Genomic DNA, 55,258 nt, shown 5'->3' with positions numbered 1-55,258 from the left:
GAGGTCGAGCGGGCGTTGGCGGCGCCGGCCCCGGCGACGCCGGCCACCGCGTCGCCGGGCCCGGCGGGTCCCGGGCCGTCGTCGGCCGCGGCCTCCTCGACGCCCGGCCTGCGCCGCAGCTTCTCTACCCCGGGGGGTACGGCGGTCGCCGAGTGCGTGGGGGCCGACGTGCGGCTGGTCTCCTGGGCACCGGCCCAGGACTACCGGGTCAAGGACGTGGACCGGGGGCCGGACGACGACGCGGAGGTGACCTTCGCCGGCCCGGCTGGGGAGTTCGAGGTGAAGGTCGGCTGCATCGGCGGCGAGCCGGTGGCCCGCCCGGGGGGCGGTGACTGACGGCCCTGCGGGCCGGGCAGGCGCACGGTCAGGTCGGTTCGACCCGTCGACACGGCGAGCATCGTCGATGCCTTGACACTCCTGATGCGATCGCTAACACTGGTCTGCAATGCGCACGTAACAACCAGGATACTTCGGCGGCACTCCCGCGAAGTGCTCTGGAACTGCTCGTTCGGCACGTCACCCAGACCGGGGTCGGGAGTTCCCGGGACGGACCCGCCCGCCGCTATGTTAACGCTAACATGCGGGCGACTCGTAACGGCGGTGTCCGGCCCCGGCGGCAACCGTGGGCCCGGTCGACCACCGCGGGCGGCCCCGGTGTGGGGCGGCCCGGGGAGCGGGGGTGGTCGGTCGCACCGGTGTCGTGCCACGGGTGGGGGCGACCGTCGGCCCGACCGGAGGTCTCCCGTCGTTGTCCGTTGCCGAGGCCACCCGGACGACCCCGTCCGTGGTCCGACCCCAGAGAGGCCAGGTCACGTGATCGACCAATTCCTGCCCCGGACCCCGGCGCGTGCCGGCGACGTCCCTGCACCGTCCCGCCGTGTCCGGTCGCCACGTCGGCTGCTGGTCGCGCTGCTGGCCGCGGCGACCGCGCTGGTCGGCGGGGTGGTGGTCGCGTCGTCGCCGGCCACCGCCGCCACCAGTGCGTTCCGGGGCATGAACTGGGCCGTGCTGGGGGACAACTTCAGCACCGGCCCGCTCGTCGTGCAGGGTCTCAGCGCATCCGACAGCAACGCGACGGTACGCGCCAAGGCCAACGCCCTCTACGACGACATGGCCGCCACCATGGGGATCAACACCGTGCGGCTGCCCGTCAACACCCACACGGTGGGAACGGCGTGGTGGGAGGCGTACCGGGGGGCCATCGACGCGGCCACCGCCCGGGGGTTCAAGGTCATCCTGGCCTACTGGGAGGACGGCGCGGCCTCTGGCGGCCGGATCACCAACCTCGCCGCGTGGAACGCGATGTGGACCACGGTGACCAACACCTACGGCACCAACCCCAACGTCTACTTCGAGCCGATGAACGAACCGCACGGTTACAGCTCGGCGGACTGGCGCAACGTCGCGGCGAACTGGCTCAGCTCCCACCCCTCGGCACCGCCCGGCCGGGTGCTGATCGGTGGCACCGGCTTCAGCCAGGACCTGCGGGACATCTGCAACGACAGCCGCTTCAACGCCACGCTGCTCTCCTTCCACTACTACGCCTTCTTCTACGGCGCGATGACCTACGACGCCTTCCTCGGTCACATTCAGGCCCGCCTGGGCAACTGCGCCTCCCGCGCGGTCGCGACCGAGTACGGCGCGCCGATGAACGACGGCCGCAACTACGCCGACGCGAACAGCACCGACAACTTCGTGCGCTACATCCGGGCGATGGCCCAGGTGATGCGGGACAACCAGATGGGCGGCACCTACTGGCCCGCCCTCGGTGGCAAGCCCGGCACCATCGGCTACGACTGGTACTCGATGTACGCGCTCACCGGCACCGGCACCGACCTCAACCTGACCGTCCGCAACCCCTCCGGCGCCGACCGGGTCCGCTACGGGTGGGGTGACGCCGTCGGCGGTGGCCCCACGACGCCGCCCCCGAGCACCGGGACGTACTACCGGGTCACCGTGCGGCACAGCGGCAAGGCCATGGACGTGCAGCAGCCCAACACCGACAACGGCGCGCGGGTCGGCCAGTACACCTACGCCGGCAACGCCTGGCAGCAGTGGCAGTTCGTCGACGCGGGCAGCGGCTGGTGGCGGCTGGTCAGCCGGCACAGCGGAAAGTGCCTCGACGTGACCAGCGCCTCCACGGCCGACGGTGCCGAACTCATCCAGTACACCTGCGGCAGTGGCACCAACCAGCAGTTCCAGATGGTCACCAACGGCAGCTACTTCCAGCTCCGGGCCCGGCACAGCAACAAGTGCGTGGACGTGCCGGCCTCGTCAACCGCCGACGGCCAGGTGCTCAAGCAGTACACCTGCAACACCGGCGCCAACCAGCAGTGGTCCCGCACCACCGTCTGACGACGTGACGCCGGGGGTCGGAACCGGGCGGGCGGCTCAGCCGTCGGCCGGTCCGGCCCCCGGGCCGTCGTCCACCGTGGGGAACGAGACCTGCACCCGCAGCCCGTCCCCGCCACGGGCGGACGCGGTGATGATGCCCTCGTGGGCCCGGGTGATCGAGCGGGCGATCGACAGGCCGAGGCCCGCGCCGCCGCTGTGGTCGATGCGGACACCGGACCTGCGCCGGAACGGCTCGAACAGGGCGGCGACCTCGTCCGGTGGCACGTCGTCGCCGGTGTTCTCGACGACCAGCGCGGGCTCCGTGCCCACCCGGACCTCCAGGGTCCCGCCGGGCCGGTTGTACTTCACGCCGTTCTGCACCAGGTTGGCGACCAGCCGCTCCAGCAGCACCTGCTCGCCCACGACCAGCCGTGGGCTCAGTTGGCTGGTGATCGTGACGTCGGCCCCGTCGGCCCGGGCCCGGTGGGCATCGAGCACCGTGGCGACGATCCGGTCGAGCCGCAACGGGGTACGGGTCAGCAGGCCACGGTCGCTCTCGCTGAGCACCAGCAGCCCCTCGATCAGGCGTTCGTTGCGTTCGTTGGTCTCCAGCAGTTGCGCGGTGAGCAGCGCGAGCTGGTCGTCGTTGAGGCTGCGGGCCATGCCGACCTCGATCAGGGTGCGCTGGACGGCGAGCGGGGTCCGCAACTCGTGTGACGCGTCGGCGGCGAACCGGCGCTGGGCCTCGTAGCCCACCGCGATCCGGTCCATCATCTCGTCGATGGTGCGGCCCAGGACGGCCAGTTCGTCGCGGCCCGGGCCGGGCTTCAGCCGGTGACCCAGGTTCTGCGGGCCGACGTTGGCGATCACCGGGGCCAGGTCCCGCAGCGGACGCAGGCACCAGCGGACGGCCGGGTGGCAGGCCGCCAGCATGCTCAGCAGCACGACCGTCAGGGCGATCGCCTGGGGAATGCGGGGCCGGCGGAACACCTGCACGCAGGCGAACGAGGCGTCACCGTCCGGCGCCTGCCACTCGGGTCTGGCGCACCAGGACGGGCCGAACTCCCGCCACAGCGAGAGCAGGAGGTCGGCGGCCGGCGTCACCAACGGGGCGGCGAGCAGGAGCACCCCGACGACCAGGAGCATCCGCCGGGCCGGGGAGGGGAACCTCATGCGCCGAGCCGGTAGCCGACGCGGGGGATGGTGTGGATCACCGGCGGGTCGCCGAGCTTGCGGCGCAGCGTCATCACGGTGGTCCGTACCGTGTTGGTGAACGGGTCGGTGTGCTCGTCCCAGGCCTGCTCCAGCAGGTCCTCGGCGCTGACCACCCGGCCAGCGGCGCGCATCAGCACGTGCAGGACGGCGTACTCCTTGGGGGACAGCGAGAGCGGCAGCCCGTCGCGGGAGGCGGTGTGCCGGGTGACGTCCAGCACGATGCCGTCCTGCTCCAGCACCGGGGGCAGCGCCGGCGTCGAGCGTCGCGACAGCGCCTGCAACCGGGCGGCGAGTTCGGCGAAGGCGAACGGTTTGGTCAGGTAGTCGTCCGCGCCCAGGCCGAGACCCTCGACCCGCTGGCGGATGCCGGCCGCGGCGGTCAGCAGCAGCACCCGGGTCCCGGTGCCGGAGCCGGCGATCCACCGGCACACGTCGTCACCGGTATGGCCGGGCATGTCCCGGTCGAGCACGGCCACGTCGTAGCGGTTGACCGCGAGCCGTTCCAGGGCGCTGTCGCCGTCGTAGACCACGTCGACGGCCATGGACAACCGGCGTAGCCCTTCGGCCACCATGTCGGCCAGCACCCGCTCGTCGTCAGCCATCAGCACCCGCACTACGTCTCCCGCCGCTCGTTCCAGGGTGTCCGGGACCGTCGGCAAGGCTGACACCCGCCGGATAAAGAACCGATAAGGGTGCCGCTGACGCGGCACCCACGGCTGGCCCCTCAGCATCGGAGCAGTTCCTGCTCCCGATCGCACAGGTTGGTGACACCTTGCTCCGACTCGCCACGAATTGTGTCATGGTCGCGCTGGCCGCCACCGCGCTCACCCTCGCCCCCGTCGGTGTCCGGCCGGCGGCGGCGATCGCCCACGGTGAGGACGCGGCCGACGGCGCGTACCGGTTCTCGGTGCGGCTGACCATGGTCGACCTGCCGGTTGCCGGTGGCGGCACCCGGGACAGTTGGTGCTCCGGCGCGTTGGTCGCGCCCCGCTGGGTGATCACCGCCGGGCACTGCTTCCGCAGCCCCGGCGGGCAACGCGTCAGCCGGGTCGTGGCCCGCCGGACCCTGGTCATGGTCGGCCGGACGACCCTCGACAGTCGGGCCGGCCACCAGGCCGAGGCCATCGCGGTCCGCCAGTCGGACGCCGCCGACGTGGCCCTCGTCGAGTTGGGCACCCCGATCACCGGCGTCGCGCCGCTGCGGATCGGTGACACGCCGCCGGTGCCGGGTGAGGTCGTCCGGCTGACCGGCTACGGCCTGACCACGGCAGACGGGCCGGCCCCGGCGGACCGGCTCCAGACCGGGCAGTTCACCGTCGGCCGGGTGGGTGCCGACGTCATCGAGACCTCCGGCCGGCGGCCCCGGGCGGACACCAGCCCGTGCCCGCACGATTCCGGTGGACCCTACTTCCGGGAGCGGGCGGACGGCACTGCCGTCCTGGTGGCGGTGGTCAGCACCGGCCCGGGATGCCCGCATCCGGGACCCGACTTCAGCGCCCGTACCGACACTCTCCGGGACTGGATCACCGACACGACCGACCCGGCCAACCGGCCTTCCCGCTGGGTGCCGGTGGGTGTCGGCGCGGTCCTGGCGCTCCTGCTGCTCCCGGTGGCGCTGGTGACGCGCCGCCGTCGCCGGACGGCACCGGTGCCGGCGCGGGCCGGGCGCGGCGTCGACCGGGTAGGGCGGCGGCCCGGCCGGGTGCGGTAGTCGTCGACCTCGATGCGGTACGGGCGGATTCCGCAATCCCGCAGGTCGGAGCCGAGTGCAGGGGCGAATTCGAGCCTTGCGCGGCCTGCCCCGCAGGTGTACAACTATCGCAGCTAGGTACACACCTAGCTTTCGGTGGTGTGTAACAGTGGGAGCCGGGTGTGGACCGCTTAAAGATCGGTGTCGTCGGGATCGGGGTCCAGGGGCAGTTGCACGCCCGCGCGTTGCGCGACGTGCCGCAGGCCGAACTGGTCGCGGTCGCCGACATCTCGCCGCGCAACCGGGACTGGGCCGAGACGCACCTCGGCGTCCGGGCCGTCCCCGACCTCGGCGACCTCCTCGACGCGGTCGACGCGGTCAGCATCTGCACGCCGGACCACCTGCACGAGGACGCGACCCTCGCCGCGCTCGCGGCGGGCAAGCGGGTGCTGCTGGAGAAGCCGATGGCGCTGTCCAGCGCCGGTTGTGACCGGATCATCGCCGGCCGGCCCGACCCCGACGCGCTGATGATCGGTCAGGTGCTGCGCTTCGACCCCCGGGTGCTGCGGCTGCGGGAGGTGGTGCGGTCCGGCGAACTCGGCGACATCTGGCACGTCAAGGTGTGGCGGTGCACCTCGCAGGCGGTCGGCGAGGGGATCTGGGACCGTACCTCGGTCGCCTGGTTCCTCGGCATCCACGACGCCGACCTGCTCCGCTTCGTGACCGGCCGGGAGGTCGAGGTCACCGGAGCCGTCGGCCGCAAGGTGCTGTCGCCCAGCCACGACGTCGTGCACGCCACGATCCGATTCGACGACGGCGCCATCGGCACGATGGAGAACAACTGGACGCTGCCGCACTCCCGGCCGTCGCGGGCCGACGCCGGCCTGCGGATCGTGGGCGAGCACGGCATCCTCGAGATGAACCTATCCCACAACGACCTGATGTACGCCCGCCGCGACGGTGTGGCCAGCTTCATGGACACGTACTTCTGGCCCAGTCGCGACGGCGGCGGCGCCTACAACCTGCGTACCGAGTTGGCGGCCTTCGTCGACGCCGCGCTGAGCGGCGGACCGACACCGGTCAGCGGTGAGGAGGGCCGGGCCGCCGTCGCCGTCGTCGAGGACATCGAGGCGGCCCTGGCCGGCGGCCCGGTGTCGCCGCCGCCCGGCAGCTGAGAGGTCGGGATGCTGCATTACGCGCTACGTCGCCTCGCGATCTCGGTACTGGTGCTGTTCGGCGCGGCGACGGTGGTCTTCTTCGCGATGCGGGCGGTCTCCGGCGACCCGGCGACCGCGGTGCTCGGGCCGGACGCCGACCAGGCGGCCGTCGAGGCGCTGCGCCGGGAGTACGGACTGGACGCCCCACTACCCATCCAGTACGTCCAGTTCCTCCGCCGTGCCGTCACCCTCGACTTCGGTGAGTCGTTCCGGCTCCACGACGCCGCGACGAACCTGGTGCTCACCCACCTGTCGGCGACGGCCGCCCTGGCGCTGACCGCCTTCGCCATCGCCCTGGTCCTCGGGTTCGCGCTGGGCACCCTGGCGGCGACCCGGCCCAACGGTGTGCTGGACCGGGTGGTCTCGGTGCTGTCGATGCTCACCCAGTCCCTGCCGACGTTCTGGGTCGGCATCATGCTGATCCTGGTCTTCTCCCGGTTCCTGCACCTGCTGCCCAGCTCCGGTGCGGCCTCCCCGGCCGCGATGATCATGCCGGCGGTGACGCTGGCCCTGCCACTGCTCAGCGTGGTGCTCCGGTTGGTCCGGTCCGGACTGCTCGACGTGCTGCACGAGGACTACGTGGTCACCGCCCGGGCCAAGGGTCTGTCCGAGACCCGGGTCGTCGGCTGGCACGCGATGCGCAACATGCTGATCCCCGTCGTCACCGTGGCCGGCCTGGAGTTCGGCAGCCTGCTGGGTGGGGCGGTGATCGTCGAGACCGTCTTCGCCTGGCCCGGGGTGGGTCGGCTGATGACCGACGCCATCGCCGCCCGCGACTACTCGGTCGTGCAGGCGTGCGTGATCACGGTCGCGGTGATCTTCATCGTCATCAATCTCATAGTCGACCTGCTGTACGTCCGGCTGGACCCCCGGGTCCGCGAGAGCGTCTGAGAGGTGACCAAGGTGTCTGACGGCGTACCCGGCTCGGCCGTGCTCGGCACACCGGTCGTGCCCACCGGCGACGGCCGCCCCGACGGGTCTGACGCCCCACCGGTCGTCGTGCCCCGCCGCCGGCGTCGTCGGCTGCGACTGTGGATCCCCCTCGGGGTGATCGCCGGCTATCTGGTGGCCGGGGTGATCGGGCCGCTGATCGCCCGGTACGACCCGATCGCGACCTCCGTCGCCGACCGGCTGCTCCCGCCGGGCAGCCGGATGTCCGACGGCGGCCTGGCCCTGCTCGGCACCGACCAGGTCGGCCGCGACCTGCTGCCCCAGATCATGCAGGGCGCCCGGATCTCGTTGCTGGTCGGCGCGGCGACCCTGCTGCTGGCCGGCACGGTGGGCGCCGCCCTCGGCATCCTCTGCGGCTACCTCGGCGGGGTGGTGGACGCGACAGTCATGCGGCTGGCCGACATCCAACTGGCCTTCCCGTCGATCCTGCTCGCCGTCTTCGTCGCCGGCGTGCTCGGTTCCAGCGTCACCAACGTCGTGCTCACCCTGTCCATCACCACCTGGCCGATCTTCGCGCGGGTGGCCCGGGCGCAGACCCTGGCCACCAGGTCCCGGGACTTCGCCAACGCGGCGCGCACCCTCGGCGCGGGGCCGTGGCACGTCGTACGGCACTGCGTGCTGCCCGCGGTGGCCAGCCCGCTGCTGGTCATCGCCACCGTCCAGCTGGGCTTCGTCATCGTCGCCGAGGCGTCGCTGAGCTTCCTGTCCCTGGGCATCCCGGCCGGCACGCCGAGCTGGGGGACCACCATCGCCAACGGCCGCGACTACCTGGCCAGCGCCTGGTGGATCGCCACCCTGCCAGGCCTGGCCCTGGCCGTCTTCGTGGTCTGCGTCGGCGTGCTCGGCGACGAACTGCGGGACCGCTCCGATCCGAACCTCTCCACCCGTTAACCGTCAGCGAAATGGGAAGACATGAGATCTCCGACCACCCGAATCGGTGCGCTGGCCCTCGCCGGCGTACTCGGACTGACCGCCTGTTCCTTCGGCACCGACGACCGGGCCGGTAGCGGCGGCGACGGCGCCACCACCCTGCGGGTAGCCAACCCGACCCCGGTGGTCTCGCTGAACCCGTTCGCCGCGAACTCGGCCGACCAGCCCACCCTGACCGTCGTCCAGGAGGTCTTCGAGACCCTGGTGGTGCGCGCCGACGGGAAGATCGCCCCGAAGCTCGCCGAGAGCTGGACCAATCCCGACCCGCTGACCTGGCAGTTCGTGCTGCGAAGCGATGTGACGTTCGCCGACGGGACGCCGCTGACCAGCGCCGACGCCAAGGCGTCCCTCCAGGCGCTGATCGACGGCAAGGGGCCGCTGGCCGGGCTGTGGGCCACCGTCGACGACATCCGCACCCCCGACGAGCGCACCCTGACCATCCACACCAAGAGCCAGCTCGGCACCGTGCTGAGCAACCTCACCCTGCTCTGGATCGCCCCGGCCGCCAAGATCGCCGACAACGCGTTCTTCGACGCCCCCTACGGCACCGGCCCGTTCAAGGTCTCCTCGTTCACCGCCGGCCAGGCCGTCAGCCTGGTCCGCAACGAGAAGTACCGGGGGGAGCAGCCGAAGCTGGCCGGCATCTCGTACCGCTACATCCCGGAGGTGTCCGGCCGGGTGACGGCGTTGGCGAACAACGAGATCGACGCGACCTGGGGGTTGCCACCGGACCAGCTGACCGGGCTGCGGGGCAACGGCGACCTGACCGTCACGTCGTTCCCGACGTACGCCAACTACTACATCTGGTTCAACAGCTCCCGTAAGCCGTTCACCGACGCCCGGGTCCGGCAGGCCATGTGGCACGCGGTCGACTTTGCCAAGATCAATAAGTCGCTGTTCGACCAGGCCGGAGCCTCGGCCACCGGCCCGCTGCCGGCGGCCATCTTCGGCTCCGCCAGCCAGAACCCGTACGCCTACGACCCGGCCAAGGCCCGCCAACTGCTCACCGCGGCCGGCTACCCGAACGGGTTCAGCACCACCATGATGTGGAGCAGCGGCTGCTGCACCAACGGGAACTCCTTCGCCGACGCGATGATCAGCGACTGGGCCAAGGTCGGCATCGTGGTCAAGCCCCAGGAGCTGGAACGGGCCACCTGGCTGGACAAGCTGCTCAAGCTCGACTGGGACAGCACGATGACGACCGGCAGCACGGTCACCGGCGACGCCGACTTCACCCTGGCCCGGCTCTACCTGTCGACCGCCAAGCGCAACGGCTACGCCAACCCGGAACTGGACCGCATCCTGCTGGCCGCCCGGGCGGAACTCGACCAGGACAAGCGGGCCGCGCTGTACGCCCAGGCCGGAAAGATCGTCTGGGACGACGCGGTGGGCATCTTCCCGCTCGACCTCAACGGCAACGTCGTGCTGCGCAAGGGCGTCGAGGGATTCACCCCGACCCCGAACGACCTGCCGGACTTCGCCGGCATCTCGCTGCGCTGACCCGAGAACCGGACCCGGAGGACCCGATGGTGGCACCACCGCACGCCCCGCACCCACTGCTGACGGTCGACGATCTCGTCGTCTCGTTCGACGGCCCGCTCGGCACCTACCGTGCGCTCAACGGTGTCTCGTTCTCCGTCGGCGCGGGCGAGACACTGGCCATCCTGGGGGAGTCCGGGTCCGGCAAGTCGGTCACCGTCCGCGCGGTGATGGCGCTGCTGCCCCGGCACAGCGCGACGATCGAACGCGGCACCATCCGGTACGACGGCGAGGAACTCTCCGCGCTGCCGGTACGGCGTACCCGCGAGTTGTCCGCCACCGAGATGGCGATGGTCTTCCAGGACTCGTTGACCGCGCTCAACCCGGTCGTGCGGGTCGGTCAGCAGATCGCCGAACTGTTCCGGGTCCGGCAGCGCACCTCGCGACGGGAGGCCTGGCGGCGCGCGGTGGCCGGCCTGGAGCGGGTCGGCATCCCGAATGCGGCCCGCCGGGCGCACGACTATCCCCACCAGTTCTCCGGCGGGATGCGGCAGCGGGTGGTGATCGCGATGGCCCTCGCCCTGCGACCCCGGCTGCTCATCGCCGACGAGCCGACCACCGCCCTGGACGTGACCGTCCAGGCGCAGATCATGGACCTGCTGCGCGAACTGCGCGAGGCCGACGGGATGGCGATGATCCTCATCACCCACGACCTTGGGGTGGTCGCCGACGTGGCCGACCGGGTCGCGGTCATGTACGCCGGCACGGTCGTCGAGTCGGGTCCGCTGCGCACCGTGTACGACGCCCCGGCCCACCCGTACACCCGGGGGTTGATGGCCTCGGTGCCCGCACCGGACCGCCCCGGCGAGCGGCTGACCCCGATCGAGGGGATGCCGCCCTCGCCGCTGGCGACGCCCGCCGGTTGCCCGTTCCACCCCCGGTGCCCCGTCGCCCGGGCGGACTGCCGCACCGACCGGCCGGCGCTGCGGGTCGTCGCCGCTGGCCACGAGGCGGCCTGCCACTACGCCGAGGAGGTGATGGCCGGTGTCGACGTCCGAGGCGCGGCTTGAGGTCAGACAGCTACGGGTCAGCTATCCGGCCCGGGGCGGCCTGCTGCGCCGGGCATCGGAGGTGCACGCCGTGGAACGGCTCAGCCTGACCGTCACCACCGGCCGCACCCTGGGGCTGGTCGGCGAGTCCGGCTGCGGCAAGTCGACCCTGGCCCGGGCCATCGTCGGCCTCCGCCGACCCACCGGCGGCGAGATCTGGTACGCCGGCGAACGGGTCGACGACGCCGACGCGGCCCGCCGACGCCGGTTGACCACCCAGATCCAGATGGTCTACCAGGACCCGTACTCGTCGCTGAACCCGCGCAAGAAGGTGTCCTTCATCGTCACCGAGGGCTGGCGGGTGCACCGTGGTCAGGTGCCGCGCGACCAGTGGACGGACCGGACGGCCGAGCTGCTGGCCCGGGTCGGGCTCGCCGCCGAACTGGCCGACCGCTATCCGCACCAGTTGTCCGGTGGCCAACGCCAACGGGTCGGCATCGCCCGCGCCCTGGCCATGTCGCCGCGGATCCTGGTCTGCGACGAGCCGGTGAGCGCGCTGGACGTGTCGGTCCAGGCGCAGACCCTCAACCTCCTCGCCGACCTGCGCGCGGACCTGGGTCTGGGCTACCTGTTCATCGCGCACGACCTGTCGGTCGTCCGGCACATCAGCGACGACCTCGCGGTGATGTACCTGGGCCGGATCGTGGAGACCGGACCGGCCGCGACGGTGTACGGGACCCCGGCCCACCCGTACACCCGGGCGCTGATCTCGGCGGCCCCGGTACCCCGTCCATGGGCGGCACCACCGGCGGAGCGGATCCTGCTCACCGGCGAGGTGCCGTCGCCGGCCTCGCCGCCGTCCGGTTGCCGGTTCCGGACCCGGTGCGGGCTCGCCCAGCCGCGTTGTGCCGAGGTCGAACCGGAACTCCGCCCGGTCGCCGGGCGTGAGGTCGCCTGCCACTACGCCGAGTCCAGCCTGGCCGGCGGCGGGCCACCGGTCGCGGCGGTGCCCCGATGAGCGGCACCGGCCCCGTGCGGGTCGGCGTCGACCTCGGCCAGGGCGGCTGCCGCGCGGTGGCCCGGTACGGCCGGTCCACCGGACACGCCGCGACCCCGGGGTTCTGGACCGGGGACACCGACGCCCGGATCGCCGACGCGGTGGCCGGCGCGCTGGCCGACCTGGGCCCTGTGCCCGACGCCCCGGTGCTGGTCGGAGTCGGCATGACCGGTCTCAACGGCCAGCCGCCGGCGGTCGCCGCACTGGCCGCCCGGCTGCGTGCCCTGGACCGGTACGGCCACCTACGGGTCACCGACGACAGCGTGACCGCATACCTGGGGGCGCTCGGTCCGGTCCCTGGCGCGGTCGTAGCTGCCGGCACCGGGGCGGTGGTCCTCGCCGCCGACGCCACGGGCCGTACCGCCCGCGCCGACGGCTGGGGTGCCGACCTCGGCGACCGGGGGTCGGGCCACTGGATCGGCCGTACCGCGATCCGGCTCGCCCTACGGGACCGGGACCGGGACCGGACCGCACCCGGCCCGCTGGCCGACGCGGTGAACACCGCCTGGGGGCCGGTGGAGACGCTGCCGGCCCGTTGGCGCGACGACCCACCCACCCCGGAACGGATAGCAGGCTTCGCCGGCACGGTCGCCGAACTGGCCCGCGCCGGTGACGACGGTGCCCGACGGATCTGGTGCCGGGCCGGTGAACTGCTCGCCGAGTCGGCGGTCGGGGCGCTGCATCGGATCGGGCTCGGCACGACCCCGGTGCCGGTCGCCGGGACCGGCGGAGTCTTCCGCGCCGAGGACCTGCTGTGGCCGTCGTTCACCGCGGCCCTACGCGCCGGGGCCCCCGCCGCCCGGCCGGTACCGGCCGCCGGGGACCCGCTCGCCGGCGCGCTGGCCCTGACCGACGGGCCGGGCGTCCCTTCCCCGTTTTCCGGACTCATCGTTCAGATCGACATCGAAGCAAAGGCAGAACACCGATGAACGTGGCCGACGCCATCCGTGGACGCCTGGTCGTCTCGTGCCAGGCCCAGGGCCCCAGCCCGTTCACGGACACCGGGCACATGATGGCGATGGCGGCTGCGGCCGTACTCGGCGGGGCCGCCGGTCTGCGTGGCCAGGGAGTGGCCCACGTGCGGGGCATGGTCGACCTCGGGGTGCCGGTGGTCGGACTGGTCAAGCGGAGCACCCCCGGCAGCCCGGTCTACATCACCCCGGGCGAGGCCGACGTGACCGCACTGACCCGGGCCGGGGCGCAGATCGTCGCGGCCGACGCCACCGGTCGACCCCGGCCCGGCGGGGAGAAACTGGCCGACCTCGTCGCGGCGGCCCACACCGGCGGAGCCCTGTTCATGGCCGACGTCGACAGCCTGGACGCCGCCCTGGCCGCCGTCGATGCCGGCGCCGACCTGGTCGGCACGACGCTGTCCGGCTACACCGCCGGCCCGGTGCCGGACGGGCCGGACATCGCCCTGGTGGGCGAGCTCAGTCGACATTGTCCCGTTCCGGTCATCGCGGAGGGGCGATACCGTACCCGTACCCAGGTCTCGGCGGCGTTCGACGAGGGTGCGTGGGCAGTCGTCGTCGGCACCGCCATCTCGGACCCGGTCAACACCACGCGCAGGTTCGCGCAGGCCTGCCCGCATCCCCGGTTGGATTCGTGATGACCACCAAACTGAGCCAGATCCGTACCGAACTCCGGCACCGCGTCGCCGGCCTGCCGGCGCACTCGGCGCTGCCCCGCGAGCGGGACCTCGCCGAGGAGTTGGGCGTGAGCCGGACGACACTGCGCCAGGCGCTGCGTGAACTGCTCGACGCCGGCCTGGTCTACACCATCCGTGGCCAGGGCACCTTCGTCTCCGACACCCGGATCGCCAAGGGCACCAGCCTCAGCGGGTTCACCGAGGACATGCTGGCCCGTGGCCTGCTCCCGAGCAGCAAGCTGATCGAGGCGGACGCGATGGTCGCCCGCGACGCGGCGGCCACCGACCTCGGCCTGCCCGAGGGGTCACTGCTCTACCGGGTGGAGCGGCTGCGGCTTGCCGACGGCTCGCCGATGTGCCTGGAAGAGGTGCACCTGCCGGCCGACCTGTTCCCCGGGCTGCTCGTGGAGAACCTCGACAACGGGCTCTACGAGACCATGAAGGACCGCTACCACATCCAGGTCACCGTGGCCCAGCAGATGATCGCCGCCGTCGTACCGTCCCGGCGGCAGTGCGAACTGCTGGAGATCCCGCCCTCGGCGGCCCTGCTGGAGGTGCGCCGGATCGGCTACGACGGACGGGGCCGGGCCGTCGAACGCGCGGTGTCGCTCTACCGGGGCGACCGCTACCACTTCTCCCTGACCGCACGACGAGGCGAGGCCGACTGATGTCCACCACCACGGCTGAGGAGCACACCGACATCCTGGTCGTCGGCGGGGGCGTGGGCGGGATCGCCGCCGCGCTGGCCGCCTGCGAGGGTGGCGCCCGGGTCACCGTCGTCGAGCCGTACGGGTGGATCGGCGGGCAGCTCACCTCGCAGGCGGTGCCGCCCGACGAGCACCCCTGGATCGAGACACACGGCTCGACGGCCAGCTACCGGCGGTTCCGGCAGGCGGTGCGCGAGCACTACCGGAGCTGGTATCCGCTGGCATCCGACGGGTCGGCCCGACCGGTCAACCCGGGTAACGGCTGGGTCAGCCCGCTGTGTCACGAACCCCGGGTGGCGCTGGCCGTGCTTCAGGCCATGATCGCCCCCTGGCGCGCGGCGGGGCGGCTCACCGTGCACACCCGGGCGCAGGTCGAGCGGGCCCACACGGACGGGGACACGGTGACCGCCCTGGCCGTCCGACTCGCCGACGGCACCGTCCGCCACATCGGTGCCAGCCTGGTCCTGGAGGCTAGCGAGACCGGTGAGCTGCTGGCCCTGGCCGGCATCGAGCACCGCACCGGCACCGAGTCGCAGGCGCAGACCGGCGAACCGAGCGCCCCGGACCGGCCCGCTCCGCTGAACATGCAGGCCGCCACGGTCTGCTTCGCCCTCGAACACGTCGACGGCGACCACACGGTGGACCGGCCGGCCGACTACGACCACTGGCGGACCCGCACGGCACCCGGCTGGCCGGGTCCGCTGTTCAGCTGGACCTACCCCGATCCGCGGACCGGCCGACCGGTCACTGGTCGCTTCACCCCGAACCCCCGGTCGACGGCGGCGTCGATGGAGGAGGGGCTGGTCGCGCCGGAGCTGTGGACGTACCGGCGGATCCTCGACCGGCAGGTGTTCCGGCCCGGCCTGTTCCGCAGCGACGTGACGCTGGTCAACTGGCCGATGAACGACTATCTCGACGGGCCGTTGTTCGACGTACCGGACGCCGCGCGGCACGTCCGGCGGGCCAGGGAAGCCAGCCGTGCCTTCCTGTACTGGTTGCAGACCGAGGCGCCCCGCCCGGACGGCGGCACCGGCTACCCCGGTCTGCGGCTACGCCCGGACGTGACGGGCACCGTCGACGGCTTCGCGCAGGCACCGTACATCCGGGAGGCCCGCCGCCTGGTGGCGCTGACCACGCCGACCGAGCAGGACCTGTCGGTCGCGGTACGCGGAGCCGCCGGTGCGGTCGGCTACCCCGACACGGTCGGCACCGGTCACTACCGCATCGACCTGCACCCGACGACCGGCGGCGACGGCTACCTCGACGTGGCGGCGCACCCGTTCGAGATTCCCCTCGGCGCGTTGCTGCCCACCCGCGTCACCAACGTGATCGCCGCCGGCAAGGCCGTCGGCACCACCCACATCACCAACGGCTGTTACCGGGTGCACCCGGCCGAGTGGTCGATCGGGGAGGCCGCCGGCGCGCTGGCCGCGTACTGCCTGGACCGGCAGACCTCACCGCACGGGGTCCGCGACAGTGCCAAGTCGCTTGAGGATTTCCAGGCCGAGCTGGTGCGGCGGGGGGTCGACCTGCACTGGCCGACGGCCACGGCGGCAGCCCTGGGACCGGCGGGCGGCGGACCGCTGCCGAGCTGACCCGGACGCCCGGGCCGGGAACCGGGGAGCGGGACCAGCCCCGACCGCCGCCCTGCCGGGGAGTGGCCCCGACCGGCTCGTCGCAGACCCAGCATCGCCGGCCGTCACGCCGCCTGACGTTCCACGACCGCCGTCAGTCGGCGGCCACGACCATACTTCGCGTATGGCCACCTACTCTCCGTTGATATATGGCTCGGCCTGAGCGGCCACTTCCCGCCGACGGAGGCCCGATCGTTGGGTTCGCACAGGATTTGCGACTCCTACGGGAGAAGGCAGGATCACCGAAGTACCTGTTGATGGCACGGCGGACGGGCCGGTCGCGTACCGCGTTGGCTGAAGCGGCCGGCGGTGATCATCTCCCCAGCTGGGACACCGTCCGGGCGTTCGTGGAAGCGTGTGGCGGTGATCCGATGGAGTGGTTGCCGAGATGGGAACACGTGCGGGCGGTGGCGCGGGAAGATCGGGTGAATCCGACCTCTGCCACCACAGAAGCACCGCCACCGGGGGTGCCGTCGGTGTCTGCGGACGACGTCGCCATCCTGCTTCGCCTCTGGCAGGAGCAGCGTGATCAGGCCCGCCAGAGCGAGAACCACCGGGCGATCGTCAGTCCGTCAGGGCGCTGCACGGGCACGGCGTCGACGGCGGCAGCGGTGCCTTGGAGCCACTGTCGGCCGTTCACCCAGCACCGGGAGCGCACCGACCCGCGGCGTACCGCTGGTCGTCGGGGGAGACGCCTCGGCGCGAGGACGCGGCGGTCATCCGCCGGATCGTCCTCGCGCCGTCAGGACTGCTGCCACCGTCGCGTCAGGGCCGGTGGCGGTCCCTGACCTGTCCTGGACGGGCGGCCCGCGCCCGTCCAGGACAGGTGGTGTTCAGGAGGCGGTGCAGACCGGGGTCAGGCCGGTGGCGGACCCGGTGCCCTGGAAACCGAACTCCGTGTACTGGCCGGCGGCGACCGAGCCGTTGTAGTTGACGTTGCTGAACTGGACGCTGCCGCTGGTGCCGGTGCGCTCGGCGCTCCACACGTTGGTGATCGCGGCGCCCGACGGCAGGGTGAGCTGGACGTTCCAGCCCTGGATCGGCGCGCTGCCGGCGGTGACCCGGACGGTGGCGACGAAGCCGCCGGTCCAGGAGTTCAACGACACCGTGGCCGTGCAGCCGTTCGTCGGCGGCGGCGTGGTCGGCGGGGGAGTCGTCGGCGGCGGGGTGGTGGGCGGCGGGGTGGTGGGCGGCGGCGTCGTCGGCGGCGGCGTGGTGGGGGGCGGGGTGGTCGGCGGCGGCGTGGTGGTCGGCGGGGTGGTGGTCCGGCCCTTGTTCAGTTCGTCGAGGACGGCGTAGTACGCCGCCTTCTTCTGGTAGTTGCCGTTGCCGCCGGTGAACAGCAGGCCCCGCTCGGAGGAACGCCACGACTCGCTGTCGGAGATGCCCCAGACGGTGATGCCGGTGCACTTCGCGACGTTCAGGCAGGCCCGGACGACCTTGCGGTAGTTGTCCGCCTGGCCGGCGCCGATGTCGTTGTTGCTCAGGTCGTCGTCGATGTCGACCTCGGACAGGTGCACCTCGACGCCGAGGTCGGCGAAGCGCTGGATGTTGGCCTGCAGGTCGTTGCTGATGATGCTGTTCGGGTTGTCGTTGAAGTGCGACTGGAACCCGACGCAGTCGATGTACTGCCGGTAGGTGCGGACGATGTCGTACAGCGCGTTGGCCTTGCGGTTCGGGCCACCGCCCTTGACGGTCAGCCCCTCGACGTCGTAGTCGTTGATGCAGAGCTTGGTGGAGTAGCCACCGGCCTGCACGACCTGCTTGGCCCGGATGAACGAGTCCCGGATGACGTCGGTGTCGCCGGCGTCGAAGAAGTCGCCGTCACCGTTGGCGTCCCGGTTCATGGTGTGCGGCCACTGGTTGCGGCGGCGACCGGTGTTGTTGTCCTCCAGCGACTCGTTGACCACGTCCCAGTAGGCGATCTTGCTGCCCCAGCGGTTGATGGCGTTGCCGATGAAGGTGTTCAGCGTGCTCTGGCTGGCCCCCTGCAGCGCGCCGGCCTGCGAGTGCCACACCAGCGTGTGCCCCCGGACCACCATGCCGTTGCTCTGCGCATGGTTGACCAGCTGGTCCGCGCCGCTGGTGTTCTGCAGCCCACCGCTCGACGTGGCGATCCGGTCGGGCTTCATGTCGTTCTCGGGGGTCAGCTGGCCGAATTCCTGACTGAGGATCGGGTATAGCCGGTTCGGTGAGGACGCGGTGCCGAAGAACAGCCCGGCCTTGGCCGCCGCGGCCCGCAGCGTGGTCTCGGCGGCGACGGCCGGGGTGCCGGACTGGACCGCCACCGCGCCGCCGACCAGCAACATCACCGCCGCCGGCAAGGCCGTTCTGCTCACTATCCTGCGTCGCCTCAGGCTGCTGCCCACGGACCCTCCTCGTTACATGACGTCAATAATTGATGCATGTGTATGCCCATCGAAGGGTCAGTATCGATAGCGGTCTACCATACTGTCAACAACTTTCGGAAATGTTCCGGAAACCTTGCCGGGTGGGCTGACCTGGCGGAAGTCGGATTCGCGCAGGTGGACGCGCCGGGACGCGGAGTGGCCGGCCGGAAGACACCCGGTTACGTCCGCCGTCCGGCGGACGGACGCCGAAACATTCGAAATTCGGGGCCGGACGGCCGAAAAGGCGCTGGACAGGCCGCCGGCCGGTGGATAGGTTGCCGCTGCCCGTGACGCAGCCCGAGGAGGTGAGACCCATGAACGCCGTACCCACGTGGGTGCTCCCCCTGCCCGTCGCGGTCGGGCGACCGACGTAACCGTCGCCCGGGAGCGCCCCACCCATCAGGCTCTCCCGGAAGGCGCTTCCCGTGCACCAGTCGCCGCTCGCCACCACCCCGCCCACCGCAGCGGTCGGGCCCGCCTGCTCGGCCGGCGGCTGCGTGACCTCGACCTGCGTCAGGGTCGCCGCTACGACCGGCTGCGCCACGGCCGGGGCCTGCTGCTGGACCGCACCGGCCGGCTCGGCGTCGCCGGCTGGACCGACCGGGTCGACCGGGTCGACCACCTCAACGACCCCACGGTGGACCTGGACGTCCCGTGCGTCCTGCTGCGCCCGGACGGCCACGTCGCATGGGCCGGCGACGACCGACAGGACCTGGACGGTCACCTGACCCGTTGGTTCGGCCGACCCGCCACCTGAGCACGACCGCCGACCGGGACCGCATCGCCCGGTCGGCGGGTGTCGTGCCGGGAACCCACCGGGGGCACGCCCGGACGGTCGGGGCGGTCGACCGAGTAGGAATACTCAGGTACCTACCGCATCCGGCCTCAAGACCCGACGCGGCGACCCGGACAGAGTGGTCGGCATGGCCGAGCTACCGCACCGACCCGTCGTCCTGCGTACCGTCGAATCGCCGTTGCCGGCCGTGGTGGCGCACGGCCGGCAGGTCGGCCTGGGGGCCCTCGGCCGCGCGGTGGCCGTGCTGGCCCGGCTCGCCGCCCGACACCCCGCCGGCTGGCGCTGGGTCGCGCGCCGGCACCACCCGGCGCTGGACGGGCTGGCCGCCGCGCACGCCCGGGCGGTGTGCGCGCGGGCCGCCCGGCAGGTCCCCGCCTACCGGGCCTTCCTGCAAGCCCGCCCGGCGGGCGTGCGCCGCCGGCTCGTCGACTTCCCGGAAACCGACAAGGCCAGCTACGTCGTCGCCCACCACGCCGCCGCGCGCTGCCGACACGGGCGGCTGCCCACCCGGGGGGTGGTGGTCGACGAGTCGGCCGGCTCGGCCGGGCAGCCGTTCAACTGGCCCCGCAGCGACCGGGAACTGCGCGCCGTGCACCGCGACATCGCCGGCTACACCGGACTGGTCTTCCCGATGCGCCGACCGTTCGTCATCAACGCCTACTCGATGGGAGCCTGGGCGACCGGGACGACCACCGGCGCGGCGATGGCCCGGATCGCGGTGGTGAAGAACACCGGCCCCGACCTCGGCAAGATCATCGACACCCTGCGGGAGTTCGGCCCCGACTTCGACTACCTGGTGACCGCCTACCCGCCGTTCCTCAAGCACCTGCGGGACCGGCTCGACGCCGAGGACTTCCCCTGGCCGCGCTACCGGGTCGCGGCCAGCTGCGGCGGCGAGGGGATGACCGAGGCGCTGCGCGACTACCTGGAGCAACGCTTCACCCTCGTCCGGTCCGCGTACGGGGCGTCGGACCTGAGCATCGGCATCGGCGCGGAGACCCGGTTCACCGTGTGGCTGCGCAGGCGGTTGCAGACCGACCGGGGGCTGCGCGACGCCCTGCTCGGCACCGACGAGCAACGGCTGCCGATGGTGTTCCAGTACAACCCGTTCGCCACCTACCTGGAGACCAACGAGCGACGGGAACTGGTCTGCACCGTCACCGGCGGCGACGTGCTCCAACCCCGGCTGCGGTACAACGTCGGGGACGAGGCGCTGCTCGTGTCGTACCGGCGGGTCGTCGAGCTGGTCTGCGCCGACCCGGTACGCCGGGCCGAGCTGCGCACCGCGGTCTGCGCCGAGCGGATGACCCTGCCGCTGCTGCTGCTCTTCGGCCGCAGCGACTCCACCATCTCCTACCTCGGCGCGAACCTCTACCCGCAGGACGTCGAGTACGGCCTCTACGTCGGCAACCCGTACGCCCCCGAGATCAGCCGGTTCTGTCTCGCCCTGGTCGAGGACGCGACGCTGGAGACCCGGCCGGTCATCCACCTCGAACTGCGCCGACCGCTGGCCGACCCGCAACGCGCCGCGCTCGTCGACGCGTGCCGCCTCGGCGTACGCCGGCACCTGACCTCGGTCTCCCGCGACTTCGCCCAGTCCCTGGTGGAGGACGCCACCGCCGGGGACCTGCGGGTCGAGCTGCACGAACCCGGCACTGGCCCGTTCGCCGGCCAACAGAAGATCAAGAACAGCTACCTGGTGAGGTGACCATGCGTACCCGTGACTTCTCCCGAGCCCCCGCGCAGGCCCGTGCCGGCGCCATGTTCATCGGCGGCACCCGCTACGCCAACCCGCTGGTGCTGCTGCGGCTCGCCCCGTCCTGGTTCCGGATGCTGCGCGACATGCGCCGGATGAACGGCTACTGCTGGCACACCGTCTACTGGCAGTTCCCGCTGACCCTCGGCACCATCGCGTTCTTCACCGACCGCGACGCGATGCTGCGCTTCGCCCGCACCCGGCACCACCGCCGGCTGATGGTCTGGCTGACCGACGGCACCCGCAACGCCACCGCCGGCTTCATCCGGCTCTACACCGCCAGCCCCGACGGCTACTCCAACGGCACCTGGCGGGCCGAGGGCCCCCAGATGGGGCACATCGACACCTTCACCCCGCTGGGCGCGGAGACGACCGGGCCGGCGGTCCGCCGATGAGCCCCGCCCGGCACCGGTTCACCCGGGTCACCGACCGGCGCGGCCTGCGGCAGTTCCTCGCCTTCGGCGACCGGCTCTACGCCGGTGAACCCCGCCACGTGCCCACCCCCCGCCAGCAGATCCGCCGCTGGTGGCGCGACGGCGTGCCGCTGTACCTGCTGCGCGACGCCGCCGGCACGATCGTCGGCCGCACCACCCTGCACACCGACGCGGACTTCGACGCCAAACTCGGCCGACGGTGCCAGCTGTTCGGGCTCACCGAGTTCACCGAGCGGGCCGGGAGACCACTGTTCGACGCGATCACCGCCCACGCCGACACCGACCGGGACCTGCTGTTCGGCCCGGTGGCGCTGCTGCCCAACCAGGCCGGCGGGGTGATCACCTCCGGGCACGCCGAGCGCGGCTTCGTCGACAGCGCCTGGAACCCGCCGTGGTACCCGACCGCCTACGAGGCGTACGGGTTCCGCCGCCGTTTCGAGGCCGACACCTGGATCTGCCCCGTACCGGCCCCACCGGAGCCCCTCCCGCCGGTGCACGTCGACCCGGACGGCACCCGCATCGTGCTGCACCGGGGCGACGTACGCCACCTCGACGACCAGCTCGACCTGCTGCGCGGGATGCTCAACGCCTCCTTCGCCCAGCTCGGCTACTACACGCCGATCTCCGCCGCGCAGCTACGGCGGCAGACCGACGGGCTGGCGTACCTGCTGGACGAGTCGCTGCTGCTCTACCTGACCCGCGACGGCGAACCGGTGGCGTTCGTGCTCTGCGTACCCGACATCTCAGAGTTCCTGATCGCCGTCCGGGGCGACCTGCACCTGGTCAACCAGGCCCGGTTGCTGGCCGCCCGCCGCCGCTACCGTCGGGAGGCGGTGCTGGTCGTCAAGGGGGTCCTTCCGCAGCACCAGGGGCGCGGCTACCAGCGGCTGCTCTCCACCCACCTGCACCGCAACCTGTACACCGGCGGCTACACCACGCTGCGCAGCACCTACGTCGAGCGGGACAACACCGCCTCGGCCGCCCAGTACCGCCGCCTCGGCGGTCGCCCGCTGCACGGCTACACCTTCTACGCCAAGGAGCGGTAGGTGGACCACGACGCGTTCCGGCGGCTCGAACGGTGGTGCTGGCGGGCCCCGAGCGCGCACAACACCCAACCGTGGCGACTGCGCTACGAACCCGACGCGATCCGGATCGGCTGGGACCCCGCCCACACCCTGCCCGCCGGCGACCCCACCGGCCGGGACCTGCGGCTGTCCCTCGGCGCGTTCGTCGAGACGTGCCTGATCGTCGCGGCCGACGCCGGCCTGCGGCTGGACTATCTCGCCGACCACGACGAACACCACAGGTGGGTGGGACTGCTGCGCCCCGCCCCGGACCGCTACCCGACCCCGTTCCGCACCACCGACGTGTGGGAACGCCGGACCGACCGGGGTCACCTCGCCGCCGGGGTGGACGGGGACACCCTCACGGCGGTGGACGCGGTCGCCCGGCCGGCCGGCGGCAGCGTACGGACCGTGCCGCAGGCCGGGCGGCTCGGTGCCCTGCTGCGCGCCGCCGACCGTCGGCTCTACGCGGACCCGGCGGTCGTCGCCGAACTGCGCCGCTGGCTGCGGCTGGACCCCACCCACCCGGGCTACCACGCCGACGGGCTCACCGACCGCTGCCTCGCCCTGTCGCGGCCCGCCGCCACCGGGCTGCGCGCGGCACTGGCCGGGTACCCGGTGCTGCGCCCGCTGGGCCTGCCGAGGCTGCTCGCCGCCGCCGCGGGCGACCCGCTCGCCCAGGGCGGCACCGTGCTCGTCCTGGTCGCCCCGGACCACCTCGACGAGCCCGGCCAGGTCGAGTTCGGCCGGGTGCTGCTGCGCACCTGGCTGACCCTGCACACGGCGGGGCTGGCGGCACACCCGCTGAGCCAGCTCATCGACGTCCCCACCACCCGGACGGCGCTCGGTGCGCTGCTCGACGTCGCGCCGCAGCGTCTGCTGCACGTCGCCCGGGTGGGCCGGCCCACCCGGCCCGCACCCCGCTCCGCCCGCCGGGTCGCCGCCGGTCGGGCCTGACCGTCGGCACCCCCCGACCGGCGTCCCGGGGACTGTCCGGTTGCCGACCGCGCGTGGGCGTCGACCGGCGTACGGTGGCCGCGCAGACCCGTCGACCCCGTCCGAGGCAGGCCCGATGACCCATGGCACGTCGATGTCGGCCGGCCGGGACGCGACCTTCGACGACCTGGTCCGGCTGGCCGTCCGGGCGGTCGCCCCCGACGAGGAACCGCTGCTGGGCCTGCTCGCCCCCGACTACCACCGCCGCCCCGGCCACTGGCGACGCGATCCGGGCGCGCTGACCCGGGTGGGTGGTGGCGAGGCGGGCGGCGGCGGTTTCGAGGCGGTGGTCGAACCGCTCCTGCCGTACCTGCTGGTGCTCACCGGGGTGGCGGTGGAGGCGCTGCGCGACGGCGTGCGCGACCAGGCCACCGAGGCGGTCCGCGGTGGCCTGCGCGGGCTCGGCCGGCGGTGGCGCACCCGGGGCCGGCGGGCCGTCGACCCACCGCCGCCCGAGGTGCGGCTGCGGCCGGGTCAGCTGCTGCGGATCGAGGAGGCGGTCACCGCCGCCGCCCGCGATCCCCGTTGGACGCTCACCGAGGACCAGGTCGCGGTGTTGCGTGACGCCGTACGCGACGCGTTCGCCCAGCGCTTCGGTGTCGCCGGGCCCGACACTGCCGAGGATGATGTCGACGGTCGCTGAGGGCGGGCGCGGCCCCGCCGGCCCGGCCGGCGCGACGACACCGCCGCCGCCCTCGGCGACTCCGCCACTGCCTTCGGCGACCCTCGGCCGGTTCGTCGCCGCGGTCACCGCCGTCGTGGGCACGAGCATGTTCGGATGGTCGACGGTCCTCGTCGACGGCGACGCGACCAGGGTGCGCGCCGAGTGCCTGGCGGACGTGCTGCGGACCCGACCGTTCCCGATCGACGCCCGGGCCGGCACGGTCGACGAGACGGGCCTGGCTGCCATCCGGCGCTGCACCGCCGGCCTCGGACCGGACGTGGCCGGGCAGCTGCTCGCCGGGCTCGCGGTGCTGCTGGCGGTGACCATGCTGGCCTACCTCGTCGCGCCCTGGTGCGAGTGCCGACTGCGGGGCCTGCGCCGCCTCGACCGGGTCCCCGGCACCCAGGCGCTGCGGGCCGACCTGGCCGAACTGGTCGGGGTGGCGGGGCTACGCCGGTCGCCGACGTTCGTGGTGTCCCGGTCCGCGCGGATCAGCGGCAACACCTTCGGCGCCGGGCCCCTGCGGTACGTCCGGTTGGACCTCGGCCTGGTGCACGCCCACCGGGTGGCCCCCCGGGTGTTCCGCGCGGTCGTGCTGCACGAGCTGGCCCACGTCCGCAACAGCGACATCCACCTCACCCGGCTGACCATCGCCCAGGCCTGGGCGTTCCCGCTCGGGGTGCTCGTGCCCGTCACCGTCACCTACCTGCGTGCCGACGCCGGCCGGCAGCTGCTCGCCGACTCCTGGCGGCTGGCCGCGTTCGCACTGGTCGTGCAGGTGTCGGCGTGGTCGGTGCTGCGGGCCCGGGAGTTCACCGCCGACGCCCGGCTCCCCGCCGCCGACGCCGACGCCGTCCGGGCGCTGCTCGCCGCCGACCACCGGCAGGTGGGGCGGTGGGCCCGCCTCGGTGCGTTGTTCCGGTTCCACCCCCTGGCCCGGGCCCGCGCCGACGCGCTGGACCGTCCCGGCCGCCGGTTCGCCGCCCGCCCGGTCGAGGCGCTCGGCGCGGGCCTGGCCGCCGGGATCGCCGCCCCGTCGGTGCGGGACCTGGCGACCAGCCTGCCCCGGGTGCTGCCGGGCGCGGACCCGGTCACCGACAGCGCCTTCGTCACCGGCATCCTGCTCGGCGTGCCGCTGGCCCTGGTGGCCACCGGGGCGCTGTGGCGGGCGGCCTGGTGGGCACGGCACACCGGCCGTCCGGTGGCCTCCGGCGCGGCGTTCGGCGCGGCACTGGCCTGCGGCCTGCTCGTCGGCCGCCGCCTGGCCTGGCGGGTGGCGTACGCGACCGACCTGCGGGCCTGGTGGATCGAGGTGCTGCTGGCCGGGCCGTGGATCGCCGGTGGCGCGCTGCTCGGCCGGTGGGTGGCCGACGGCGCCCGGGCCCACCTGCGGCACCTCGCGGCGGCGGCGGTCACCCGGATCCGGTGGGCGTGGGCCGGCGCGGCCGTGGCCACGTCGGTGCTCACCGCCGGGTACGTGGCGACGTTGCTGGTGCTCGACGCCTGGTCCACCGACGACGGGTGGAGCATGCTGCACCTGGTCGCCGCCCGTGAGGGCACCGGGGCGGCGACCCCGCTGACCCTGCTGGACATGATCGGCTTCTACGTGCGGATCACCGCCGCCTCGGCCCCGTACCTGATCGCGCTGCCGTTGCTCGCGGCGTTGTTCCCGGTCCTGGCCGGCCGGGGTGCGACGCGGCGGGCGCTGCGGACGGGGGTGGCCGTCGGGGTGGCCGGGGCGCTGGTGCTGCCGCTGGTGCCCCTCGGCGTCGGAGCCGCGGTGCGTGACCCCGGCCTGGCGACGGCGACCGCGGCGACCCTGGTGACCAGCCACACCCTGTTGCCGGTCACGTTCGTCGAGGTGGGCGTGGCCGTGGCGGCGGTCGCCACCCGACGCCTGTCGCTGTCGCACGCGCTGCTCGCCGCCCTCACCGCGGGGGCGCTGATGACGCCCGCGGTGGTGGTCGCCGACGTGCTGGTGTCCTGTGTGGCCGGTGCCCCCGGGTGTGCCCCTGCCGTCGATCCGACGGTGGTCGTCCGCGCCCTCACCCACGCCCTGCTCGTCGCGCCGGTGGCGGCGGTGCTCGCCGCCGCCGTGGGGACGGCCGTGCCGGCCGCGCTCGCGGTGCTCGGCCGGCGTCGGTGGTGGCCGGCGGTGGTGGTGCCCGTGCTGCTGGTGGCCGCCGGGGCGGTCGCGGTCACCCCGCACCGCCCGACGCCGGTCGGTGACCGTGGCCGGGACCCCTGCCTGGTCGGGGTCTGGCGGCTCGTGGCGGGTCGGTTCCACGAGCCGGTGGCCCCCGACTCGCCACTGGGCGTGCTGACCGGCCTGCACACCGACGGTGCCCTGGACCTGTCCAGCGGGCCGGCCGGCGGCCACGCCACCGCCTACCGGGCGGACGGCACCGCGACCGACCTGTACGACCTGTTCGTCGCCGAGGGCACGCTCAACGGGCACACCGTGCGCAGTGTGCAGCGGGGCACGGTCACCTACCGCTGGTCGGCCGGGAACGGCCGGTACGCCCAGCGTGACCAGGTCGCCGCCAGCGACCGGGTGCTCCGGGTCGACGACCGTGAGCTGCCCCTGACCGGCCCGGCGGAGGACTTCGGCGGCTCGTACCGCTGCACCGCCGACCAGTTGGTGATCACAACGGCCGACGACGCCGGCTCGCACACCGAACAGACCTTCGTCCGCAGCCCGACCTGAGCGGCGGATCAGCCGTCGGGGGTGGGTCGGCGCGCGGGACCACCCCGCCTACCTCGGGCTGGGACGCCGTCGTCAGGCCGGGCCGGGCAGCCGGGGAACACGACCGCTGATCTGGACGAAGTGGAAGCCCTCGACGACCACCCGGGGGTCGGCGAACGCCTCGATCGTCGCCGTGAGGTCGGCGTCGGTCAACCCGTGGGCCAGCAGGCTGCCGCGCAGTTGCGGGATGCCGGCCCGCAGCAGCCGGCAACCCGGACCGCCGCCGCGCCACCGGCCCGTCGTGGTCCGGGAGTCGACCTCGACCAGGCCGGCCGCTGCGAAGGCCGCCGGGGCCCGCTGTGCCCAGGCGAGGTCGAGACCGCTGCCGACGAGAGCCGCCGTGTGGGCCGCCAGGTAGCGGGTCAGCAGATCGGCGGTCGCGTCGTCCGGCGCGGACGAGACGAAGTCGCCGGGCGGGAGCGCGAACTCACCGATGAGCAGTACACCGCCGGGTGCCAGGGCGGCCACCATCCGCCGCAGGGCCTCCTCGCGCCGGGGCAGGTGACCGAGGAGCAGCCGGGCGTGCACCAGGTCGAAGGTGCCCGGCGGCTGGTCGGTGACGACGTCCTGGCGGTGGACGACGAGCCGGGGGTGCGGCGGGACGTGCTGCGGGGCGACGTCCGTGGCGACCACCTCGGCCGCCCGTTCGGCCAGCCACAGCGCGACGCTGCCGGCACCGGCGGCCACCTCCAGGCACCGCCGGCCGGTCAGGTCACCCCACTGCCCGAGCGCGGCCCGGGTCGGTCCGTCCAGCAGGTCCGCCAGCGCGTCGTGGTGGGCGCCGGCCTGGTCACTCGCATTGTCGAACGCATAGCCCTTCGTGCTCACCCCACCATCCTGCCGGACGGCGAGCCGTTACGCCCCCGACCCACCGCCCCTGGCCCACCGTCCCGACCCACCGCCCCTGGCCCACTGCCCCTGGCTCACTGCCCCGGTCCATCGCCCGGTCCACCGCCGTGGGCCGGGGAGCCGACGTGCCCGGCCGGCACCGCCTCCGGCGGGTCCCCGACACTCCGCATTCCACTGAGTGCAAGCCCTGGTCCACGCCGGACCCCGGGACGGAATGATTCGACTCCATCGATGTTCGCCCGGCGGGAGGTCGTTCGGATGGAGTTCGCCCGGGACCAGTGGTACGTGGCGGCCCACGGCGGGGAGGTCGGCCGGGACCTGCTCGCCCGTACGGTGCTCGGTGAACCGCTGGTGCTGTACCGCACCGGTGCCGGGGAGGCCGTGGCGCTCGCCGACCGGTGTGTGCACCGGCGCTTCCCCTTGTCGCAGAGCCGCCTCGACGGCGACACGATCGTCTGCGGCTACCACGGCTTCACCTACGACCCCACCGGCAGTTGCGTCTTCGTACCCGGTCAGCAGCGGATTCCGCGTACCGCGCGGGTCGCGGCCTACCCGGTGGTGGAACAGGACTCCTTCGTCTGGGTGTGGATCGGGGACCGGGAGCGGGCCGACCCGGCCACCATCCCCCGCGCGCCCTGGCTGGCCGACCCCCGGTACGCGGTGGTCCGGGGCATGGCCCCGCTGGACGCGCGGTACGGCCTGCTGGTGGACAACCTGATGGACCTGTCCCACGAGACCTACCTGCACGGCGGTTACATCGGCACCCCCGAGGTGGCGGACACCCCGATCACCACCGAGGTCGACGAGGAACGGGGTGTCGTGCACGTCAGCCGGCACATGGACGACGCCGAGTGCCCGCCGTTCTACGCCCGCTCGACCGGCATCCAGGGCCGGATCACCCGCTGGCAGGACATCGAGTACCACCCGCCGTGCCTCTACCTGCTGCACAGCCGGATCGCCCCGCAGGGCGTCTACCCGCCCGCGCGGGGGGAGGACAGCGACGCCTTCCACGCCGAGATCGTCTACGCCATCACCCCGTCGACCGCGCACACCACGTACGACTTCTGGGCGGTGGCGCGCGACTTCGCGGTCGACGACGAGTCGGTCAGCGCGTACCTGCACCAGAGCAACCACACCGTGGTGATGCAGGACGTGGCGGCGCTGAACACCCTGGAGCGGGTGATCGCAGCCGAACCGGAGCGATACCAGGAGCTGAGCATCAACATCGACACCGGTGGGCTGGCCGCCCGACGGCTGCTGGCCCGGCTGGTCGGCTCCGGGACGGTGGGAGCGCCCCGGTGACCGCACCCGCCGGGCAGCGGGTCTACCGGGTCCACTGGGTGCCGGGCACCGACGTGCTGCGCGGGACCTGCCACTGTGGCGCCGAGCGCCTCGCCGACGAGCCGGTGGCCTTGTGGGAGTGGCTGCTCGGCCACCCGCGGGGCCACGCGACGACGACCGTGCCGGCATCCGGCCCGCCCGCCCGGCTGGCGGTGCCGGCATGACCGGGGACAGGCCGACGAGGGACGGGCCGGTCGGGGACGGGTCGGTCGGGGACGGGCTGGTCGGGGTGGAACTGACGGTGGTGGCCCGGGAGCGGGTGGCGGCGGAGGTCGTCGAGATCGGGCTGGCCCGCCCGGACGGTGGTGACCTGCCCCGGTGGACCCCGGGCGCGCACGTCGACCTGGCGCTGGGCCCGGAACTGGTGCGGCAGTACTCCCTCTGCGGTGATCCGGCCGACCGGTCCGTCCTACGGATCGCCGTGCAGCGGGAGCCGGACGGTCGCGGTGGCTCCCGGCTGGCGCACGCCCGGCTCACTGTCGGCGGCACCGTCCGGGTGCACGGGCCCCGCAACACCTTCCCGCTGGTCGCGGCGCGGCGCTACCTCTTCGTGGCCGGTGGCATCGGGATCACCCCGATCCGCCCGATGGTCGACGCGGCCGACGCCGCCGGTGCCGACTGGCGGCTGGCGTACGGCGGACGCAGCCGCGCCACCATGGCCTTCGCCACGACCCTGCGGGAGCGGTACGGCGACCGGGTGTGCCTCTGTCCGCAGGACGAGACCGGGCTGCTCGACCTGACCGGGCTGCTGGGCCGAACGGGCGACGGCCTCGTCTACTGCTGCGGCCCGGAATCCCTGGTCCGGGCAGTGGAGGAACACTGCGCCGACTGGCTGCCCGGCCGACTGCACGTCGAGCGGTTCACCCCCCGGGGCGACGCCGACGGGCCGGAGACGGCGATCGAGGTCGAACTCGCCCTCTCCGGGCGCACGGTACGCGTGCCCCCGGGGGTGCCGATCCTGCGGGCGGTGGAGGAGGCCGGGGTGCCGGTCCTGTCGTCCTGTCGGGAGGGCACCTGCGGCACCTGTGAGACCCCGGTGCTCGCCGGGGTGCCGGAGCACCGCGACAGCCTGCTCACCGCGCAGGAGCGGGCCGCCGGGGACACCATGATGATCTGTGTCTCCCGGGCCCGTACGCCCCGGCTCGTCCTGGAGCTGTGACCGGCCGGCGCGGGCGGGGAGGATGGTGGGATGCGCGGCCAACCGGGACGGTCGGTGACCAGCAGGGTGCTGGCGCTGCTGGACGCGTTCACCCCGGCGAACCCGGCCCTGACGCTGAGCGAGCTGGCCCGGCGCACCGGGTTGCCACTGTCCACCGTGCACCGCCGGGCGGCCGAGCTGCTCGCCTGGGGGGCGTTGGAACGCGGCGTCGACGGGCGGTACCGGATCGGCCTGCGGTTGTGGGAGGTGGGTTCGCTGGCGCCCCGGGGGCTGGGGTTGCGGGAGGTGGCCCTGCCGGTGATGGAGGACCTGTACGAGGTGACCCACGAGAACGTGCAGCTCGCCGTCCGGCAGGATCTCGAACTCGTCTTCATCGAGCGGATCGCCGGCCGGCACGCGGTGCCGGTGCTCACCCGGGTGGGTGGCCGCTTCGCCCTGCACGCCACCGGCGTCGGTCTGGTCCTGCTCGCCTACGCGCCGGTCGGGGTGCAGGAGCGGGTGCTGGCCGCGCCGTTGGAGCGGTACACCGAGCTGACCGTCACCGATCCGGGGCGGCTGCGCCGCTGTCTGGCCGAGGTGCGCCGGGTCGGGTACGCGGTCAGCGACCGGCAGGTGACCATGGACGCCCTGTCGGTGGCCGCGCCGATCCGCGCCCCGGAGGGGGTGGTGGCGGCGCTGTCGTTGGTGGTGGACCGGTCCCGGGCGGACCCGCTGGCGCTGGCCCCGCTGGTGCAGGCCGCGGGCCGGGTGCTGTCCCGGGCGCTGGGCGGCGCGCACCGGTGACCACCGGCCGGACCGGCGTCAGTCGGGGAAGGCGAGCAGTCGCAGCAGGTGGGCCAGCCGTTCGTGGTCGCGGGGCGTCATGCTGGCCAGCGAGTCGAGCCCCACGGCGCGGACGGCGTCCTGGGCGCGGGCGAACAGGGCCCGTCCGGCGTCGGTGGCGGTGAGGACGTTGGCCCGGCGGTCGGCGGGGTCGGCGTGCCGCTCGACCAGTTGGCGCTGCTCCAGCCCGTCGATCAGGGCGACCACCTGGCTGGGGTCGAGGTGCAGGAATTCGGCGAGTTCCCGCTGGGTCGGGCGGACGTCGTCGGCGGCCAGGGCGAGCACCGAGTAGGAGCGGGCCTTCAGTCCGTGTGCGGCGAGGGCGGTGTTGGCCGCCGCGAGCGCGCGCGCGTTGGCGCGGGCCAGCAGGAAGCTCAGGTCACCGGCGAGCGTGCTGTCCCGCAGCCGGTCGCGTCCGGTCGGCCGGGTCCGTTCGGCGGGGGACATGGCGACGATGGTAGCAAGGTTCCCGAATAATTGACATTCTCAACGGTTCGTGCTCAGATCGCATCGACGAAAGGGAGTGCCCATGTCACTGGACGGCAAAGTCGCCATCGTCACCGGGTCCGGGCGTGGCCTCGGTCTGGCCTACGCCCAGGAGCTGGCGCGGCGGGGGGCCTCCGTCGTGGTCAACGACGTCGACGCGCGCGCCACGGCCGACGCGGTGGCGGCGATCGAGGCGTCGGGCGGGCGGGCCGTCGCGGTGACCGCGCCCGTCGGCCCGACCGAGACCGCGCAGGAACTCGTCAGCACGGCGGTCGCGCACTTCGGCCGACTGGACATCCTCGTCACCAACGCCGGCGTGCTGCGCGACACCGTGCTGTGGAAGATGACCGACGACGACTTCGACACCGTCGTCACCGTGCACCTGCGCGGCACGTTCACCACGGTGCGCGAGGCGGTGCGGCACATGCGGCAGGCCGACGCGGGCGGACGGATCATCTGCATCGGGTCACCCACCGGTCAACGCGGCACCTTCGGTCAGACCAACTACGCGGCGGCCAAGGCGGGCATCGTCGGCATGGTCCGCACCTGGGCGCTGGAGCTGAAGCGGGCCGGCATCACCGCCAACACCGTCGTCCCGGTCGCCGCCACCGCGATGACCGCCACCGTCCCCTACTTCGCCGCTGCGGTGCGGGCCGAGGCGGCCGGTGAGCCGATGCCCGCGTTCTTCCGGCACGACCTCGGTTTCGGCACGGCCGCCGACGTGGCCGGTCTGGTCGCGTTCCTCGCGTCCGACGCGGCCGCCCAGGTGACCGGGCAGGTGATCGGGGTGGGTGGTGACCGCCTCCAGATCTGGACCCACCCGGAGGCGGCGGTGACCGCCTACCGCGAGGGCGGCTGGACCTACGACGCGCTGGTGGAGGCCTGGCCGACCACGTTCGACGGGGCCGCGCAGAGCGTCGGCGAACGCTTCCCCGAGCTGCCCGTCCAGTTCCAGCCGGCCAATCCCTGACCCGGCCCACCGTCACCTGACCGACGAGACCGCCCGCCCGCCCGCCGGACCGGACCCGCCCGACGGAGGTTGCCGCCCATGTACCAGCCCGCGATCGACCTCGACGCCGTCACCGCGATCGACATGCACGTGCACATCGAGGTCGACGACCACGGTCACGCCTCGCTGCCCGCACCGCTGGTGGCGGCCGTGTCGAAGTACTTCCGCACGGACGGGCCCCGGCCGGCGGTCGACGCGGTGGCGCGCTACTACCGCGAGCGCGGCATGGCCGCCGTCGTGTTCACCGTGGACGCGGGCACCCAACTGCGGCATCCGCCGCTGTCCAGCGTCGACATCGCCCGCGCCGCCGCCGAGCACGCCGACGTGCTGATCCCCTTCGGTTCGGTCGACCCGCGCACCGGCGGGCCGGCCCTCGACCTCGCCGCCCGGCTGATCGAGCAGGAGGGGGTACGCGGCTTCAAGTTCCACCCCACGGTGCAGGGCTTCGACCCCGGCGACGACGCGTACGCGCCGCTGTGGGCCCTGATCGAGCGGGCCGGGCTCCCGGCGATCTTCCACACCGGGCAGACCGGCATCGGCGCGGGCCTGCCGGGCGGCTACGGGCTGCGGCTCGGCCTGTCCAACCCGATGCTGCTCGACCCGGTCGCCGCCGACTTCCCCGACCTGCAGATCGTCATGGCCCACCCGTCGGTGCCCTGGCAGGACGAGGCGCTGTCGGTGGCCACCCACAAGCCCAACACCTGGATCGACCTGTCCGGCTGGAGCCCGAAGTACTTCCCGGCGGAGCTGGTACGCCACGCCAACTCGGTGCTCAGCCGCCGGGTGCTCTTCGGCACCGACTACCCGCTGCTCACCCCCGAGCGGTGGCTGCGTGACGTGGCGGCCACCGACCTCAAGCCGGACGTGCTCCCGGGCATCCTCAAGGACAACGCGGCCCGGCTGCTGGGCCTCGCCCGGGAACGACGAGAGGAAGCGCCATGACCACGACCATCACCTACGACCAGCTCGCCGACCTCGCCGGCACCGACCTGGGGCACACCGGCTACCGCACGGTCACCCAGGACCAGGTGAACCTGTTCGCCGACGCCACCGACGACCACCAGTGGATCCACGTCGACCCGGAACGGGCCAAGGCCGGCCCGTTCGGCGCACCGGTCGCGCACGGCTTCCTCACCCTGTCCCTGGCGGTGCCGTTCTGGACCGAGCTGCTGGAGGTCAAGGGGGTGACCACCAAGGTGAACTACGGCCTCGACCGGGTGCGCTTCCCCGCGCCGGTCGTGGTCGGGGCGCGGGTGCGGATGCGGGCCACCGTCGTCGAGGTGGTCGAGGTCCGGGGTGGCTACCAGCTCACCGTCGACCAGAGCATCGAGATCGAGGGCGGCGTCAAGCCGGCGGTGGTCGCCCGGGGGTTGTACCGCTTCCACGGCTGAGCCCGGCGGCGTCCACGCCGGGTGACCCACCACCACCACCTCCACCACCAGGAGACTGCTGATGCACCAGCACGGAATCGGTGCCTGGGTGGCCAGGCGTCGGCTCAGGTCCCCGGACAAGGTCGCCCTCGTCCACGGCGCGGACGCGACCGTCACCTACGCCCAGTTCGCCGACGCGGCGGACCGGGTCTCGGCGGTGCTGCGGGGGCGTGGTGTCGGCGTCGGTGACGCCGTCGCCTACCTGGGGGAGAACAGTCCGGAGTTCCTCCAGGTGATGTTCGGGGTGGCGCAGGTCGGCGCCGTCTTCGTGCCGGTGAACACCCGGCTGGCACCTCCCGAGGTGGGTCACCTACTGACCGACAGCGCGGCCCGGGTGCTGATCCACGATCCGGAGTTCGCCGCACCGGTGGCCGCCGCCCTGCCTGCCGCGCGGCCTCCGCAGACCGTCGTCACCGGCGAGGGCACCCCGCAGCGGCCGGGCCTGACCCGGCTGACCCGGGCGGTCGACGCCGGGCACCCCGGTCCTGCCCCCACCGGCCCGGACGATCCGGCGGCGATCGTCTACACCTCGGGCACGACCGGGCGGGCCAAGGGTGCGGTGCTGACCCACGGCAACCTCACCTGGGTCGCCCTCAACTGTGTGGTCGACTACGACGTCGTCTCGACCGACGTGGCGCTGATGATCTCGCCGCTGTTCCACGTCGCCTCGCTGGGGATGGGCGCGTTGCCCGTCATCCTCAAGGGCGCCACGATGGTCGTCGAGCGGGGCTTCGAGCCGGGCCGGGCGCTCGCGCAGATCGCCAGGCACCGGGTCACCATGCTCAGCGGGGTGCCGACCACCTACCAGCTGCTGGCCGACCACCCGGACTGGGCCACGACCGACCTGTCGACGCTGGCGAAGCTCACCTGCGGTGGCTCCGCGGTGCCGACCCGCATCCTCGACGCCTACGAGGCGCGCGGCCTGTCGTTCTCCCAGGGGTACGGGATGACCGAGGCGTCGCCGGGCGTGACCGCGCTGCCACCGGCGATGACCCGGGCCAAGCAGGGCAGCGTCGGTCTGCCGCACTTCTTCACCGACGTGCGGATCACCGACCCGGGCGGGGCGGTGCTGCCCGCCGGTGAGGTGGGTCAGATCGAGGTGGCCGGGCCCAACGTCTTTCCCGGCTATCACGGGCTGCCGACGGCGACCGCCGAGGCGTTCACCGCCGACGGCTGGTTCCGCTCGGGTGACCTGGGCCGCCTCGACGACGACGGCTGCCTCCACGTCTCCGGCCGGCTCAAGGACATGATCATTTCGGGTGGTGAGAACATCTACCCGGCCGAGATCGAGCTGCTGCTCGGCGAGATCGACGGGGTGGTCTCGGCGGCGGTCATCGGGGTGCCCGACGACCGCTGGGGTGAGGTGCCGTGGGCGGTGGTGACCGTACGGGAGGGGGCGCGCGTGGACACCGCCGTCGTGCGGGCGCACCTGGACGGTCGGATCGCCCGCTACAAGCTGCCCAGGAACGTGGTCATCGTGGACGAGTTGCCGCGGACCGCGTCGGGGAAGGTGCGGAAGACGCAGCTGCGGGCGCGGTTCGCCGGCTGACCGTGGGCCGGTGGGTGACGAGGGCGGCGAACTCCGCCGTGGACGCCTCGGCCAGCGCCCGGTGCGCCCGACGGTAGGTCTGCACCGACCGGGCCGCCGGCCACTGCGCGTCCATGAACTCCGCCGGTAGCCTCGGGTCGGCCCGCAGCAGCGCCAGCCAGTCCGCCACCAGCATCGTGCGCAGGGTCAGCGCGCCCGCCGCCGCCGTGGTCGCGGCCGGGTCGGCCCACCGGTCGATGAACGCGAGGTGCTCGCGCCGGATCGCCTCGATGTCCCAGGCGGCGCGTACGCTCTCGCCGATCGGGAAGCCGGCGAGTTCGCGGGCGTGGAAGGCGACCACGGCGTGCGGGGCGAGGTCCTGGCGCAGCGGTTCCAGCGACCCGGCGAGGTCGACCTCGCCGGGGGCCAGCCACAGCCCGTCGCGGATCGGCGCGAAGCCCTCCCAGGTGAGGGTGGAGCGCAGCCGGTGCCGCAGCGTGCGCTGCCCCTCCGGAATGGAGAAGGTGACCAGGGTCCAGCCGCTGCCCTGCGGGTCGAACGGCCTCGGCCCGCGCACCCGGTACGTCGCCTCACGCAGCACCGCCGCGCCGTGCTCGGTCAGCGAGAACAACGTCTCCCGGCCGCTGCGGCCCCGGGCGAGGATGCCGCTGCGCACCAGCCGGTCGAGGGTGGCCCGGGTCGCCGGTGCGGCGACCCCGGCCCCCTCCAGCACGGTGATCAGGACACTCGCCCGGATCGGCCCGGTGTCGGCGTCGACGACGTGTTCGCCGAAGAAGGCGAGCACCAGTTGCTTCGGCTGACGCCTACCCACAGTCATCCCCTCCGACGGGTGTCGCCCGGCGCGCTCACGGCGCGGGTCGCGGGGCCACATTGTGCCCGCGTTTGGCCCGCTGGATCTCGCCGTAGACGTGTGTGCGCAGCTCGGTGAACCGGGGCAGGGCGCGGGTGGTGATCTGGTCGCGCTCGGCCGGCAGGTCGACCGCGACGTCCTCGCGGACCCGGGTCGGCGCGTGGGACAACACGAGCACCCGTTGCCCGAGGTAGACCGACTCGTCGATGTCGTGGGTGACGAACAGCACCGAGATCCCGCGCCGGGCGTGCAGCTCACGCACCAGGTCCTCCAGGTCGGCCCGGGTCTGCGCGTCCACCGCGGCGAACGGTTCGTCCATGATCAGGACCTCGGGCTGGTACGCCACCGCCCGCGCGATCGCCACCCGCTGCTGCATCCCGCCGGAGAGCTGCCACGGGTGGCTGCGGGCGGCGTGCGCCAGACCCACCGCGTCGAGCGCGTCGGCGACCAGGGTGTCCCGCTGCGCGCGGGAGAGCTTCTTGTGCCGCAGCGGCAGCTCGACGTTGCCGCGCACCGTCAGCCACGGGTAGAGGCTGCGGCCGTACTCCTGGAACACCACGGCCATGGCGGGGCTGGGGCCGGTCACCGGCGTCCCGTGCATCTCGACCACACCGCCGGTGGGGCGCAGCAGGCCGGCGAGGCACTTCAGCAGGGTGGTCTTGCCGCACCCGGACGGTCCGACGATGCAGACGAGTTCGCCGGCGTCCATCGTGAAGCTGAGGTCCCCGATCGCCTCGACGTCGCCGGTGGGGGACTCGTAGACCTTGCGTAGCTGCTCCACCCGCAGCAGGGTGCCCCGGTCAGGCACGGTTGACCTCCCTGATTCCGTGGTACCAGCGCAGCACGCGCCGTTCGACGAGCCCGAAGACGACGGCGAGGAGCACGCCGACCCCGCCGAGCAGCAGGATGCCGCTCCACATCTCGGCGATGAGGTAGTTGCGTTGGAAGTAGGCGATCCGGTAACCCAGCCCGGCCGACGAGGCGAACATCTCGGAGATGACCATCAGGATGAGCGCGACCGAGAGGGCCTGCCGCACACCGGCCATGATCCGGGGGCTGGCGGCGGGGAGGACCAGGAACCACAGCCGCTCCCACCAGGTGACCCGGAACGACCGCGCGGTCTGCGTCAGCACGCTGTCGATGCCCCGGACCCCCTCGATCGTGTTCAGCAGGATCGGCCAGACCGCGCCGGAGACGATCACCACGACCTTCATGGTGTCGGTGATCCCGAGCAGGATCATCATCACCGGGATCAGCACCGGCGGCGGGATCGCCCGGAGGAACTCCAGCAGCGGTTCGAGCAGTTCCCGCAGCCACGGGGTCAGGCCGATGACGGTGCCGGCGGCGATGCCGAGCACGATCGACGCGGCGACGCCGAGGCCGAGGCGGGCGAGGCTGGGCAGCACGTCCTCGACGAACGCCGGCCCGATCCAGGTGTCGACGAAGGCGTCGGCGATCGTCACCGGGTCGGGGAAGAACCGGCTCGTCGTCCTGGTCGCCACCAGGCCCCACAGCACCAGCAGCAGCATCGGCAGCCCGAGCGCGTGCAGCACACCCGCCGCGGTGCGGTGACCGACCGCGCGGCGGCGCGGCGGGGCCACCGTCCTCCCCGGGTACGCGGTCACAGCGCCCGCTCCCCACGGACGGACTCGTGCCAGGACAACGTCCGCCGCTCGACGAACCGGAACACGAGGTTCACCGCCAGCCCGAGCAGTCCGGTGACCACGACGAGGGCGTACAGGCCGACGGCGTCGCCGGCGGAGCGGGACAGCTCGATCATGCGGCCGAGGCCCGGGTTGCCGATCACCATCTCCGCGGTGACGGCCAGGATGAGCGCCACCGCCGCCGCCAGCCGCAGGCCGGTCAGCAGGTACGGCAGGGTGGTCGGCAGGACGAGGTGCGTCCACCGTTCCCAGCGGCGCAGGCCGAAGCTGAGCGCGGTGTCCCGGGCGACCGTGTCGACGTCGGCGACCCCGTAGATCACCTGCACGAACACCTGCCAGAACGACGCGTAGACGATGATGACCAGGGCGGCCTGCCGTTGGATGCCGAACATCAGCACGGCGAGCGGGATGAGGGCGACCGACGGGATGGGGCGCAGGAACTCGACCATCGTGTGGGTGGCCCGCCGTAGGAACGGCACCAGGCCGACGACCGTACCGAGACCGACGGCGGCGATCGTCGCCACCGTCAGGCCGATCGCCCAGGAGGTCATGGTGCTGCCCAGCCGCCGCCAGAACGCGAGGTCGACGAGTTGTTCGGACAGCCGGGCGAGCACGTCCGTCACGTAGGGCAGGTACTGCGGGTCGATCAGGCCGAGTGCCGGGACGCTCTGCCAGACGGCGAGGAACCCGGCCAGGCCGGCGACGCCCAGCAGCGCCCTGCGTGGCGCGCGGGGGCGTCGGGTGGGGGGCAGGCGCATGTCACCTCCGTGGTCGCGGGGGGCGCGGCCGGCCCGTCCCGGTGCGTCGGCCGGGACGGGCGGTGCCGCACCGGGTCACTGCTGACGGATGAGCCGGTCGAGGTCGGGCTGCCGGTCGAGTACCCGGTACTTCTGCGCGAGTTCGGCGAGCTTCTGCAGGCTCGCCCGGTCGACGTCCCAGCCGAACGCCGGGAGCCGGACCGACTCCGCCACCGGCGGCGGCAGCTGGAGGTTGTCCTTGATGGCCTGTCGTACGGCCGGCTGGTTGGCGGGGTCCTGTGCCCACTCCAGGGTCTTCCTCATCGCCGCGGAGAAGTCCTCGACCAGCTTGGCGTCCTTGTCGGTGCGGGCGGTCGTGGTGATCGTGGTGAGGGTGGCCAGGCCGGGGACGACCGCCTGGTAGGGGGCGACGACCAGGGTGTCGCCCCGGCTCTTGAGCTGGGTGACGAAGGGTTCGGGCACCCAGGCGGCGTCGATGTTGCCCGCCGCCAGTTGGGCCGGGGCGTCGGGGAAGGCCACCTCGACGAACTTGATCTTTTTGGGGTCGCCGCCGTCCTGCTCCACCGCCGCCATGATGGTGACGTCGCCGGCCGCGCCCAGGCTGTTGACCGCGACCCGTTTGCCGGCGAGGTCGGCCGGTCGCCTGATGCCGGACTTCGCCGAGGCGACCACGGCGTTGATGTCGTCGCCGTCGGCGTACGAGGAGGCGTAGTTGCCGATGATGACGACGCCGAGGTTCTGCAGGTCGGCGCGGAACGGGCCGAAGGGCTGGCCGATCGCGAAGTCGATGTCGCCGTTCATCAACGCCGGGATGGCCTGCGCGCCGCCCTGGGCGGGGACCACCTCGACCTGGAGCCCCCGCTCGGCGAAGATGCCCGCCTTGATGCCGCCCCACAGCGCGGCGGTCTCGGTGATCGGCAGCGCCGCGACCCGGACCTTGCGCAGGTCGCCGGAGGTCGGCGCGGACGGGGTGGACGCGTCGGAGTCGGTACATCCGGTGAGGGCGATCGCGGTGACGGCGATCAACCCGAGAGCCATGACCTTCTTCATTGACGAGGCCCTTCCTGGGCGGGGGTGGTGGGGTGCGTCGGAAGCCGGCGGGATGCCTCGGATCTGCGGGGGACGACCGCTGCGTGAGGGGCGTACGCCGCTGTGTTGGCCATGGTCAGCCACCCCGGCATCGAAAGTCAAGAATTTCTGACGCCCGTCATGGATAAGTTGAACGACGGTGCGTCATGGTGGCGTCGCACCCGTCGCACCTGACGGCAGGGGCATCGCGGGGTGCCCACCACCCCGGGCTGAGCTGCGGTCCGGGCCGGTCAGACCTCGGGCAGGCCCACGTAGTTCTCGGCCAGGCTCGTCGCGTAGGCGCGGGAGGTGGCGGCGTACCGCAGCGTCGCGGTCTGCAACTTCGCCTCGTACGGGTCGTCGTGCGCCAACCGGTGCAGCATCGAGGTCATCCACCAGGAGAAGTGCTGCGCCCGCCACACCCGGCGCAGCGCGGTGGTCGAGTAGCCGGTCAGCAGGTCGGTGCGGCCCTGGTCGTACCACGCGGCGAACGCGTCGCCGAGCAGCGCCACGTCGGCCAGCGCCAGGTTCATGCCCTTCGCCCCGGTCGGCGGGACGATGTGCACGGCGTCCCCGGCCAGGTACAGCCGCTCCCACTGCATCGGCTCCACCACGAAGCTGCGCATCGGGGTGATGGACTTCTCCAGCACCGGTCCCTCGGTGAGCGACCAGCCCGGCACCGTCTCCAGCCGGACCCGCAGCTCCGCCCAGATCCGCTCGTCCGGCCACGCGGCGAGGTCCTCGTCGGGGGCGACCTGGAGGTAGAGCCGGGAGACCTGCGGTGAGCGCATGCTGTAAAGGGCGAAACCCCGCTCGTGGTGGGCGTAGACGAGTTCCTCCACGGCCGGCGCGGCGGCGGCGAGCACCCCCAGCCAGGCGAACGGGTACGCCCGTTCGTAGCTGGTCAGCACCCCGTCGGGCACCGCGCCCCGGCTCACCCCGTGGAACCCGTCGCAGCCGGCCACGAAGTCGCAGCGCAGCTCCTCCTCGCGGCCGTCGCGTCGGTAGTGGACCACCGGGTCGGGGGAGTCGAGCCCGTCGAGCCGGGTCACCTCGGCGTCGAACAGGATCGTGCCGCCGGCCGCGAGGCGGGCGGCGATCAGGTCCTTGACCACCTCCTGCTGCCCGTAGACGGTGATCGCCCGCCCGGTCAGTTCGGTCATCGGCACCCGGTGCGACTCCCCGGCGAAGCGCAGCTCGATGCCCTCGTGCCGCAGCCCCTCGCGGAGCAGCCGCTCGCCGAGGCCGGTGCGACAGAGCAGGTCGACCGAGCCCTGTTCGAGCACCCCGGCGCGCAGCCGCTGCTCGACGTGCTCGCGGCTGCGGCTCTCCAGCACCACCGAGGCGATGCCCTGCCGGTGCAGCAGGTGCGACAGCATGAGTCCCGCCGGCCCGGCGCCGACGATGCCGACCTGGGTACGCATCCCGGTCCGTCCTTCCTGGACGCCTGACCGCCACCTGGCTCCGGTCACGGGCCGCCGACGGTGTTCGCTGACCGAACGGGTGTTCTCTTCTAGAACGTTGGCACGTGCCCCGGCTCCCGTCAACGCCCTGCCCGGACGCCTGTCGACCGGCGCCGGGGGCGAGGCAGGACATTGACGGATGTCGCCGCCGGCCGTACGTTCGACATGAGCACGAAAGTCCGCATGGCGAACACCAGTCCGAGGCGAGGTGGCAGGCCCATGGCGAAGCTCGTCCCGCTGGCCGACGCCGTGGCGGAGTTGGTGCACGACGGCGACGTGGTGGCCCTGGAAGGGTTCACCCACCTCATCCCGTTCGCCGCCGGTCACGAGATCATCCGCCAGCGACGCCGGGAGCTGACCCTGGCGCGGATGACCCCCGACGTCATCTACGACCAGCTCATCGGGGCGGGATGTGCCCGCCGCCTGGTCTTCTCCTGGGGCGGCAACCCGGGAGTCGGTTCGCTGCACCGGTTCCGCGACGCCGTGCAGCACGCCTGGCCGGGTCCGCTGGAGCTGGAGGAGCACAGCCACGCCGGGATGGCCAACCGCTACGTGGCCGGCGCGTCCGGGCTGCCGTTCGCCGTGCTGCGCGGCTACACCGGCACCGACCTGCCCCGGCACACGGCCAACATCCGGCCGGTCGACTGCCCCTTCACCGGCGAGACCCTGACCGCCGTGGCGGCCCTGCGCCCCGACGTGACGGTGGTGCACGCCCAGCGCGCCGACCGGGCCGGCAACGTGCAGCTGTGGGGCATCACCGGCGTGCAGAAGGAGGCGGTGCTGGCCGCCCACCGTTCGCTGGTCACCGTCGAGGAGATCGTGGGCGAGCTGACGCCGGTGCCCGGCCAGGTGGTGCTGCCCGGCTGGGCGGTCACCGCCGTCGCCGAGGTACCCGGCGGCGCGCACCCCTCCTACGCCCAGGGCTACTCGGTGCGGGACAACGACTTCTACCGGGCCTGGGACGCGGTCAGCCGGGACCGCGACACCTTCCGGGCCTGGCTCGACCGGCACGTGCACCGGGCCGGGGCGGCGGCGTGAACGCGCGGCCCGCCACCGGGCACCGACCGCGCCCCGGGGTGTCGAGGTGAGCGGCCCGCGTCCGGGCACCGACTGGACCGCCGACGAGATGATGACCGTCGCCGCCGCCCGGCAACTGCGCGACGGCACGGCCTGCTTCGTCGGGATCGGGTTGCCGAGCACCGCGGCGAACCTCGCCCGGGTCACCCACGCCCCCAACCTGGTGCTCATCTACGAGTCCGGCTGCCTCGGCGCGAAACCCGACCGGCTCCCGCTGTCCATCGGCGACGGCGTCCTCGCCGACACCGCCGACGCGGTGGTGTCGGTGCCCGAGGTGTTCAACTACTGGCTCCAACCCGGCCGGATCGACGTGGGTTTCCTCGGTGCGGCGCAACTCGACCGGTACGGCAACCTCAACACCACCGTCGTCGGCGACTACGCCACCCCGGCGGTCCGGCTGCCCGGTGCCGGTGGGGCGCCGGAGATCGCCGCCTCCTGCGGCGAGGTCGTGGTGATCGTGCGGCAGAACCGCCGTACGTTCACCGAACGGGTCGACTTCGTCACCTCCGTCGGGTACGGGACAGGGCCGGGGGGCCGGGAACGGCTCGGCCTGCGCGGCGGCGGCCCCCGACTGGTGATCACCGACCTCGGGGTCCTCGAACCCGACCCGGTCAGCTGCGAGCTGACCCTGACCCGGCTGCACCCCGGCGTGACCCGGGAGCAGGCGCGGGCGGCGACCGGCTGGGACCTCGCCGTCGCCGACCCGCTGACCACCAACGACCCGCCGACGGCCCACGAGTTGGCGGTGCTGCGCGCGCTGGAGGCGACCAGGCACGGCACCCCTGCCGACCGGCCACCGGCCCCAGGCCCGACCGTCTGACGGGAGACGACGATGACCGAGGACACCGCCCATCGGGCCGGCAGGGCGCCCGTGCTGCCGGCGTACCGGCGTGACGACGTCGACGTCCACCCGCCCCTGCTCAGCCCCGACTACCGGTCGACGGTGGCGCGGGCACCACGGCGACCCCTGGCCCACCTGCCGCAGCGGCTGACCGAGGTCACCGGGCCGCTGCTGGGCCACGACCGGGTCGGTGACCTCGACCACGACCTGACCCGCCAGCACGACGGGCCACCGCAGGGGCAGCGGATCATCGTGCACGGCCGGGTCCGCGACGGCGACGGCCGCCCGGTGCCCCACACACTGGTGGAGATCTGGCAGGCCAACGCCGCCGGACGCTACCGCCACACCAGCGACACCTGGCCGGCCCCGCTCGACCCGCACTTCGACGGCGTGGGACGCACGCTCACCGACGACCAGGGACGGTACCGGTTCGTCACCGTGCAGCCCGGGGCCTACCCCTGGCGCAACCACGACAACGCCTGGCGGCCGGCGCACATCCACTTCTCCCTCTTCGGCCGGGCGTTCACCCAACGCCTGGTCACCCAGATGTACTTCCCCGGCGACCCGCTCTTCTTCCAGGACCCGGTGCTGCACTCCGTCCGTGACCCCGCCGCCCGGCAACGGCTGATCGCCCGGTACGACCACGCCGGCACCGAGCCGGAGTGGGCGCTGGCCTACGCGTTCGACATCGTGCTGCGGGGCCGGGAGGACACCCCCTTCGAGGACGGCGACGACGATGCGTGACCGGCTGGGCGTCACCCCCGCGCAGACCGTCGGGCCGTACCTGAGCATCGGGCTGCGCTGGCCCGACGGCCCGTACGTCGTCCCCGACGGCACCCCCGGCGCATTCTGGATCCGGGGCCGGATCGTCGACGGCACCGGAGCGCCGGTGGTCGACGCGCTGGTGGAGAGTTGGCAGGCCGACCCGGACGGCCGGTTCGACCATCCGGACGACCCGCGTGGGGCCCGGCCACCGGCGCTCGCCGGGTTCCGGGGATTCGGGCGCAGCGAGACCGACGACCAGGGGTGCTACCGGCTGCTCACCGTCCGACCGGGGGCGTTGCCCGACCCGGACGGCGGCGTCGAGGCACCGCACCTGACCCTGTCGGTCCTCGGCCGGGGGCTGCTGCACCGCCTGGTCACCCGGCTCTACTTCCCCGACGAGCCGGCGGCGAACGCCACCGACCCGGTGCTGACCGGCATCGACCCCGACCGCCGCGACACCCTGCTGGCCGCTGCCGCGCCGGACGGGTTCCGCTTCGACATCCACCTGCAGGGTGACCGTGAGACCGTCTTCTTCGCCCTCTGACGGCCTGCTCTCCGGCCTGTCCGGCAACCCGGACGTGGACGGCGAACTCGACGATCCGGCCCTGCTGCGGGCGCTGCTCGACGCGGAGGCCGCACTCGCCCGGGCCGGTGCGGACGCCGGGGTGCTGCCGGCACGGGCGGCCGACGCGATCGTCGCCCGCTGCCACGCCGAGCGGTACGACCCGGCGGCACTCGGCCGGGCCGCCGACGCCGCCGGAAACCCGGTCGTCCCGCTCGTGCGGGAGTTGACCGCCGCCGTGCCCGGGCCCGCCCGGGGGTGGGTGCACCACGGAGCGACCAGCCAGGACATCATGGACACCGCGCTGAGCCTGGTCGTCGTCCGGGCACTCGGACCGGTGCTGCGCCACCTCGACGAGGCCGTCGCCGCCGCCGCCCGGCTCGCCGACACCCACCGCGACACCGTGCTGGTCGGCCGGACCCTCGGACAGCAGGCGGCACCCACCACGTTCGGGCTCACCGCCGCCGGCTGGCTGACCGGCCTCACGCAGGCCCGTGACCGGCTCCGACAGGCCGGCGACGGGCAGCCCGCCCAACTCGGCGGTGCGGTCGGCACCCTGGCCGCACTCGGCCCGGCCGGCCCCGAGATCGCCGCCCGGTTCGCCGTCCGGCTGGGGCTGCCCGCGCCCGCGCTGCCCTGGCACACCCGACGACAACCCCGCCTCGACCTGGCCGCCGCCCTCGGGGGCCTACTCACGGCCACCGGCAAGGTGGCGCTCGACGTCGGGCTGCTCGCCCGAACCGAGATCGGTGAGGTCGCCGAGGGTGGCACGGGCCGGGGCGGCTCCTCGGCCATGCCGCACAAACGCAACCCGGTGGACTCGATCCTGATCGGTGCCGCCGCGCGCCGTGGTCCGGGCCTCGTCGCCACGTTGTACGCCGCAGCGGTGCAGGAGCACGAGCGGGCCGCCGGTGGCTGGCACGCCGAATGGGAGCCGCTGCGCGACCTGCTGCACCTGGCCGGCGGTGCCGGCGGCCGGTGCGCCCGGCTGCTGGCCGGGCTGCGGGTCGATCCCGGGCGGATGCGGGCGAACCTCGACGCGACCGGTGGGCGGGTGCTCGCCGAGGCCGTCGCCGCCCGGCTGGCCCCCGCCGTCGGCCGCGACGTCGCGCACGACCTGGTCGCCCGCGCCGCCGCCGCACCCGCGTTCCGCGCCGCGCTGCTCGCCGACCCCGAGATCCGCGCCCACCTGTCCGGGACGGAGATCGACGAGGCGCTCGACCCGTACCGCTGGCTCGGGTCGGCCGGCGTGTTCGTCGACCGGGCGTTGGCCGCCGCCCGGGCAGCGCAGGCATGACCGCCCGGCTGCACCTCACCGTCGACGGTCCGGCCACCGCGCCGGTGCTGCTGCTCGGCGGCTCCCTCGGCACCACCGCCGCGATGTGGGAACCCCAGGTCCCGGCGTTGGCCGAGCGGTTTCGGGTCATCCGGTACGACCACCTGGGCCACGGTCGGTCGGCGGTGCCGGCCGGGCCGTACACCTTGGATCTGCTGGGCCGGGAACTGCTGCGGACGCTGGACCGTCTCGACGTGCCGTGGGTCCACTACGCGGGGTTGTCCCTCGGCGGCATGGTCGGCATGTGGCTCGCCGCCCACGCGCCCGACCGGGTGCGGCGGCTGGCCCTGCTGTGCACCTCGGCGTGGCTCGGCCCGGCCGGGCCGTGGCGGGAACGGGCGGCGACGGTGCGCGCCGGTGGCCTGCCGGCGATCGCCGACGCGGTGGTGGCCCGCTGGTTCACCCCGGCGTTCGCCACCGCCCGGCCGGACGTGGTGGCCGCGCACCGCACCATGCTGACCGCGACCTCCCCGGCCGGATACGCGGCCTGCTGCGAGGCGATCGCCGCGATGGACCTGCGCCCCGAACTGGGCCGGATCGTCACACCGACCCTGGTCGTCGCGGGCGCGGACGACCCGGCCACCCCGGTGGCGTGCGCCCGGGAGATCGTCGGACGCGTCCCCGGTGCGCGGTTGGTCGTCCTCGACGCCGCGGCGCACCTGGCCAACGTCGAGCAACCCGCGCGGGTGGGCCGACTGCTGCGGGAACACTTCGAGGAACCGGGTGGATGATGGACGACCACGAGCGGCACGAGGCCGGCATGACGGTACGCCGGCAGGTGCTCGGCGACGCGCACGTCGACCGCGCGGTCGCCGGCACCGACGGGTTCACCGCCGACTTCCAGGACTTCATCACCCGCTACGCCTGGGGGGAGGTGTGGACCCGGCCCGGCCTCGACCGGCGTACCCGCAGCTGCATCACCCTCGCCGTGCTCGCCGCCCTGCGCCACGAGGAGGAGTTGGCGATGCACGTACGGGCCGCGCTGGGCAACGGGCTGACCGAACAGGAGGTGGCGGAGGTCCTGCTCCAGGTGGGCGTCTACGCTGGCGTACCGGCGGCGAACCGGGCGTTCACGGTGGCCCGGGAGGCCCTGCGGCGGGAGGCTGGGTGAGGTGGGCGGTCAGGCGGCACGGTCACCGGAGTTCGTGCAGTCGTTGGAGCGTGGGCTCGCGGTGATCCGGGCGTTCGACGCCGAGCATCCGCAGCTCACCCTGAGCGACGTGGCCCGCCGCACCGGGCTGACCCGGGCCGCGGCCCGCCGGTTCCTGCTCACCCTGGTCGAGCTGGGGTACGTGCACACCGACGGCCGGCTGTTCTCGCTGCGGGCGCGGATCCTCGCCCTCGGCTACGCCTACCTGTCCGGCCTGAGCCTGCCCGAGATCGCCCAACCGCACATGGAAGCGCTGGTCGCGCAGGTGCACGAGTCCTGCTCGGTGTCGGTGCTCGACGGCGAGGAGGTGGTCTACGTCGCCCGGGTGCCCACCAAACGGATCATGACGGTGGGGATCAGCGTCGGCACCCGGTTCCCCGCGTACGCCACGTCGATGGGTCGGGTGCTGCTCGCCGCGCAACCTTCGGACCGGCTGGACGACTACCTCGCCACCGCGCAGCTGCAACAGTTGACCCGGCGCACCGTCACCGACCCGGCGAAGCTACGGGCGATCCTGACGAAGATCGCCGCCCAGGGGTACGCGATCGTGGACCAGGAGTTGGAGGAGGGACTACGGTCGCTGGCCGCGCCGGTCCACGGTGCGCACGGCACGGTGGTCGCGGCGGTGAACCTGTCCGCCCACGCCAGCCGGGGGTCGTTCGAGCTGATCCGGCGGGAACTGCTCCCACCGCTGCTGGCCACGGCCCGGCGGATCGAGGAGGACCTGCGCGGATCGTCCTGAACCGGCCGCCACCGCCCCGGGCCCGTCGGCACCGGTGCCCTGTCGTCACTGGACCCGGTAGAGCCGGCTCGCCGGGTCCACGACGGCGGTCAACTGCCGGCCGGGCACGAGTCCCGGATCGACGGGCCGGACCGTGTCCGCCTCTAAGGGGGCGAAGCCGGGCCCGCTGATCCGCAGGCGCAGGGCGAGCCCCGGGTCCTCTCCGCCCAGGTGGTGCGCGACGGTCATTCCGGCACCCTGGAACACCGCTCGTCGTCCGGGCACCCCGTAGCGCCGTCCGTCGTCCGGGCACCCCCGTAGCGCTGTCCGTCGTCCGGGCACCCGGGGGTCGTGCGGGTGGGTCGGCACCAGGCCCCGGCCCACCCGCACGGACTGCTTCCCCGGCTGCGCGACGGTCAGCTGCCGGTGCAGGTGGCGGTGGCGCCGGCGCCGGTCCCGGTGCCCTGGAACCCGAAGCTGGTGCCCTGCCCGGCGCCCAGCCGTCCGTTGTAGCTCTGGTTGGTGACGGTGATGGTGCCGCTCGTGCCGGTGGCGACGCCGTTCCACACCGAGCTGACCGCTGCGCCGCCCGGCAGGGTCAGGGTGACCCGCCAGCCGGTGAGCGCGGCGGACCCGGCGGTGACGCTGACGTTGGCGACGAACCCGCCGTTCCACTGGTCCTGTATGGCGTAGACGGCGGTGCAGCCGGCCCCACCGGGCGGGGGAGTGGTGGGCGGGGGAGTCGTCGGCGGCGGGGTGGTCGGCGGGGGAGTGGTGGGTGGTGGGGTCGTGGGCGGCGGGGTGGTCGGCGGCGGGCCGTCGAGCGTCAGGTTCTTCTGCTGGACGGTCCACTGGGTGCGGCACAGCCCGCAGTTCGCGCCGACGAAGTTGCTGCCGGCGGTGGTGTCGCCCTTGAGCCGCCACTTGAGGTAGAGCACCGCCACCCGGCCGAACTCGCCCCCGTTGGGCTGGTCGTAGGTGCCGCCGTGCCCGACGTTGAGGTTGCCCATGAAGGCGGGCAGTCCGGTGGGCAACTTGCCCCAGTCGTCGATGGCGTTGGGGTAGGCGATGTCGCTGGGCCCGCCGACGAAGTAGGCGATCGGTTTGGTGAGCCGCCGGAGCTGGTAGTCGTCGGCGTCGTTGAGCAGGCCGCTGCTGAAGATGCCGGTGGTGGTGACGCGCGGGTCGTTGGAGACGGCGTACGCCTCCAGACCACCGCAGGAGAAGCCGGCGACGGCGACCTTGCCGGTGTCGATCCGGTTGTAGTACTTGCTGCCCTGGCGGGAGTTCTCCGCCACCGCCCAGTCGATGGACTGGGTGAGCATCTGCGAGTTGGTGGAGCCGGAGGCGTTCGGGCCGCCGTTGGCGATGGCCAGGAAGCCGTGCGAGGCGATCTCGCGCAGGAAGTTGCCCTGCGAGAGACCGTTGGCCGAGCAGCCGCCGTTGCCCCACACGAGGATCGGCAGGCGTTCGGTCGGCAGTGTCTGGGGTCGGAAGATGGTGTGGTTGGGCAGGCTGGTCGCGGTTTCGTAGTCGGCGGGATAGGGCCCCGATCCGCCGACTGCGGCGTCGGCCGGCGTCGCGCCGAGGGCCATCAGCACGGCTGCTGCCGGCACCAGCGCGGCGGTCAGGCCCGCGTACAGCTTCGATCTCCTTGGCATGCACCCTCCTGCGGGTGTCGGCGGTGGCACCCCCTGCGGTGGCGGGTCTGCCGCCGGGCCCGACCAGGGTGGTCAGCGCCGGCAACGGGCGGGCCGACGTGGACGCGTCGACCGGCCGGCCGCAGTCCCCACAGGCGGTCGCGGTATGCAGTTACTATCACTGCGGTAACGAAAAGTGTCAATGTCTTGCCCGTCTGGCGGACCGGTCCGACGCCGTCCGTGCGTTGCCGGCCGGGGCACAGCCGCACCCCCGGCGTCAGCCGGTGCGGCGGAGGGCTCCGCACGAGCCGCCGGTCGGCTCCGGGCGGGCGGCGTCGCGGGCGGCGTGGAAGTGGGTGATCCACCCGGCGGCGTCCGGCCAGTGCGGGGTGGTCACCTCGACCAGGCGGGCCTGGGCGAGTGCGCCGAGCCCCGCGTGGATGTCCAGGAAGGTCTCCCGGGCCTGCTGGCGGGGCCAGGGCGTCGGCAGCAGGTGCGTGGGCAGGTCCGGGTCGGTGTCGGCGAACCTGCGCCACGAGTCCATCGCGGAGGTCCGCGCCACCAGCGCCGTGGCCGGGTCGACCGTGCCCCGGCGGGCGGCCACCCGCAACGGCGCGAACCGCGCGACGAAGGCCGCGTAGCCGGCGGCCAGCCCGGTCAGGTCGTACGCCGCAGCCGGGCCGTGCGGGCCGGCCTCCTCGTCGAAGCGGACGTGCAGCACCGACCAGCGGGCCCCCTCGACGGGGTGCAGCAGCGCCTCCAGCTCCGCCCTGACCGGTGCGGCGTGACTGCCCGGCGTGATCCACACGCTGTCGTAGAGCCGCACGAAACCGTGCGCGGTCAACGCCCGGCGCACCGTGTGCCGGGCCGCCTGGCCGCAGCTGGGGAGGGAGAAGGAGACCTGCACCCAGTCCCCGGTCCAGGGCGGCGGCTGCGCGCCGAAGTCCAGGAAGTGCCGCATCCGGGAGCGGTGTCGGGCGATCGCCGCAGGTGTGAGGTGGTAGACCGGCGGCCGGGTGTCGCCCCGGATCGCGATCAGGCCCCGCTTGACCAGCCGGGACAGGGCGGCCCGGGCGCTGGGCTCGGTGACCCCGAACTCCCGCAGCATCGCGATGACCGCCCCCGACGGCAGGTCGGCCACCGCGGAGTCGAGGTATTCGCCGAGCAGGGTGGCCAGCAGGTGCTGCGGGCTCGACCCGTGCTGGGCCCGGGGGGTGCGGACGTCGTCGACGGGCTGTTCGGCGTTCACCCCGTCAGATTGCCGCACCGCCGGACGTTCGACGCCGCTGGCCGGCCCGGCGGCTCACCCGGTCGCCGGGTCGCCCTGCCCCACCGGGAGGCCCGGGGCCGCCGCGCCGGTGGCCGGCTCACCCGGCCCGGCGGCTGCGGGTCAGCGCCAGCCCGCCCAGCCCGACGGCGAGCAACCCCAGCACCAGGGCCAGGTAACCGCCGCCGCGCCCGTTGCCGGTGCCGATGCCGCTGTCCGAAGTGGCCACCACCAGAGCGCCCAGGGCCGTGCCGACCACCCCTGCCGTCAGGGCCAGGACGGCGCCGCGCCGTCCGCCGCCGGGCCGGACGGTGGGCCGGCCCAGCGCCAGCCCGCCGATGACCAGCCCGGCCAGACCCAGCAGCGCGGCGAGCGTCGCCCCGAGTCGCCCGGCGCTCATGGTGGTGACGTCGACGGCGGCCTGCCGCGCCGAGGGGTGCGCCGATGCCGGGGCGGCGAACCAGGTCCCGCCGAGAACGGCGGCGGTGACGGTCGTCGACACCAGTCGGGACGCCCGGGAATTGCCTGCTGCACGCATGATGATGCTCCTCTGTCCACGACGCGTGGTCCCGCGCGCCGGTCTCCCCGATCATGTCGCCGGGCCCGGCCGTCGTCGTCCGGCGAACGTGGACGGTTCGCACTGCCGCCGGGGCGTACCCGGGCACCGCCGACGCGGTAGGGGTACCGCGTCCGTGGTAGCCCCCGGGTCGTCCGCCAGCAGGACCCGCCGGGCGGCGGCACCCGGTTAGGGTGCGCGGATGAGCACAGCACGCCGCGGTGTCCGGGACTGGGCGATCGCCGGCGCGGTGGCGGTCACGCTGGTGGTCGCCGGGCTGGCCGGTCATTCCGGCGACCCGGGTCGCTCCCCGGTCGGCTACGCGTTGCTGGCGGCCGGTGGCCTGACCCTCGCCGCCCGCCGCCGCGCCCCGGTCGCCGTGCTGGTCGGCACCGGGGCGTGCGCGGTGGGGTGCCAGGCGGCCGGCTTCGACGTGCCCGCCGTCGCCTTCCTGTTCGCCGTGTACGCCGCCGTCCGGGCGGGGCACCGCACGGCCACGGTGGTGGCGGCGGTGACGATGCTGGTGGCGCTGCCGCTGGTGGTTCTCGGCCCGCCGCAGCAACTGGCCCTGGGCGCGGCTCTCGCCCGGTCCCGGGGGGTGCTCGAACTGGCCTGGCTGGTCGCCGCCGGTGCGGCGGGGGAGGCGTTGCGGCAGGCCGAGCGGCGGGCGGACGAGGCCGAGCGTACCCGGGAGGAGACCGCACGGCGTCGGGCCGACGAGGAGCGACTGCACATCGCGCGGGAGCTGCACGACTCGCTCACCCACCAGATATCGGTCATCAAGGTGCAGTCCGAGGTGGCCGTGCATCTGGCCCGCAAGCGCGGCGAGGAGGTGCCGGAGGCCCTGCTGGCGATCCGGGCGGCCGGTCGGGAGGCGACCCGGGAGCTGCGGGCCACTCTGGAGGTGCTACGGGACGACGGTGGGTCCACGCCGCGCGGTCTCGACCACGTCCCGGAACTGGTGCGTCAGGCCCGGGCAGCCGGGCTGGACACCACACTGACCGTCGGGGGAGACCCGCACGACGTTCCGACGGCGGTCGGTCGGACGGCGTACCGGATCGTCCAGGAGTCCCTCACCAACGTCACCCGGCATGCCGCCGCCGCCACGGCGTCGGTCCGGATCGACTACCGTCCGGGTGCGCTGGCCATCCAGGTCGACGACGACGGCAGCGCCCTCCCGACCGGCGGGCCGACGCGCGGCGTCGGACTGCTCGGCATGCGTGAACGGGTGGCCGCGCTCGGCGGCCGGCTGCGCGCCGGACCGCGCGGGGACGGCGGGTTCACCGTCCGCGCCGAGCTTCCCACGGGTGGCACGCCGTGATCCGGGTCCTGCTGGTCGACGACCAACCGCTGCTGCGTAGCGGCTTCCGTGCGTTGCTCGACATGGAGGACGACATCGAGGTGGTGGGGGAGGCCGCCGACGGTGTGGCGGCGGTGACGCTCGCCCGCCGGCACCGGCCGGACATCGCGCTGCTCGACATCCAGATGCCGGTGATGGACGGCATCGAGGCGACCCGGCGCATCGTCGCGGACCCGACCCTGACCGGGGTGCACGTGGTCATCCTGACCAACTACGGCCTGGACGAGTACGTCTTCGACGCGTTACGCGCCGGTGCGGCCGGGTTCCTGGTCAAGGACGTCGTGCCGGAGGACTTCCTGCACGCGGTCCGGGTCGCCGCTCGGGGTGACGCCCTGCTCGCGCCGTCGATCACCCGCAGACTCATCGACCGGTACGTCGCCGCCCGCCCCCGGGTCCACGCCGGCGTCGGGTTGGCCGGGCTGACCGGCCGGGAGCGCGAGACCGTCGTCCTGGTCGCGCGGGGGCTGTCCACCGCGGAGATCGCCGCCCGGTTGGTGATCAGCCCGTTGACCGCGAAGACCCACATCAACCGGGCGATGACCAAGCTCCACGCCCGCGACCGGGCCCAACTGGTGATCATCGCCTACGAGTCCGGCCTGGTCGCCCCCGGCGGAGGATGAGCGCCACGGCGGCCCGGGTGTGACGTACGGGCGGGGTCGGGAGGGTGGCGGGTCGGGGCACCGGTCGGCCTCGCGGCGTGCCCGGTGGGCCGTGACATGATGACGCCCATGGGCAAGCAGCAGGACGTCGGCGGGACCGACCGTCGCAGTGGGTCGGGTGCCGCGGCGCAGGAGGCGACGGACGGTGGGGTCGAGGCCCGGCTCGCCCTCGCGCAGGACCCCGGCACGGCCCATCTGACCCTGATCGACCTGGCCGCCGACCCGTCGCCGGTGGTCCGCCGGGCGGTAGCCACCCGGGCCGACGCGCCCGCCCAGGCGCTGCGTCCGCTGACCCGCGACCCGGACCGTGAGGTGCGGGAGGCGGTGGCGAGGAACCCGGCGACCTCGATCGCCAACCTCCTGCGCCTGGTCAAGGACGCCGACCGGTGGGTCCGCTGGGCGGTCGCCGGCAATCCGGCCTGCGACGAATCGGTGCGTCGGGTGATGGCGCAGACCGCGGACAAGGAGCTGCGTGGTCTGCTCGCCGAGTCGCGGGAGCTGGAGCCGGAGCTGGCCGCGCGGCTGGTCGACGACGTCTCACCCGAGGTGCGGGAACGGCTCGCCACCCACACCCACGACCCCGAGGTGATCACCGCCCTGCTGGCCGATCGGACGGCCCGGGTACGCAAGGGGCTGGCCCGCAATCCGCGGACCACCGCCGTGCACCGCGGCGCGCTCGCCCGGGACCCGGTGCCGGACGTCCGCGCCGCGTTGGTGCTGACCGTCGAGTTGGACGAGGCGGATCTGCGCGACCTGGTCGACGACCGGTCGGTGCAGGTGCGGATGGCGGTGGCGACGTCGGAGTTCGTCCCGCCGCACCTGCGGCAGGTGCTCGCCGACGACCCCGACGAGATGGTGGCCGGTGCGGCCCGGGAGTTCCGCCCCGGGGCGGCGACCTCCCCGGTGGTACGCGTGCCGCGCGTCGGTCACCGGGCCGGGACGCCCGGTCGCGGCCGGTCGGGCGACGCCCGGCGCTGAGTCCGCCCGGCGCCGGGTCCGGCCCGTTCCGCCGTTCCCGCCTGCGGCGGCCCTGTGCTCCGACACCGCTGTGGTGGAGGTCGTCGGTGGTCGTGACCACGGGCGTCGCCGCCGGTATTCCCGGCGACGGCTGGTGGCCGCCGAATCTCGGGCGGATTGACCGGGGTGGCTCTCTTCGTTTCCTTCCGACCGGACGGTAGCATTGTGTGGCTGTACTCGGGATAGGAGGCCACCAATGGCGCGCGCGACGTCTCGCCCGGAGTCGACCCGACGCCGGCAACGCTGGCCCGACGGGTACGACCCGGAGAACACCCGTAACTCGTTGATCACCAGTGCGCTGGGGTTGATCGAGCAGCGTGGCTTCGACCGCACCTCGGTGCAGGAGATCGCCGACCAGGCGCAGCTCACCAAGGGCGCCTTCTATCACCATTTCGCCAGCAAGGACGACCTGCTGCGGCACATCCAGGAGGAGTACCTCGAGGCGCAGCTCGCCGCGATCCAGAAGATCGAAGCCGACAGTGACGACCCGACCGTGCGGGTACGGGAGCTGATCCGGTTCAGCCTCACCAGCGTGGCCGAGTACCGGGCCCACGTGACGATCTTCTACCAGGAGCGGCGGTATCTGACCGGGGACCTGTTCGCCGAGGTGACCCGCAAGCGTGGCCTGGTGGAGGCCGCCTTCGCCGGGATGGTCGCCGACGGTGTCGCCCGGGGGGTGTTCCGCGCGGACGTCGACCCGCGTATCGCCACCTTCGGGCTGGTCGGCATGTGCGCCTGGGCGTACCAGTGGCTCAACGTCGGTGGTCCGCTCAGCGTCGACGAGGTGGCCCGCCAGTTCGGCGCGATGGTGCTGGAGGGGCTGACCGCCCGGCCGGGCAGCTGATCCGGTGGATGGTCGGCCCGGGTCGTCGGCCCGCAAACGCCGCCGTCAGGTGGGACGGCTCGTCAGGCGGGACGGCTCGTCAGCCGGGTGCCCGCAGGTGGTTGATCGTCAGCCGGCGAGCAGCTGGCGGGCCATGACGATGCGTTGGACCTGGTTGGTGCCCTCGTAGATCTGGGTGATCTTGGCGTCGCGCATCATCCGCTCGACCGGGTAGTCCCGGGTGTAGCCGTACCCGCCCAGCAACTGCACCGCGTCGGT

Annotated in this window: 56 protein-coding genes and 1 pseudogene (1 of these 57 cut by a window edge); 41 read left to right on the top strand and 16 right to left on the bottom strand. The window is 73.5% G+C overall.

Features of this window, described 5'->3' with window-relative positions; all coding sequences use genetic code 11:
- Window positions 1-336: the 3' portion of a septum formation initiator gene (locus AB0K25_RS28215; protein WP_219460588.1), read on the top strand. The gene continues 135 nt to the left of window position 1, outside the view; 336 of the gene's 471 nt are visible here — the last part of the coding sequence; the start codon falls outside the window, past its left edge; it ends in the stop codon at window positions 334-336.
- A gap of 477 nt (window positions 337-813) precedes the next feature.
- Complete coding sequence (locus tag AB0K25_RS28210) at window positions 814-2,355, top strand: RICIN domain-containing protein (RefSeq protein WP_308290682.1); 1,542 nt, start codon at window positions 814-816, stop codon at window positions 2,353-2,355.
- Window positions 2,356-2,391: 36 nt separating this feature from the next.
- Here AB0K25_RS28210 and AB0K25_RS28205 read toward each other — a convergent pair whose 3' ends face one another.
- Window positions 2,392-3,507: a HAMP domain-containing sensor histidine kinase gene (locus tag AB0K25_RS28205; RefSeq protein ID WP_363823638.1), complete on the bottom strand. Its 1,116-nt coding sequence runs from the start codon at window positions 3,505-3,507 to the stop codon at window positions 2,392-2,394.
- A complete protein-coding gene (locus AB0K25_RS28200) occupies window positions 3,504-4,163 on the bottom strand; it encodes a response regulator transcription factor (protein WP_219460596.1) in 660 nt (219 codons plus the stop codon). Before AB0K25_RS28200 ends, AB0K25_RS28205 begins: the two co-directional genes overlap by 4 nt.
- A gap of 185 nt (window positions 4,164-4,348) precedes the next feature.
- Between AB0K25_RS28200 and AB0K25_RS28195 the strand changes: the two genes are divergently transcribed.
- The 12 genes from AB0K25_RS28195 (at window position 4,349) to AB0K25_RS28140 (ending at window position 16,699) form a co-directional block, all read left to right on the top strand.
- Entirely contained in the window at window positions 4,349-5,260 is a 912-nt protein-coding gene (locus AB0K25_RS28195; RefSeq protein ID WP_363823634.1) for a trypsin-like serine protease, read from the top strand.
- 161 nt (window positions 5,261-5,421) lie between these two features.
- Complete coding sequence (locus tag AB0K25_RS28190; RefSeq protein ID WP_219460603.1) at window positions 5,422-6,414, top strand: Gfo/Idh/MocA family oxidoreductase; 993 nt, start codon at window positions 5,422-5,424, stop codon at window positions 6,412-6,414.
- Between the two features lie 9 nt (window positions 6,415-6,423).
- Window positions 6,424-7,347, top strand: coding sequence for an ABC transporter permease (locus tag AB0K25_RS28185; RefSeq protein ID WP_219460605.1), 924 nt, complete (start codon window positions 6,424-6,426; stop codon window positions 7,345-7,347).
- Between the two features lie 3 nt (window positions 7,348-7,350).
- Window positions 7,351-8,298, top strand: coding sequence for an ABC transporter permease (locus AB0K25_RS28180; protein WP_363823630.1), 948 nt, complete (start codon window positions 7,351-7,353; stop codon window positions 8,296-8,298).
- Window positions 8,299-8,319: 21 nt separating this feature from the next.
- Window positions 8,320-9,837 (top strand): ABC transporter substrate-binding protein, encoded by a 1,518-nt coding sequence (locus AB0K25_RS28175; protein ID WP_219460611.1) that lies wholly within the window; start codon window positions 8,320-8,322, stop codon window positions 9,835-9,837.
- Window positions 9,838-9,863: 26 nt separating this feature from the next.
- Window positions 9,864-10,886 (top strand): ABC transporter ATP-binding protein, encoded by a 1,023-nt coding sequence (locus AB0K25_RS28170; RefSeq protein WP_208570568.1) that lies wholly within the window; start codon window positions 9,864-9,866, stop codon window positions 10,884-10,886.
- Window positions 10,887-10,926: 40 nt separating this feature from the next.
- Window positions 10,927-11,883 carry an oligopeptide/dipeptide ABC transporter ATP-binding protein gene (locus tag AB0K25_RS28165; protein ID WP_255598013.1) on the top strand — a complete coding sequence of 319 codons (957 nt, stop codon included), beginning with the start codon at window positions 10,927-10,929 and terminating at the stop codon, window positions 11,881-11,883.
- Window positions 11,880-12,851 (top strand): BadF/BadG/BcrA/BcrD ATPase family protein, encoded by a 972-nt coding sequence (locus AB0K25_RS28160; RefSeq protein ID WP_363823627.1) that lies wholly within the window; start codon window positions 11,880-11,882, stop codon window positions 12,849-12,851. The genes AB0K25_RS28165 and AB0K25_RS28160 overlap by 4 nt, the downstream gene beginning before the upstream one ends.
- Window positions 12,848-13,531, top strand: coding sequence for a putative N-acetylmannosamine-6-phosphate 2-epimerase (locus AB0K25_RS28155; protein ID WP_208570571.1), 684 nt, complete (start codon window positions 12,848-12,850; stop codon window positions 13,529-13,531). The genes AB0K25_RS28160 and AB0K25_RS28155 overlap by 4 nt, the downstream gene beginning before the upstream one ends.
- Window positions 13,531-14,238, top strand: a complete 708-nt coding sequence (locus AB0K25_RS28150; RefSeq protein ID WP_141723122.1) for a GntR family transcriptional regulator — start codon at window positions 13,531-13,533, stop codon at window positions 14,236-14,238. The genes AB0K25_RS28155 and AB0K25_RS28150 overlap by 1 nt, the downstream gene beginning before the upstream one ends.
- Window positions 14,238-15,872, top strand: a complete 1,635-nt coding sequence (locus tag AB0K25_RS28145) for an FAD-dependent oxidoreductase (RefSeq protein WP_363823624.1) — start codon at window positions 14,238-14,240, stop codon at window positions 15,870-15,872. The genes AB0K25_RS28150 and AB0K25_RS28145 overlap by 1 nt, the downstream gene beginning before the upstream one ends.
- 188 nt (window positions 15,873-16,060) lie before the next feature.
- Window positions 16,061-16,699, top strand: coding sequence for a helix-turn-helix domain-containing protein (locus tag AB0K25_RS28140; RefSeq protein ID WP_363823622.1), 639 nt, complete (start codon window positions 16,061-16,063; stop codon window positions 16,697-16,699).
- 45 nt (window positions 16,700-16,744) lie between these two features.
- Here AB0K25_RS28140 and AB0K25_RS28135 read toward each other — a convergent pair whose 3' ends face one another.
- On the bottom strand, window positions 16,745-18,220 hold the full coding sequence (locus tag AB0K25_RS28135) for an endo-1,4-beta-xylanase (RefSeq protein WP_208570614.1): 1,476 nt from the start codon (window positions 18,218-18,220) through the stop codon (window positions 16,745-16,747).
- Window positions 18,221-18,779: 559 nt separating this feature from the next.
- Between AB0K25_RS28135 and AB0K25_RS28130 the strand changes: the two are divergent.
- The 7 genes and pseudogenes from AB0K25_RS28130 to AB0K25_RS28100 all read left to right on the top strand — a co-directional run.
- A pseudogene (locus AB0K25_RS28130) lies at window positions 18,780-19,058 on the top strand (monooxygenase); the annotation flags it as partial.
- A 166-nt stretch (window positions 19,059-19,224) separates the two neighbouring features.
- A complete protein-coding gene (locus AB0K25_RS28125; protein ID WP_363823620.1) occupies window positions 19,225-20,805 on the top strand; it encodes a phenylacetate--CoA ligase family protein in 1,581 nt (526 codons plus the stop codon).
- 2 nt (window positions 20,806-20,807) lie between these two features.
- Window positions 20,808-21,248: a DUF4188 domain-containing protein gene (locus AB0K25_RS28120; protein WP_363823617.1), complete on the top strand. Its 441-nt coding sequence runs from the start codon at window positions 20,808-20,810 to the stop codon at window positions 21,246-21,248.
- Window positions 21,245-22,333: a GNAT family N-acetyltransferase gene (locus AB0K25_RS28115; protein ID WP_363823615.1), complete on the top strand. Its 1,089-nt coding sequence runs from the start codon at window positions 21,245-21,247 to the stop codon at window positions 22,331-22,333. Before AB0K25_RS28120 ends, AB0K25_RS28115 begins: the two co-directional genes overlap by 4 nt.
- On the top strand, window positions 22,334-23,308 hold the full coding sequence (locus AB0K25_RS28110) for a nitroreductase (protein ID WP_363823612.1): 975 nt from the start codon (window positions 22,334-22,336) through the stop codon (window positions 23,306-23,308). It abuts the gene before it with no gap.
- Window positions 23,309-23,423: 115 nt separating this feature from the next.
- Window positions 23,424-23,990, top strand: coding sequence for a hypothetical protein (locus tag AB0K25_RS28105; protein ID WP_219460656.1), 567 nt, complete (start codon window positions 23,424-23,426; stop codon window positions 23,988-23,990).
- A complete protein-coding gene (locus tag AB0K25_RS28100; RefSeq protein ID WP_363823610.1) occupies window positions 23,971-26,718 on the top strand; it encodes a M48 family metalloprotease in 2,748 nt (915 codons plus the stop codon). Before AB0K25_RS28105 ends, AB0K25_RS28100 begins: the two co-directional genes overlap by 20 nt.
- A gap of 72 nt (window positions 26,719-26,790) precedes the next feature.
- Here AB0K25_RS28100 and AB0K25_RS28095 read toward each other — a convergent pair whose 3' ends face one another.
- The gene (locus AB0K25_RS28095) at window positions 26,791-27,585 is read right to left on the bottom strand and encodes a class I SAM-dependent methyltransferase (protein ID WP_219460664.1); all 795 of its coding nucleotides are present in this window, start codon (window positions 27,583-27,585) and stop codon (window positions 26,791-26,793) included.
- Between the two features lie 279 nt (window positions 27,586-27,864).
- Here AB0K25_RS28095 and AB0K25_RS28090 point away from each other — a divergent pair, with 279 nt between their 5' ends.
- Genes AB0K25_RS28090 through AB0K25_RS28075 form a run of 4 tightly spaced genes read left to right on the top strand, consistent with a single transcriptional unit; the run spans window position 27,865 to window position 30,889 of the window.
- Window positions 27,865-28,908, top strand: coding sequence for an aromatic ring-hydroxylating dioxygenase subunit alpha (locus AB0K25_RS28090; RefSeq protein ID WP_363823608.1), 1,044 nt, complete (start codon window positions 27,865-27,867; stop codon window positions 28,906-28,908).
- The gene (locus AB0K25_RS28085; RefSeq protein ID WP_219460673.1) at window positions 28,905-29,111 is read left to right on the top strand and encodes a hypothetical protein; all 207 of its coding nucleotides are present in this window, start codon (window positions 28,905-28,907) and stop codon (window positions 29,109-29,111) included. Before AB0K25_RS28090 ends, AB0K25_RS28085 begins: the two co-directional genes overlap by 4 nt.
- A complete protein-coding gene (locus AB0K25_RS28080) occupies window positions 29,108-30,106 on the top strand; it encodes a PDR/VanB family oxidoreductase (protein ID WP_363823605.1) in 999 nt (332 codons plus the stop codon). Before AB0K25_RS28085 ends, AB0K25_RS28080 begins: the two co-directional genes overlap by 4 nt.
- Window positions 30,107-30,160: 54 nt before the next feature.
- Entirely contained in the window at window positions 30,161-30,889 is a 729-nt protein-coding gene (locus AB0K25_RS28075) for an IclR family transcriptional regulator (RefSeq protein WP_308290685.1), read from the top strand.
- Between the two features lie 18 nt (window positions 30,890-30,907).
- On the opposite strand, the gene AB0K25_RS28070 is transcribed toward AB0K25_RS28075, so the two are convergent.
- Window positions 30,908-31,375 (bottom strand): MarR family transcriptional regulator, encoded by a 468-nt coding sequence (locus AB0K25_RS28070; RefSeq protein ID WP_208570586.1) that lies wholly within the window; start codon window positions 31,373-31,375, stop codon window positions 30,908-30,910.
- 82 nt (window positions 31,376-31,457) lie between these two features.
- On the opposite strand from AB0K25_RS28070, the gene AB0K25_RS28065 reads away from it, so the two are divergent.
- From AB0K25_RS28065 to AB0K25_RS28050, 4 genes are all read left to right on the top strand, one after another.
- Window positions 31,458-32,384: an SDR family NAD(P)-dependent oxidoreductase gene (locus AB0K25_RS28065; protein WP_219460679.1), complete on the top strand. Its 927-nt coding sequence runs from the start codon at window positions 31,458-31,460 to the stop codon at window positions 32,382-32,384.
- Between the two features lie 78 nt (window positions 32,385-32,462).
- Window positions 32,463-33,365: an amidohydrolase family protein gene (locus tag AB0K25_RS28060; protein WP_219460682.1), complete on the top strand. Its 903-nt coding sequence runs from the start codon at window positions 32,463-32,465 to the stop codon at window positions 33,363-33,365.
- Window positions 33,362-33,814 (top strand): MaoC family dehydratase, encoded by a 453-nt coding sequence (locus AB0K25_RS28055; protein WP_219460685.1) that lies wholly within the window; start codon window positions 33,362-33,364, stop codon window positions 33,812-33,814. The genes AB0K25_RS28060 and AB0K25_RS28055 overlap by 4 nt, the downstream gene beginning before the upstream one ends.
- A 61-nt stretch (window positions 33,815-33,875) precedes the next feature.
- Complete coding sequence (locus AB0K25_RS28050; protein WP_363823600.1) at window positions 33,876-35,402, top strand: long-chain fatty acid--CoA ligase; 1,527 nt, start codon at window positions 33,876-33,878, stop codon at window positions 35,400-35,402.
- On the opposite strand, the gene AB0K25_RS28045 is transcribed toward AB0K25_RS28050, so the two are convergent.
- The 6 genes from AB0K25_RS28045 to AB0K25_RS28020 all read right to left on the bottom strand — a co-directional run bounded on the left by AB0K25_RS28045 (window position 35,326) and on the right by AB0K25_RS28020 (window position 41,166).
- Window positions 35,326-36,219: a PaaX family transcriptional regulator C-terminal domain-containing protein gene (locus tag AB0K25_RS28045; RefSeq protein ID WP_244253535.1), complete on the bottom strand. Its 894-nt coding sequence runs from the start codon at window positions 36,217-36,219 to the stop codon at window positions 35,326-35,328. The genes AB0K25_RS28050 and AB0K25_RS28045 overlap by 77 nt on opposite strands.
- A 28-nt stretch (window positions 36,220-36,247) precedes the next feature.
- A complete protein-coding gene (locus AB0K25_RS28040; RefSeq protein ID WP_219460691.1) occupies window positions 36,248-37,060 on the bottom strand; it encodes an ABC transporter ATP-binding protein in 813 nt (270 codons plus the stop codon).
- Window positions 37,053-37,877, bottom strand: a complete 825-nt coding sequence (locus AB0K25_RS28035; RefSeq protein WP_363823596.1) for an ABC transporter permease subunit — start codon at window positions 37,875-37,877, stop codon at window positions 37,053-37,055. Before AB0K25_RS28035 ends, AB0K25_RS28040 begins: the two co-directional genes overlap by 8 nt.
- Window positions 37,874-38,674 (bottom strand): ABC transporter permease, encoded by an 801-nt coding sequence (locus tag AB0K25_RS28030; RefSeq protein WP_363823593.1) that lies wholly within the window; start codon window positions 38,672-38,674, stop codon window positions 37,874-37,876. Before AB0K25_RS28030 ends, AB0K25_RS28035 begins: the two co-directional genes overlap by 4 nt.
- Window positions 38,675-38,749: 75 nt before the next feature.
- Window positions 38,750-39,712, bottom strand: a complete 963-nt coding sequence (locus AB0K25_RS28025; RefSeq protein ID WP_363823590.1) for an ABC transporter substrate-binding protein — start codon at window positions 39,710-39,712, stop codon at window positions 38,750-38,752.
- Between the two features lie 281 nt (window positions 39,713-39,993).
- A complete protein-coding gene (locus tag AB0K25_RS28020; protein ID WP_219460702.1) occupies window positions 39,994-41,166 on the bottom strand; it encodes a 4-hydroxybenzoate 3-monooxygenase in 1,173 nt (390 codons plus the stop codon).
- Between the two features lie 258 nt (window positions 41,167-41,424).
- Here AB0K25_RS28020 and AB0K25_RS28015 point away from each other — a divergent pair, with 258 nt between their 5' ends.
- The 8 genes from AB0K25_RS28015 to AB0K25_RS27980 all read left to right on the top strand — a co-directional run bounded on the left by AB0K25_RS28015 (window position 41,425) and on the right by AB0K25_RS27980 (window position 47,678).
- Complete coding sequence (locus AB0K25_RS28015; protein WP_363823587.1) at window positions 41,425-42,243, top strand: CoA-transferase; 819 nt, start codon at window positions 41,425-41,427, stop codon at window positions 42,241-42,243.
- 88 nt (window positions 42,244-42,331) lie between these two features.
- Window positions 42,332-43,102, top strand: a complete 771-nt coding sequence (locus tag AB0K25_RS28010; RefSeq protein WP_219469901.1) for a CoA-transferase — start codon at window positions 42,332-42,334, stop codon at window positions 43,100-43,102.
- Window positions 43,103-43,114: 12 nt separating this feature from the next.
- Window positions 43,115-43,867 (top strand): protocatechuate 3,4-dioxygenase subunit beta, encoded by a 753-nt coding sequence (gene pcaH, locus AB0K25_RS28005; RefSeq protein ID WP_219460705.1) that lies wholly within the window; start codon window positions 43,115-43,117, stop codon window positions 43,865-43,867.
- On the top strand, window positions 43,860-44,432 hold the full coding sequence (pcaG, locus tag AB0K25_RS28000; protein WP_219460707.1) for a protocatechuate 3,4-dioxygenase subunit alpha: 573 nt from the start codon (window positions 43,860-43,862) through the stop codon (window positions 44,430-44,432). Before pcaH ends, pcaG begins: the two co-directional genes overlap by 8 nt.
- Window positions 44,407-45,747 carry a 3-carboxy-cis,cis-muconate cycloisomerase gene (gene pcaB / locus AB0K25_RS27995; RefSeq protein ID WP_363823584.1) on the top strand — a complete coding sequence of 447 codons (1,341 nt, stop codon included), beginning with the start codon at window positions 44,407-44,409 and terminating at the stop codon, window positions 45,745-45,747. Before pcaG ends, pcaB begins: the two co-directional genes overlap by 26 nt.
- Window positions 45,744-46,517 carry a 3-oxoadipate enol-lactonase gene (pcaD, locus tag AB0K25_RS27990; RefSeq protein ID WP_357533973.1) on the top strand — a complete coding sequence of 258 codons (774 nt, stop codon included), beginning with the start codon at window positions 45,744-45,746 and terminating at the stop codon, window positions 46,515-46,517. The genes pcaB and pcaD overlap by 4 nt, the downstream gene beginning before the upstream one ends.
- Window positions 46,517-46,897: a 4-carboxymuconolactone decarboxylase gene (gene pcaC / locus AB0K25_RS27985; RefSeq protein ID WP_219469907.1), complete on the top strand. Its 381-nt coding sequence runs from the start codon at window positions 46,517-46,519 to the stop codon at window positions 46,895-46,897. The genes pcaD and pcaC overlap by 1 nt, the downstream gene beginning before the upstream one ends.
- A 1-nt stretch (window position 46,898) precedes the next feature.
- Window positions 46,899-47,678, top strand: a complete 780-nt coding sequence (locus tag AB0K25_RS27980) for an IclR family transcriptional regulator (protein ID WP_219460714.1) — start codon at window positions 46,899-46,901, stop codon at window positions 47,676-47,678.
- 45 nt (window positions 47,679-47,723) lie between these two features.
- Here AB0K25_RS27980 and AB0K25_RS27975 read toward each other — a convergent pair whose 3' ends face one another.
- The 4 genes from AB0K25_RS27975 to AB0K25_RS27960 all read right to left on the bottom strand — a co-directional run bounded on the left by AB0K25_RS27975 (window position 47,724) and on the right by AB0K25_RS27960 (window position 51,102).
- On the bottom strand, window positions 47,724-47,906 hold the full coding sequence (locus AB0K25_RS27975) for a hypothetical protein (protein ID WP_357533969.1): 183 nt from the start codon (window positions 47,904-47,906) through the stop codon (window positions 47,724-47,726).
- Between the two features lie 167 nt (window positions 47,907-48,073).
- Window positions 48,074-49,318 carry a cellulose binding domain-containing protein gene (locus tag AB0K25_RS27970; RefSeq protein WP_219460718.1) on the bottom strand — a complete coding sequence of 415 codons (1,245 nt, stop codon included), beginning with the start codon at window positions 49,316-49,318 and terminating at the stop codon, window positions 48,074-48,076.
- Between the two features lie 256 nt (window positions 49,319-49,574).
- Complete coding sequence (locus AB0K25_RS27965; RefSeq protein WP_219460721.1) at window positions 49,575-50,546, bottom strand: PaaX family transcriptional regulator C-terminal domain-containing protein; 972 nt, start codon at window positions 50,544-50,546, stop codon at window positions 49,575-49,577.
- 118 nt (window positions 50,547-50,664) lie between these two features.
- Window positions 50,665-51,102, bottom strand: a complete 438-nt coding sequence (locus AB0K25_RS27960) for a DUF6223 family protein (protein ID WP_219460724.1) — start codon at window positions 51,100-51,102, stop codon at window positions 50,665-50,667.
- Between the two features lie 220 nt (window positions 51,103-51,322).
- On the opposite strand from AB0K25_RS27960, the gene AB0K25_RS27955 reads away from it, so the two are divergent.
- The 4 genes from AB0K25_RS27955 (at window position 51,323) to AB0K25_RS27940 (ending at window position 55,000) form a co-directional block, all read left to right on the top strand.
- Window positions 51,323-52,441: a histidine kinase gene (locus tag AB0K25_RS27955; RefSeq protein WP_363823578.1), complete on the top strand. Its 1,119-nt coding sequence runs from the start codon at window positions 51,323-51,325 to the stop codon at window positions 52,439-52,441.
- Window positions 52,438-53,100, top strand: coding sequence for a response regulator transcription factor (locus AB0K25_RS27950; RefSeq protein ID WP_219460731.1), 663 nt, complete (start codon window positions 52,438-52,440; stop codon window positions 53,098-53,100). Before AB0K25_RS27955 ends, AB0K25_RS27950 begins: the two co-directional genes overlap by 4 nt.
- Before the next feature lie 108 nt (window positions 53,101-53,208).
- The gene (locus AB0K25_RS27945; RefSeq protein ID WP_219460734.1) at window positions 53,209-54,117 is read left to right on the top strand and encodes a DUF2336 domain-containing protein; all 909 of its coding nucleotides are present in this window, start codon (window positions 53,209-53,211) and stop codon (window positions 54,115-54,117) included.
- A 235-nt stretch (window positions 54,118-54,352) separates the two neighbouring features.
- Window positions 54,353-55,000: a TetR/AcrR family transcriptional regulator gene (locus AB0K25_RS27940; protein WP_208570612.1), complete on the top strand. Its 648-nt coding sequence runs from the start codon at window positions 54,353-54,355 to the stop codon at window positions 54,998-55,000.
- A gap of 108 nt (window positions 55,001-55,108) precedes the next feature.
- On the opposite strand, the gene AB0K25_RS27935 is transcribed toward AB0K25_RS27940, so the two are convergent.
- Window positions 55,109-55,258, bottom strand: a 150-nt coding sequence (locus tag AB0K25_RS27935) for an acyl-CoA dehydrogenase family protein (protein ID WP_363823651.1), incomplete at its 5' end; no start/stop codon positions are given.

The sequence above is a fragment of the Micromonospora sp. NPDC049257 genome (assembly GCF_040678915.1).
Taxonomy (GTDB): domain Bacteria; phylum Actinomycetota; class Actinomycetes; order Mycobacteriales; family Micromonosporaceae; genus Micromonospora; species Micromonospora antibiotica.
This window is presented reverse-complemented; position numbering and strand designations above follow the sequence as displayed.

Coding starts and splice junctions, on each gene's coding strand:
- AB0K25_RS28205 (WP_363823638.1), bottom strand. CDS start 3,507: ATGAGGTTCCCCTCCCCGGCCCGGCGGATGCTCCTGGTCGTCGGGGTG.
- AB0K25_RS28195 (WP_363823634.1), top strand. CDS start 4,349: ATGGTCGCGCTGGCCGCCACCGCGCTCACCCTCGCCCCCGTCGGTGTC.
- AB0K25_RS28185 (WP_219460605.1), top strand. CDS start 6,424: ATGCTGCATTACGCGCTACGTCGCCTCGCGATCTCGGTACTGGTGCTG.
- AB0K25_RS28175 (WP_219460611.1), top strand. CDS start 8,320: ATGAGATCTCCGACCACCCGAATCGGTGCGCTGGCCCTCGCCGGCGTA.
- AB0K25_RS28170 (WP_208570568.1), top strand. CDS start 9,864: ATGGTGGCACCACCGCACGCCCCGCACCCACTGCTGACGGTCGACGAT.
- AB0K25_RS28160 (WP_363823627.1), top strand. CDS start 11,880: ATGAGCGGCACCGGCCCCGTGCGGGTCGGCGTCGACCTCGGCCAGGGC.
- AB0K25_RS28155 (WP_208570571.1), top strand. CDS start 12,848: ATGAACGTGGCCGACGCCATCCGTGGACGCCTGGTCGTCTCGTGCCAG.
- AB0K25_RS28150 (WP_141723122.1), top strand. CDS start 13,531: ATGACCACCAAACTGAGCCAGATCCGTACCGAACTCCGGCACCGCGTC.
- AB0K25_RS28145 (WP_363823624.1), top strand. CDS start 14,238: ATGTCCACCACCACGGCTGAGGAGCACACCGACATCCTGGTCGTCGGC.
- AB0K25_RS28140 (WP_363823622.1), top strand. CDS start 16,061: ATGGCTCGGCCTGAGCGGCCACTTCCCGCCGACGGAGGCCCGATCGTT.
- AB0K25_RS28135 (WP_208570614.1), bottom strand. CDS start 18,220: ATGTTGCTGGTCGGCGGCGCGGTGGCGGTCCAGTCCGGCACCCCGGCC.
- AB0K25_RS28125 (WP_363823620.1), top strand. CDS start 19,225: ATGGCCGAGCTACCGCACCGACCCGTCGTCCTGCGTACCGTCGAATCG.
- AB0K25_RS28120 (WP_363823617.1), top strand. CDS start 20,808: ATGCGTACCCGTGACTTCTCCCGAGCCCCCGCGCAGGCCCGTGCCGGC.
- AB0K25_RS28115 (WP_363823615.1), top strand. CDS start 21,245: ATGAGCCCCGCCCGGCACCGGTTCACCCGGGTCACCGACCGGCGCGGC.
- AB0K25_RS28105 (WP_219460656.1), top strand. CDS start 23,424: ATGACCCATGGCACGTCGATGTCGGCCGGCCGGGACGCGACCTTCGAC.
- AB0K25_RS28100 (WP_363823610.1), top strand. CDS start 23,971: ATGATGTCGACGGTCGCTGAGGGCGGGCGCGGCCCCGCCGGCCCGGCC.
- AB0K25_RS28090 (WP_363823608.1), top strand. CDS start 27,865: ATGGAGTTCGCCCGGGACCAGTGGTACGTGGCGGCCCACGGCGGGGAG.
- AB0K25_RS28080 (WP_363823605.1), top strand. CDS start 29,108: ATGACCGGGGACAGGCCGACGAGGGACGGGCCGGTCGGGGACGGGTCG.
- AB0K25_RS28070 (WP_208570586.1), bottom strand. CDS start 31,375: ATGTCCCCCGCCGAACGGACCCGGCCGACCGGACGCGACCGGCTGCGG.
- AB0K25_RS28065 (WP_219460679.1), top strand. CDS start 31,458: ATGTCACTGGACGGCAAAGTCGCCATCGTCACCGGGTCCGGGCGTGGC.
- AB0K25_RS28060 (WP_219460682.1), top strand. CDS start 32,463: ATGTACCAGCCCGCGATCGACCTCGACGCCGTCACCGCGATCGACATG.
- AB0K25_RS28055 (WP_219460685.1), top strand. CDS start 33,362: ATGACCACGACCATCACCTACGACCAGCTCGCCGACCTCGCCGGCACC.
- AB0K25_RS28050 (WP_363823600.1), top strand. CDS start 33,876: ATGCACCAGCACGGAATCGGTGCCTGGGTGGCCAGGCGTCGGCTCAGG.
- AB0K25_RS28045 (WP_244253535.1), bottom strand. CDS start 36,219: ATGACTGTGGGTAGGCGTCAGCCGAAGCAACTGGTGCTCGCCTTCTTC.
- AB0K25_RS28030 (WP_363823593.1), bottom strand. CDS start 38,674: ATGCGCCTGCCCCCCACCCGACGCCCCCGCGCGCCACGCAGGGCGCTG.
- AB0K25_RS28025 (WP_363823590.1), bottom strand. CDS start 39,712: ATGGCTCTCGGGTTGATCGCCGTCACCGCGATCGCCCTCACCGGATGT.
- AB0K25_RS28020 (WP_219460702.1), bottom strand. CDS start 41,166: ATGCGTACCCAGGTCGGCATCGTCGGCGCCGGGCCGGCGGGACTCATG.
- AB0K25_RS28015 (WP_363823587.1), top strand. CDS start 41,425: ATGGCGAAGCTCGTCCCGCTGGCCGACGCCGTGGCGGAGTTGGTGCAC.
- AB0K25_RS28010 (WP_219469901.1), top strand. CDS start 42,332: ATGATGACCGTCGCCGCCGCCCGGCAACTGCGCGACGGCACGGCCTGC.
- pcaH (WP_219460705.1), top strand. CDS start 43,115: ATGACCGAGGACACCGCCCATCGGGCCGGCAGGGCGCCCGTGCTGCCG.
- pcaG (WP_219460707.1), top strand. CDS start 43,860: ATGCGTGACCGGCTGGGCGTCACCCCCGCGCAGACCGTCGGGCCGTAC.
- pcaD (WP_357533973.1), top strand. CDS start 45,744: ATGACCGCCCGGCTGCACCTCACCGTCGACGGTCCGGCCACCGCGCCG.
- pcaC (WP_219469907.1), top strand. CDS start 46,517: ATGGACGACCACGAGCGGCACGAGGCCGGCATGACGGTACGCCGGCAG.
- AB0K25_RS27975 (WP_357533969.1), bottom strand. CDS start 47,906: ATGACCGTCGCGCACCACCTGGGCGGAGAGGACCCGGGGCTCGCCCTG.
- AB0K25_RS27970 (WP_219460718.1), bottom strand. CDS start 49,318: ATGCCAAGGAGATCGAAGCTGTACGCGGGCCTGACCGCCGCGCTGGTG.
- AB0K25_RS27960 (WP_219460724.1), bottom strand. CDS start 51,102: ATGCGTGCAGCAGGCAATTCCCGGGCGTCCCGACTGGTGTCGACGACC.
- AB0K25_RS27955 (WP_363823578.1), top strand. CDS start 51,323: ATGAGCACAGCACGCCGCGGTGTCCGGGACTGGGCGATCGCCGGCGCG.
- AB0K25_RS27945 (WP_219460734.1), top strand. CDS start 53,209: ATGGGCAAGCAGCAGGACGTCGGCGGGACCGACCGTCGCAGTGGGTCG.
- AB0K25_RS27940 (WP_208570612.1), top strand. CDS start 54,353: ATGGCGCGCGCGACGTCTCGCCCGGAGTCGACCCGACGCCGGCAACGC.